Source organism: Thermaurantimonas aggregans, from assembly GCF_003851885.1.
Classification (GTDB): Bacteria; Bacteroidota; Bacteroidia; order Flavobacteriales; family Schleiferiaceae; genus Thermaurantimonas; species Thermaurantimonas aggregans.
The window spans coordinates 1-43,805 of sequence record NZ_BHZE01000023.1 but is presented as its reverse complement, the minus strand read 5'-3'; the positions used below and the strand labels follow the sequence as shown (position 1 = coordinate 43,805).

Genomic DNA, 43,805 nt, shown 5'->3' with positions numbered 1-43,805 from the left:
TCAAAAATCAATTTTTTGAAATATCACTACCAAAAACCTGCTTTAAGTCTAATTCATTTTTTGTAACATTAAATACCATTTAAAAACTGATAAAAAAAAGCTGCCCTCTTTTAGGACAGCTTCTTTTGAAATCGATATACTTTGAAATTCTACGCCTTATCAGCTTCATTAGTTTCCGTTGACTCGGCAATGTTTTCAGCTTGTGATTGAGTGGTGGCCGATTCGGTTTGTGTTGCTGCTTCAGTAACAGATTGAGCTGATTTTGATTTGCCACCTCTGCGACTTCTGCGGGTCTTCTTAGCAGATTTATCGTTGGTGTAAAGGGTGTTGTAATCTACCAGCTCGATCAAAGCCATTTCAGCATTGTCGCCGAGTCGATTTCCTAATTTGATGATTCGGGTATAGCCTCCCGGTCTATCAGCCACTTTTACAGATATTTCCCTGAAAAGTTCTGTAACGGCATATTTATTTTTCAGATAAGAGAATGCTATACGGCGGTTGTGCGTATTGTCTTCCTTTGAGCGAGTGATCAAAGGTTCAACGAATTTTCTCAATTCACGCGCCTTGGCCAGTGTTGTGGTAATTCTTTTGTGCAGCAAGAGGGAGCTCGCCATATTGGAGAGCATATTTTTGCGGTGACCGGCTTTTCTGCCAAGGTGGTTTACTTTGCGTCCGTGTCTCATTTTTTATTCCTTGTCTAATTTGTATTTTGATAAGTCCATTCCGAAGTAGAGGCCTTTTGACTCGATGAGTTCCTCCAACTCGGTGAGCGACTTCTTTCCAAAATTTCTGAATTTCATCAAATCTTGTTTGGTGTACGACACCAGATCTCCGAGGGTTTCGACTTCCGCAGCCTTCAAGCAGTTAAGCGCTCTCACTGAAAGATCGAGATCTGTGAGTTTTGTTTTTAGCAAGTTGCGCATGCGGATGATCTCCTCGTCGAATGTGTCAGGCTCTTCTACCTTAACTGGCTCTACATTTACCAGCTTGTCAGAGAAGAGCATGAAGTGCTCGATCAAGATTTTTGCTGCCTCGGTGAGGGCATCTTGAGGGGTGATGCTACCATCTGTTACGATCTCGATGATGAGCTTTTCGTAGTCAGTTTTCTGCTCTACACGATAGTTCTCAATGCTGTATTTGACATTTTTAATCGGCGTGTAAATGGTATCGAGAAAGATGGTACCCAGTGGAGCAGTACTTTTTTTGTTTTCTTCAGCTGGCACATACCCTCTACCCTTGTCGATGGTAAACTCGATGTTGAGTGTAACGGAGGGGTCGAGATTGCAAATTACAAGCTCCGGATTCAGCACTTTGAAAGCAGAGATGAACTTTCCCAAATCACCAGCAGTGATGCGGTTCATTCCGCTAAAAGAGGCTTTAACAAGCTCATTTTCCTGAGAAGGAATTTGATTTTTCAGGCGAACTTGTTTGAAGTTTAAAACCATTTCCGTTACATCTTCTACTACGCCTTTTATAGTAGAAAACTCATGCTCTACACCATCGATTCGTATGGAAGAAATGGCATATCCGTCGAGTGAAGACAGCAGAACCCTGCGAAGGGCATTGCCCACTGTCAGACCATAGCCGGGTTCTAAAGGTCTAAATTCAAACTGACCTTCAAAGTCGTTGCTATGAATTAAAATAACTTTATCAGGCTTTTGAAAATTTAAAATAGCCATAGAATCAGGTGTTTGAATTAATTATTTAGAGTACAACTCGACGATAAGCTGTTCCTTGATGTTTTCTGGGATTTGCTCGCGCTGTGGAGCGTTTAGCACTCGGCCTGAGGCAGTAGCGCTGTTCCATTCGAGCCAATCCATCTTTGTGCCTTTCGTAAGATTAATTGCTTCGAGAGACCTTGATTTCTCTCTTACAGACACCACATCTCCAGGCTTTAAGTGATATGACGGAATGTTGATTACTTCACCATTTACCTCAATATGGCGATGGCTAACCAACTGACGAGCAGCTCTGCGAGTGGGAGCAATGCCGAGGCGATACACTACGTTGTCGAGCCTCATTTCGCAGAGCTGAAGCAAAATTTCCCCAGTAATACCTTTTGCTCTGTTAGCCTTTTCAAAGAGATTTCTGAATTGCTTTTCGAGAATTCCGTAGGTGTACTTCGCCTTTTGCTTCTCAGCAAGCTGTATGGCGTATTCTGATTTTTTACCTCTCTTACGGGTAAAACCATGCATGCCCGGAGGATAGTTTTTGCGCTCCAGGGCTTTATCTGGGCCGAAGATTGGCTCTCCAAATCTTCTGGCTATTTTTGATAACGGACCTCTGTATCGTGCCATTTGGATGATTAAAATTGTTATTATACTCTTCTTTTCTTAGGCGGACGGCAGCCGTTGTGAGGAATTGGTGTTACGTCCACTATTTCAGTTACTTCTATACCAGTATTGTGGATGGTTCGGATGGCTGATTCTCTACCAGCTCCTGGACCTTTTACATATACTTTCACTTTTTTCAATCCGGCTTCAAGAGCATTCTTAGCGGCATCTTCAGCGGCCATCTGTGCAGCGTAAGGGGTATTTTTCTTTGAACCTCTGAAGCCCATTTTACCAGCTGACGACCAGCTGATTACCTGACCGTTTAAATTTGTGAGAGATATAATGATGTTGTTAAAGGTAGCATTGATGTGCGCCTCACCGGCGGCCTCTACTTTTACAATGCGCTTTTTTACTGTTTTGGTATTTTTAGCCATAGGTATTCAATGATTATTTGGTGGCTTTCTTCTTATTAGCTACAGTCTTTCTCTTACCCTTGCGTGTGCGGGCGTTGGTCTTTGTTCTTTGTCCGCGAACTGGAAGACCATTGCGGTGTCTGATACCTCTGTAGCAACCGATATCCATCAGACGTTTGATGTTGAGCTGAATTTCAGACCTCAGCTCACCTTCAACCTTAAAGTTTTCAGAGATCACTTTGCGGATAGCCTGGATTTGCTCATCGGTCCAGTTCTGTACTTTGGTATCGTAATCAACGCCAGCCATATCGAGTATAGTACGAGCACGGCTTCTGCCGATACCGAAGATATAGGTCAGGCCTATTTCTCCTCTTTTGTTCTTTGGTAAATCAATACCTGCAATTCTGGCCATAGTTCAAAGTTTTACCCTTGTCTTTGTTTGTATTTTGGATTCTTTTTGTTAATGACATACAGTCTGCCCTTTCTGCGCACGATTTTGCATTCAGGACTTCTTTTTTTGAGAGATGCTCTTACTTTCATGATGGATTAATATCTATAAATGATTCTTGCTTTGGTTAAATCGTAGGGTGAAATTTCCATTTTCACTTTGTCACCTGGCAAAAGGCGGATGTAGTTCATTCGCATTTTACCAGAAATATGTGCGGTTACCACGTGGCCATTTTCGAGTTCCACTCTGAAGATGGCGTTTGAAAGTGCTTCGATAATGGTTCCGTCTTGTTCGATTAGAGCCTGCTTTGCCATTTAGTAGATTTTATTGTTCAACCGAAATGGATGATCTACCTCTAATCCTACCACTCTGGATCAAGCCATCGTAATGTCTTGCCAGTAAATAGCTTTCAATTTGCTGTAAAGTGTCTATTACTACACCCACCATAATTAAAAGCGAGGTGCCACCGTAGAAGTAGGCAAACTGCGTAGTAACCCCAGCTTGCATTGCAAAGGCTGGAAGTATAGCAATGATTGCCAAAAAGATAGCCCCGGGCAGTGTAATTCGAGACAAAATGAGGTCGATGTATTCAGCGGTTGGCTTACCAGGTTTAATACCCGGAATAAATCCCCCGTTGCGTTTCAGATCATCAGCCATTTGATTGGTATTGATCTGAATAGCAGTATAGAAGTAAGTGAAAAGGATGATTAAAACAGCAAACAGGAAATTGTACCAAAAGCCACTGATATTGCCAAATAGAGAAACTATCCACCCGAGATTGTCGGTAGCGCCGGCATAGGTAAGAATTGTAATTGGTATGAACATGATTGCTTGGGCAAAAATGATCGGCATCACCCCTGCAGCATTTACCTTGAGTGGAATATAGCTGCGCGAAAGCTGTGTATCGGCCATACGTCCACCTGCCACGCGTTTAGCGTATTGAACTGGTATCTTTCGGGTAGCCGAAATGAGCGCCACTGAAAAAAGAATCACAACAAATAGAGCGGCTACTTCAATCAAGAATAAGGGAAGACCACCTGTTTGATTCTCAATTTTTGTAATGAGCTCTTGCAGAAAAGCTTGAGGCAATGTAGCAATGATACCAATCATAATGAGCAGCGATATACCATTACCGATTCCTTTATCGGTAATTCGCTCGCCCAGCCACATAGCGAAAATAGTTCCGGTAACTAAAACTAAAATACCAAGAAACCAGAATGTTGAAGGACTGATTGTTATCTGAACCTGCTGAGCAATCAAGTTAGCAAGATAGCCGGGTGCCTGGGCAAGAGTAATGAAGATGGTAAGAATACGAGTGTAGTTGTTTTTCTTTCTCCTACCGCTCTCGCCTTCCTTGTCGAGCTTTTGAATGCTTGGTACCGCGATGCCCAACAATTGTATAACTATACTAGCAGAGATGTATGGCATAATGCCAAGAGCCATTACACTTGCATTGGCAAAAGCTCCTCCTGTGAAAGCGTTGAGAATACCGAGTAAATTATTGTCATCAGTCTGCTGCTGAAGTGCTGAGAGGCTATCGGGGTCTATACCTGGCAGCACCACGTTAGAACCCAGTCTGTACACGAAGAGAAGACCTAAGGTCAGTAGGATCTTTGACCTTAGCTCTTCGATATTCCAGATATTTTTCAGTACTTCAATAAATTTTTTCATTGAATACGGTTTAAATGGTCACTACAGTGCCTCCGGCATTCTGAATAGCCTCTATTGCAGAATTAGAGAATTTGTGAGCTATTACCTCTACTTTAGCTTTGATCTCACCTCTGCCGAGTATTTTGATCAAATCGTTTTTGCTGGCATAGCCATTTTTGACCAAATCTTCCGGAGCGATTCGGTCAGTTACTTTATTGTTGTCGATCAAAGTTTGAAGCACATCGAGGTTGATAGCACGGTATTCAACTCTGTTGATATTTTTGAAACCGTACTTTGGAATTCTTCTCTGCAAGGGCATCTGACCACCTTCAAAACCTCTTTTTATTCTGAAGCCAGAGTGCTGCTTATCACCCTTATGACCGCGAGTAGAAGTGCCTCCGTGTCCTGAACCTTCACCGCGACCAATGCGCTTTTGGCGATGTGTCGATCCTTCAACAGGCCTTAAATTCTCAAGTTTCATTCTTTAAATTTTTTCTACTTTAACAAGGTGTTTTACACGTTCAATGATTCCAGCAATTTGTGGGGTAAGGTCAAATTCGTTGCTGGAGTTAATTTTATTCAGACCCAAGGCTTTCATATTGAGTTTTTGATTTTTTGAAGCCTTGATGGTACTTCTCACTTTGGTTACTCTAACCCTTTCCACGGTGATAGAAATTATTTGTTAAACAACTGATCGAGGGTAATTCCGCGATCTTTAGCTACTTGATATGCATCGCGCATAGAGGTCAATGCTCTGAAAGTGGCTTTTACCACATTGTGTGGGTTTGAGCTACCCTTTGATTTTGCCAGTACGTCGTGAATACCAAACGATTCGAGCACGGCGCGCATAGCACCACCCGCTATCACACCAGTACCATGGCTGGCAGGGCGCAAGAAAACTCTTGAACCTCCATACTTAGCCTCTTGCTCGTGTGGCACAGTATGATTTACAATGGGTATTTTGACGAGGTTCTTTTTAGCATCTTCAACGCCTTTTGCTATAGCTTCAGATACGTCGTTGCTCTTACCTAAGCCATAGCCGGCTATACCATTTTCATTGCCCACCACTACTATGGCTGAGAAGCGGAAGTGACGACCTCCTTTGGTTACCTTAGTAACGCGGTTTACAGCTACAAGGCGATCAACTAATTCAAGACCGCTGGGCTTAACTCTTTGTATATAATTTTTTTGTTTCATCGTTTAAAATTTTAGACCACCTTCACGTGCACCTTCTGCCAAAGCTTTCACTCTTCCGTGGTAGAGGTTTCCACCGCGATCAAAAGCACAAACTTCGATACCTTTTTCAAGCGCCTTAATAGCCAGTGCTTTACCCACTTCACGAGCTGCTTCTACTTTCGTCATTCCTGCAATTTTCTCTCTTATATCTTTTTGCATGGTAGAAGCAGCTACAAGTGTAGTGCCTGTTTCGTCGTTAATGAGCTGTGCATATATTTCGTTGTTGCTTCTAAATACAGACAGGCGCAGACGCTCAGCTGTACCAGAAACAACCTTGCGTATTCTCTTGCGAATTCTCGCTTTGCGTTCAATTTTACTAAGAGCCATGGCTTATTTTTTACCTTTACTTGCAGTTTTACCAGCTTTTCTTCTCACGATTTCGCCTACAAAGCGAATTCCTTTACCCTTGTATGGTTCTGGGCGACGGAAGGACCGAATTTTCGCGCACACCATTCCAAGCAGTTGCTTGTCATGTGATTGCAACTTAATGATAGGGTTTTTACCCTTTTCGTTAATTGTTTCTACTTTAATTTCTTTGGGTAGCTCGATTACAATGTTATGCGAGTATCCAAGAGAGAGGTCCAGTAGTTGACCAGTAGCATTTGCCCTGTAACCAACCCCTACAAGCTCAAGTTGCTTTTCAAAGCCTTGAGTAACGCCTGTTACCATATTGGCTATCAGAGCTCTGTAGAGTCCATGTAGAGCTCTTACAGTTTTTTCATCAGAAGAGCGAGTTAGAGTGATGGTATTACCCTCTTTTTTAATCTCGATTACGGGGTTGTATTTAGTTGTAAGAGTTCCCAATTTACCTTTTACGGTTACCTCGTCCTGACCGATGGTCACTTCGGTACCGGCTGGTATGGTGATGGGAAGTTTACCTATTCTTGACATGACTTAAAAGCGATTAATAAACATAACAAATTACCTCTCCGCCAGTATTTTCTTTTCTGGCTTGCTTGTCGGTCATTACACCCTTGTTGGTAGATATAATGGCGATACCCAACGAGTTGAGCACACGCGGAAGTTCATGTACACCTTTGTAAATGCGAAGACCTGGAGTACTTACTCGCTTAATGCTTCTGATAGCAGGAATGCGATTTACAGGGTCGTACTTGAGAGCTATTTTTAAAATCTCTGGACCCTTTTCGGGCTTTATGGTTTTGTAGCTGTGAATAAAGCCATTTTCTTTTAAGATCCTGGCTATCTCGAGCTTCATCTTTGAAGATGGTGCTTCTACCACCTTGTGTCCTGCTGTCACAGCATTGCGTATTCTGGTAAGAAAATCAGCAATCGGATCGCTGTACATACTTTAATTTTTTATATTAAACAAATTACCAACTTGCCTTTTTTACACCCGGGATCAGACCGTTGTTAGCCATTTCGCGGAACAATACACGCGAAATTCCGAACTGGCGCATGTAACCTCTCGGTCTGCCAGTAAGTTTACAGCGATTGCGCAGTCTTACCGGAGATGAATTTTTTGGGAGCTTCTGAAGTGCTTCATAATCTCCAGCCTTCTTCAGAGCTTCTCTCTTAGCTGCGTATTTGGCTACAAGTTTTTCGCGCTTTCTTTCGCGCGCTTTCATTGACTCTTTTGCCATCTAATTACTTTTTAAAGGGTAATCCAAATAAGGTTAAAAGGGACTTAGCTTCTTTATCGGTTTTGGCAGTTGTCACAATAGTGATATCCATACCCCAGATCTGATTTACTTTGTCGATATCGATTTCAGGGAAGATGATTTGTTCGGTGATGCCCATGTTGTAGTTGCCTCTTCCGTCGAAACCTGTTGCTTTTACACCGTTAAAATCACGAATACGGGGCAGAGCTGCAACCATCAATCTTTCCAAAAATTCGTACATTCTGTCACCTCGCAGGGTTACTTTCACCCCTACAGGCATTCCTTTACGGAGTTTAAAGTTAGAGATGTCTTTCTTTGAGCGTGTAGGAACAGCCTTTTGACCAGCTATTCTGGTGAGCTCATCAACAGCGTATTCGATCAATTTTTTATCTGCTGTCGCTTTACCAAGACCCTGGCTAATCACTATTTTTTCAATACGGGGCACCTGCATAATGCTTTTATAAGAGTACTCTTGCATGAGAGCAGGTACCACCTTTTCTTTATAATGTTTTTTCAGATTAGGAACATATTTAGCTTCCATGATCAAATGATTTCATTGGATTTTTTGGATACACGAATGGGCTTGCCATTCTCATCTCTTTTTCTTGCAATTCGGGTCGGCTGTCCGGTCTTCGGATCGATGAGCATTAGGTTAGAAATGTGAATGGGGGCTTCCATTTCCACAATTTTGCCCTGCGGATTTTGAGCTGAGGGCTTTATGTGGCGTTTCACCATGTTTACGCCTTTTACCACAGCGCGGTATTTATCGCGAATGACTCGGATTACCTCGCCTTCAGCACCTTTGTCATCTCCGGCGATCACTCGAACTTTATCGCCCTTTTTAATGTGAATCTTTACCATTTTTCCAATATTTTAGAGCACCTCAGGTGCTAATGAAATAATCTTCATGTATTGTTTATCGCGAAGCTCACGTGCTACAGGTCCGAATACGCGTGTTCCTCTCATTTCACCTGCGGCATTGAGCAATACACAAGCATTGTCGTCAAAGCGGATGTATGATCCGTCTGGTCTTCTCACCTCTTTTTTAGTGCGCACTACTACTGCGGTGGCTACTTGACCTTTCTTTACGTTTCCAGAGGGCGATGCATCTTTTACAGTTACTACAATTTTATCGCCTACAGATGCGTAGCGACGACCGGTACCGCCTATTACTCGGATAACCAGAACTTCTTTGGCTCCGGTATTATCAGCTACGGTGAGTCTTGATTCCTGTTGTACCATCTTACTTAGCTCTTTCGATTATTTCAACTAATCTCCATCTCTTAGTTTTGCTCAGCGGACGAGTTTCCATTATGCGAACGATATCGCCTACTTTGCATTCGTTCTTCTCATCATGAGCATGAAATTTTTTGGTAGTTTTCATGAACTTACCATATTTCGGGTGCTTCACCTTACGCTCTACAGATACAGCAATTGTCTTATCCATAGCTGTAGAGGTTACAACACCTACGCGCTCTTTTCTAAAATTTCTTTTGGTAGCTACTGCTTCCATTGGGTGAATTATTAGGCTACTTGATTATTTCTTTTTGTCAATTCAGTGAGCATTCTCGCAATGCTTCTTCTTTTGTTGCGTATCTCCATCGGATTTTCTAGTGGAGTGATAGCATGAGTGGCTTTGAGTTTTTCAAGGGCTTTTTTCATTTCGAAAATTTGCTCCTTGAGTTCCTCAGTGGTCATTTGTGATACAACAGATTGTTTCATACGATCTTACAATTGTTGAAGTTGTAAATCTCTGCGCACTACAAAAGAGGTCTTAACCGGCAGCTTTTGAGCTGCTAAACGAAGAGCTTCTTTAGCAACTTCGTAAGGAACGCCATCGATTTCAAACATGATTCGGCCTGGCTTAACTACAGCAGCCCAGTATTCCACATTACCTTTACCTTTACCCATACGAACTTCAAGGGGCTTTTTGGTAATGGGTTTGTCGGGAAATATGCGAATCCAGAGCTGACCTTCTCTCTTCATGTAACGAGTGGCAGCGATACGGGCAGCCTCTATCTGTCGAGCAGTAATCCATGAAGCTTCCAGTGATTTGATGCCGTAGCTTCCAAAGGCGATTGTGGCACCTCTTTGTGAGGCACCTTTCATTCTGCCCTTAAACTGCTTTCTATATTTAGTCTTTTTAGGTTGTAACATCGCACAATATTTTAAACTTTCGACTTTCTCTTACCTTTAGCTGGCTTGGATGGCAGGGCAGGCTTGTCGTTTCCTTTTGTTTTCTTAGAAGTAACACCTAAGAAATTAGACAAGTCTCTTTTGCCATATACCTCACCCTTCATGATCCACACTTTAATGCCAATAAGGCCATAGGTGGTAAGAGCTTCACCAAGGGCATAATCAATGTCAGCTCTAAAGGTGTGAAGGGGAATACGACCATCTTTATAAATCTCGCTTCGGGCCATCTCAGCGCCATTCAGTCTGCCGCTGATCTGCACCTTTATGCCTTCGGCACCCATACGTATGGTAGAGGCGATTGCCATCTTTACAGCTCTCTTATAGCTAACTCTACCTTCAATCTGGCGTGCAATGCTGTCGGCTACAAGTTTAGCATCGAGCTCAGGTCTTTTAATTTCGAAAATGTTGATTTGAACCTCCTTATCAGTAAGCTTTTTGAGCTCTTCGCGCAGTTTTTCTACTTCCTGACCGCTTTTGCCGATGATTACGCCAGGTTTAGCGGTAGTGATGGTTACAGTGATGAGCTTTAAAGTGCGCTCAATAACTATTCTAGAGATGTTTGCTCTGCTGAGGCGTGCGTATAGATACTTGCGTATTTGATAATCTTCAGCAATTTTATCTCCATAGTTACGGCCGCCATACCAGGCTGATTCCCAGCCTCTGATGTAACCTAATCTATTACCTATTGGATTTGTTTTCTGACCCATTTGTTATGCGTTTGAAGGGGTTGAGAGGGTTCCTAATTCGATGAAAACATGGTTTGAGCGCTTTCTGATGCGGTGTGCACGACCCTGAGGAGCCGGCTGAATACGCTTTAGAGTTGGACCACAGCCAACCATTATTTTGCTTACATACAATCCGGCCTCATCTACGTTGGCACCCTCGTTCTTTTGCTGCCATGAATTGATAGCGTTTAAAAGGGCTTTTTCTAGATCACGAGCAGCATGTTTGCCGGTATTTCTGAGGATAAAAAGTGCTTTTTCAACTCTCTGTCCGCGAATGATGTCGGCCACAAGGCGCATCTTACGGGGTGAGGTCGGACAGTTTCTCAGAGTAGCAGTAGCCTTCGGGGCTTTTGCCTGCTTTCTTGCCTCAGCACTTTGTCTTTTTCTTACTCCCATGATGTAATATCTTATTTCTTACCTTTATCTTTTCTATTTCCGGCATGGCCTCTGAAAGTTCTCGTCGGAGCAAACTCGCCTAATTTGTGGCCTACCATATTGTCGGTAATATACACTGGTATGAAAGCTTTACCATTGTGAACAGCTATGGTCTGACCGATAAAATCAGGTGAAATCATAGAGGCTCTTGACCAGGTTTTGATTACAGTCTTCTTGCCGGAAGCTATGTTCTCCTGAATCCGCTTTTCGAGCTTGTAGTGGATATAAGGTCCTTTTTTAAGTGAACGAGCCATTTAGCTTATTTTTTACGACGTTCTATGATCAGTGAATTGGAGTACTTCTTTCTGTTTCTGGTCTTGTATCCTTTGGCAGGAATACCTTTCCTTGATCTTGGATGACCACCAGAAGCGCGACCTTCACCACCACCCATGGGGTGATCTACCGGGTTCATGGCTACACCACGTGTGCGAGGTCTACGACCGAGCCAGCGACTTCTCCCAGCCTTACCACTAACTACCAGTGAGTGATCACTGTTTGAAACAGATCCGATCATAGCCTTGCAAGTCACGAGGATCTGACGGGTTTCACCGCTTGGCAATTTTACAACTGCGTATTTGCCATCGCGAGCCAGGAGTTGAGCGAAAGAGCCGGCTGATCGAACAATCTTTGCACCCTGTCCGGGCTTTAGTTCTATACAGCTGATGATTGTACCGAGGGGTATATCAGAAAGATAGAGCGCATTGCCTAAATCAGGCGTAGCACTCTTGCCGCTCATTACAGTCATACCTACTGTAAGACCATTAGGGGCTATGATGTACCGCTTTTCGCCATCCACATAATGTAAGAGCGCAATAAAAGCACTTCGGTTTGGATCGTACTCGATTGTTGCAACTTTTGCAGGAATGCCCTCCTTATCTCTTTTAAAATCGATGACGCGGTACATTCTCTTATGACCACCGCCGTGATAGCGCATGGTCATCTTGCCAGTATTATTGCGACCGCCGGTTTTCTTTTTTGGAACGAGCAGCGATTTCTCGGGAGTTGATGTTGTGATTGCATCAAATCCATTGATTACTCTAAACCGCGTACCCGGAGTGACCGGCTTTAATTTTCTAAGACCCATCGTTAAATGTTTTCGTATATGTTAATTACTTCACCACTTCTTACCTTGACATAGGCCTTCTTGAATTTTGGCTTTCTACCCTGTATCATTCCAGCTTTCGTGTATTTAACCACCCTTTTTGCCGGCATGATAGCAGTATTTACGCTTTCCACATTAACTCCATAAGCCTCTTCAATAGCCTTTTTTATCTGAATTTTATTGGCGTCTGTCTGCACACGAAAACAATACACACCTTTCTTCTCAGAGAGGCGATTTGCCTTTTCGGTGATAATTGGTTTTATTAAGATGCTCATGACTTACTTGGTTAATGTGTCCTGAATTTTTCCCAAAGCACTCTCAGATATGAGGAGATTTTGAGCATTCATAATCTGATAAGTGTTTAATTCAGAGGCAATTACAACTTTTGATTGCTCTAAATTTCGGGACGACAAATATACGTTGTTATCTTTATCCCCGATGATCACAAGTGATTTTTTATCAGCCAATTGCAAGTTTTTTAAAATATTAAGAAAATCTTTTGTTTTTGGCTTTTCGAGGGTAAAATCCTCAACCACTGTGATCGCGTTTTCGGCAGCTTTCGCTGAAAGAGCAGAGCGACGAGCCAGACGAATGGTTTTTATGTTGAGACGAACTACATAGTCGTGGGGTCTTGGACCAAACACGGTACCACCCCCTCTGTGGATGGGGCTTTTCAAAGATCCGTGGCGAGCACCTCCAGTTCCCTTTTGACGGTGGTGCTTTTTGGTGGTGCGAGCTACCTCGGCACGTTCTTTAGTCTTATGAGTACCTTGCCGCTGATGAGCCAGATATCTTTTGATATCGAGATATACTGATTGTGTATGAGGCTGAATTCCAAAGACGCGCTCATCAAGAGTTACCTTGCGGCCTGTATCTTTTCCCTCTATGGTATATACTGATAGTTCCATTACTTCTCAATAATTAAAAATGAGTTTTTATGACCTGGTACAGCGCCTTTTACAAGCAGTAGATTTTTTTCTACATCTACTTTTACTACTTTCAGGTTCTTTACTGTAACGCGCTTGCCTCCTGTTCTTCCGGCCATGCGCAAACCTTTCACCACGTGACCCGGATAAGAACCAGGACCAATTGAACCTGGGTGACGTGCTCTGTTGTGCTGACCGTGAGTGCTCTCTCCTACCCCACCAAATCCGTGGCGCTTGACTACGCCCTGAAAACCTTTACCTTTTGAAATACCGGCCACATCTACTATGTCTCCCTCTTTGAAGATTTCGACATTTACGATCTGGCCAAGTTCATAGGTAGTACCATTTACATCGAATTCAGCCAATTTTTGTTTTGGGGTAGTTTTGGCTTTTTCAAAGTGTCCGAGGAGAGGTTGAGGGGTATTTTTTGGCTTTCTTTCGCCGAAGGCGAGCTGAACAGCCTCATATCCATCAACGTCCTTTGTTTTTACTTGTGTTACCACACAAGGACCAGCTTCTATCACAGTGCAAGGAATCATTTTTCCGTCGGCACTGAAAATGCTAGTCATTCCTATTTTACGTCCTATTAAACCGGGCATGATGTATTGAGGTATTTACACTTTAATTTCTACTTCTACTCCACTTGGAAGCTCGAGCTTCATAAGGGCATCAATGGTTTTGGCAGATGAGCTGTAGATGTCGAGCAGTCTTTTGAAAGAACTAAGCTCAAATTGCTCTCTACTCTTTTTATTTACGTGTGGTGAGCGGAGTACTGTGTAGATGCGCTTATCGGTAGGTAACGGAATGGGCCCGTTAACCACAGCGCCAGTACTCTTCACGGTTTTTACGATCTTCTCGGCTGATTTATCTACGAGGTTGTGATCGTAACTTTTGAGTTTAATTCGAATTCTTTGGCTCATGTGTGAGGTTTAATTAACTGTCTGTCCTTTTACTTTAGCAATTACTTCGTCGGCTATGTTCTTGGGTGTTTCAGCATAGTGGCTGAATTCCATTGATGAAGTTGCACGCCCTGAAGAAAGGGTTCTCAAAGTGGTAACATAACCGAACATTTCAGAGAGGGGTACCAAAGCTTTGATCACCTTAGAACCTGCTCTGTCGTCCATAGAAACTACCTGACCTCTACGGCGGTTAAGGTCGCCCACGATGTCTCCCATGTTTTCTTCGGGTGTTACCACTTCAAGCTTCATGATGGGCTCGAGAATCACTGGATTTGCCTTTTTGGCGGCTTCTTTGAAGCCAAGTTTGGCTGCAAGCTCGAAGGAGAGCGAGTCAGAGTCCACTGCGTGGTAAGAACCATCGATCAGGGTAACTTTCATTCCTTCTACTTCGTATCCAGCTAAAGGACCATTTTTCATAGCCTCTTTAAAGCCTTTTTCTACGGAAGGAATGTATTCTTTAGGTACGTTACCACCTTTAACTTCATTGATGAATTCGAGGCCTGATTTACCTTCTTCAGCTGGTTCGAGGCGGAAGATGATATCAGCATACTTACCGCGACCACCGGTTTGCTTCTTGTAGAGCTCGCGATGTTCAACTGCGGTTGTAAGGGCTTCTTTGTACTCTACCTGAGGCTGACCTACGTTTACTTCAACTTTAAACTCGCGCTTCAGGCGGTCGACAATAATCTCGAGGTGAAGCTCACCCATACCACTAATGATGGTCTGCCCGGTGGCTTCATCAGTTTTCACTTGGAAAGTAGGATCTTCTTCAGCAAGTTTCGAAAGTGCCATACCGAGCTTATCGATATCAGCCTTTGTCTTGGGTTCAACGGCGATACCAATCACTGGCTCGGGGAATACCATACTTTCGAGCACTATTGGATGTTTCTCGTCGCAGAGAGTATCACCTGTCTTAATGTCCTTGAATCCAACTCCTGCACCGATATCACCGGCTTCGATGAAGTCGATTGGATTCTGTTTATTGGCATGCATCTGGTACACGCGGGAAATTCTCTCCTTATTACCGGTACGAGAATTTAATACATATGAGCCTGAATCCAGCTTACCCGAATACACTCTGAAGAAGGCCAGACGACCTACATATGGGTCAGTAGCAATCTTGAAAGCCAAGGCACAGAATGGCTCGGTTGGTAATGGTTTGCGCTTAATTTCTTGTCCGGTGTTGGGATCGGTACCTGTGATTGCTTCTTTGTCGAGTGGTGAAGGAAGGTAGAGACATACTGCATCTAGCAGAAACTGCACGCCCTTGTTTTTGAAGGCACTACCGCAGAGCATCGGCACGATGCGCATTTCGATAGTAGCTTTACGAAGTGCAGCATTAATCTCGTCTTCAGTGATGGAATCAGGGTCTTCAAAGAATTTCTCCATGATTCTATCGTCCACCTCAGCTACTGCTTCGATGAGCTCGTTTCTATATTTTTCAACCTCATCCTTCATGTCATCGGGGATGGGGATAACATCGAAGGTGGCACCTTGTGTTTCATCGTGCCATACAATGGCGCGCATTTTTACAAGGTCAACAATGCCCTTGAATGTTTCTTCTGCTCCGATGGGCAGTACGATGGGCACAGCCTTAGATTTAAGCATCTCACGTACCTGACGGCACACAGCGAGAAAGTCTGCACCCTGGCGGTCCATTTTATTTACAAAGCCCATGCGAGGCACTTTGTAGTTATCGGCAAGGCGCCAGTTGGTTTCAGACTGTGGCTCTACACCATCAACAGCTGAAAATAAGAATACCAGACCGTCGAGAACGCGAAGCGAACGGTTTACCTCCACAGTAAAGTCAACGTGGCCTGGAGTATCTATGATATTGAAGTGATATTCTTTAGACTCGGGTATGTTGCGGCCTTGCTCAGTTGGGAAGTTCCAACGGCAGGTAGTAGCAGCTGAAGTAATGGTAATACCTCTTTCTTGCTCTTGCTCCATCCAGTCCATGGTAGCAGCTCCATCGTGTACTTCACCTATCTTGTGGGTCTTACCGGTGTAGTACAGAATACGCTCTGTAGTAGTGGTCTTTCCAGCATCGATGTGAGCTGCGATACCAATATTTCTAGTATAATTAAGATCTCTAGCCATATTTTAAACTTTGAAGTGAGCAAATGCCTTGTTAGCTTCAGCCATTTTATGTGTGTCAATTCTTTTCTTTACAGCAGCTCCTTCTTCTTTAGCTGCAGCGAGGATCTCATTGGCCAGGCGGAGAGACATGGTTTTTTCATTTCTCTTTCTGCTGAATTGAATGAGCCACTTGATAGCCAATGAAACTTTTCTGTCGGGACGGATTGGCACCGGAATCTGAAAGTTAGCACCACCTACCCGACGGCTTCTTACCTCTACGTGAGGCATTACGTTTGTAAGAGCTTGCTTCCAAACTTCAAGTCCATTAGGCTTTTCAGACTTGCGCTCCACTATTTGTATAGCTTCATAAAAAATCTTAAAGGCCTTTTCCTTTTTGCCTTCGTACATTAGGTTATTCACAAACCTTGTAACGAGCTGATCGCCATACACGGGGTCTGGCAATAAAATTCTTTTTTTAGCTCTACCTTTTCTCATTTGTATTCAGCTATGAATTACTTTTTACCTTTACCTTTAGCTGCTGGGGCTGCTGCAGCTGCACCCTTTTTCGGACGCTTGGCGCCATACTTACTTCTTCTCTGACGACGACCTTCTACACCGGCTGTATCAAGTGCTCCGCGCACAATGTGATATCTTACACCGGGCAAGTCCTTCACACGGCCGCCTCTTACAAGTACGATAGAGTGCTCCTGCAAGTTGTGGCCCTCGCCTGGTATATAGGCGTTTACTTCATTGCCATTGGTTAGCCTTACACGGGCCACCTTACGCATGGCTGAGTTCGGTTTCTTCGGGGTAGTGGTATACACACGTGTACATACCCCTCTTCTTTGAGGGCAAGCCGTAAGTGCTATTGACTTGCTCTTCTTTTTAATCTTGGTTCTTCCTTTTCTAACCAGTTGTTGAATGGTTGGCATATGATTGCAAAAAATAAATTTCTTGTTTTACAATAAAATATACCCCCGTTAATTGGGGCTGCAAATGTACATATTTTTTTTTCCTGACAAATAAGTAATTATGCTTTTTTTTCCCGGCGGTTTTTCACCGATTGATTTAAGCCTTATTTAGGTACTTCGCGGGTTTTACTTGAGTAAAAAATGTTTTTGAGCAAGAATTTTTAAGCGTCCTTTAACTTTTAAAGGCCGTTAAAAAAGTTCATGATTTCCTTCTGAATCGAAGGATTCACAGCTACAGCCATAGCAACAGAGATCAATAGACCTAATAAAGCAAAAAGTGCATCGCGCCACACGAGCTTAAATACTATCGGCAGTTTTTTCTGCTTGATCGTTGTGTAAAGGGGTGATAAATTCATTGAAATCTCCCGACCGGCCAACAATCCAAGAAAGACCCATGTAGTACTCATGGGGATATTGCTCAAGTTCTGGAAAAACAAAAGGATCATCGCGTAAATAAAATCAATGATCGTAGCTCCGCGAACGTCTTTTACGGCTGATTTCTCGTTAATAATATTCTGTATTTTCCCTCCTCTGAAATAAAGCAGTAAGCCGATGCCGAAGAATACATAGCTTACAAATGCTAAAAATTCGTATATAGAAAGACTGCGAGGCAAAAACACAGCAATGTTAGCTGCATCTTGCATCAGCCATACTGACCAAAGCACGCCAGAGGTAAACCACTGTAAAGCTGTCCAAATGGGGTGTGCTTTTCCTTTGTTTAGGTTGTTTATCCCTTTGGCAAAAACAAACCAAACGCTTAAAGATACCACAAAAGCAATCACATACCCGAAAAGGCTTTTTTGCAAGACGCTCATAATGCCTGAACTCGTAGCCGAAAATGTACTGAGCAGCAAAAAAGTAGTTGATACAGGCATCCTCAATCGTGTGAGAATGAGTAGGACAAGCGGGGCGGCTAATTGTAAAAAGGTAAAAGATTCCGGGACCTTTTCAAATCCTTTGGATTGCAATCGTTGAAAAGATACATCGCCATCATAGATTATCCACCCTGTAGTCATCGTAACCAAAAAAATACCGCCTATAAAAAGCCAAAGTACCCACCACTTTTTATCAGCATTCGACGACAAAAAGGTTCCTATGGTCTGAATGGAATCATTGGCTATAGCACTGTAGCCCGCAAACGCAAAACCCAGCCACATAGCCACCTTTGGGTAAGGATAAAAAATGCCGGCTATGATAAAAAAAATGATGATCGATTGTAAAAATTGGCGTTCCTTCCAAAGAAAGAGACGTAAAACTCTATATCTGCGACCTATTAATACCGAACTGAAATCTAAACTCAATAAGTCGAAGGCAAGGGATTGATTTTTTGAAGATGTATTTTTTTTGGATTTGGAAGATTTGCCGGAAGGCATAAAATACAATTTAGATCGGGCTGCGAAGATATTTTCTACACGATTTCGCGAATGTTAAGTTTTTATACCAAGTGCCAGTTGGGCTCCAGTGCTAAAAAAAATACTCCTATAAACACTATGATTCGAAAAATCTGGTGCCAAAGTGCGATGTACATGTTGATGTTTTCCTTTAAACTGAGAATAAACATACCAAATATCACACCTGCTACAGCTAAAGTGTAATAAATCAACACGTTCAATCGACCAAAAACATGAACAGAAAAAAGGAGAAAAAAAACTACATCGGCCAATAAAATCCACCGCAAAAAAATCTGCGCGTTCAGTTTTCCGACTAAAACTGGTAAAGTGTGATAGCCGGCTATCAGGTCTCCGCGATGTGACTCAAGGTCTTTGATCAGTTCACGAGTGTAAAGCAGCATCCAGATAAGCAAAGTGTAGAACAATACATTCCAATTGTGCAACTTATAATATATAAAAACCGAGAAAAATGGATAGATCGCCAGGGAACTTGCCAAGAGATTTCCGGCCAACGGTTTTTTTTTGACTTTATGTGAATAAAACCAAAGCAAAACGATAAAAACGACATAATAAAAAAAGGCCCGTAACGAAACAAGTAGTGATAATACAAGGGCTAAAAAATTGATCAGAATATACAGCCTTACGATTAAATCGTTGTTTACATAGGCCTCAAGCAGCGTGCGATGCGGCCTATTAATCAGATCCTTTTCGCGGTCATAAAAATTATTAATCAAATACCCACCAGCAACCGCTAACATACCACACAGTATAATGATGTGCATCACCCAATCGGTCAATACCTTGTTCCAATCTTTGGGATCGTTTAATACAAAGAAGACTGCCAGATATTGCGATAGGGCGAGCACTAAAATGTTTTGCCAGCGCACATGACTTAAGAGAGCAAGTATTTTGAGCGTTATAGTAGGTGAAGATGAACCTGTGGTATGTGAGGTGTTTTCTTCCATCACAGGCGGAAGATAATTTGCGGATTGTAAGGAGATAGTGTTTTGTATGCCTTTTCGTAATCTGGTGCAAACCCCAATACAAAACCTCCACCACCACTGCCGCAGAGCTTTAAATAATACTCATTGGTAGCCAATCCTTTTTCCCAAAGCTCTACGAGGTTTTCAGGAATCATGGGAGTAAAATGGGTCAGTACCCAGCTTGACAGTTTTTTGAGGTTTTTGAAAAAAACTTTGATTTCTCCTTTTAAAAAGGCATCGATGCAGGCATCATTGTACTTAATAAATTGATTTTTTAGCAAACGGCGAAACCCTTCGTTTTTCATCTTTTCCATAAAGATAGAAACCATCGATTGGGTTTTGCCGGGTACTCCGCTGTTTATTAAAAAAATGGCAGCACTACTGTTACCCGATTCAGGTAATTGGATGGGATTCAGGTTATTGCTTGAGCTAAGCAGTACAGGTATTTTCAAATAACAAATCAAGGGGTCCATACCGCTGCTTTTGCCGTGGAAGTAACTTTCCATAATGGCAAGCTGCTTTTTGAGCAACGGCAGATTTTCTTGACTCAGGGTAGTATCAGGATCTATTTTATTGATGGCATAGGTATCGTATACAGCAGCAACCAATGCCCCCGAACTACCTACCCCAAAGCCTTGCGGAATAGAAGAATTAAAATAAAGACCTTCTATTATATGTCTATTGAGACGCTCAAAATCAAATTTTGTAAAAAATTCGTCGTTGATTTCGAGCGTCTGCAAGTATTTAGCATATTCAGCCAAATGCCTGTTTGACTCTATTTGCTCAGGAGTTTCGGCTCCTTTGGTTATAAATCCGAAACTGCCGTAAAACGAGCTGAAAGGTATAGAAAGTGCATTTGAATTACTAATTATACCGTATTCGCCAAAGAGGAGAATTTTCGCGTAGTAAAGTGGAGAGTTGCTCATTTTACTCTAATCAGCCTTAAAAGGTCCTCGACCAATTAAATCTTTGATAATGGTATTTTGTTCGCAAAGGTACTGTACTTCAGGCAATAATTTTTGTTCTACTGCCTCAAGGGCATCAGCTGTAAAGATGAGATGAAGATTTGCCCCGGCATCGAGTGTAAATCCAATAGGTAAATTCGTAGTTTGCCTAAACTGCCAAATTTTTTGAATGGCTTCCAACGTCTTTGGTTTCATAAGAATAAACGGTGGAGTGGAGGTCATCATCATTGCGTGAAGGGTAAGTGCTTCTGACTCCATCAGTTCAATAAATCTTCTCCAGTCACCGGTTTTTAATATTGCTTTGAGCTTGACTGTGTTTTCCTTGCCTTGTTTAAATCGGTGACTGGCGTATGGATGATTTTTCATGAGTGAATGACCAACAGTGCTCGATACCGACTTTTCGCCGGAGTCGAGAATTAAAATGTAGTCGTAAATAGTTTTGAAGTTAGGATGAACCTCTTGTACTGGGGTTGCAAAAAAATCCGATCCTTCTCCGTCTGAAGAATGCCCCCACTGTACAAAACCGCCGTACACGCTGCGACATGCACTCCCAGAGCCTAAGCGAGCTGATTCTGAAGCCTTATGCCAGCGAAAAGGTTGCCCTACAAAATACGTGGCATGAAGATCCTCAATACAACAAGCCAATGCCGCCATACCGCTGGCTGAAGAAGCAATACCCGAACTGTGTGGAAAGGTATTTTTAGTTTCTATTTTTAATAGTTTGCCCTTTAACCAAGGATATTCATTGAGTATTGCTTGCAAAAATTTAAGAATTTTCGGCTGAAATTCGGGTTTTGAAATACCGTCGTAAAACACCTCAAGAGTAGGATCATCATTTTGAGTTGTTTTACTTTCAATCACAGTAAGTTTCGTGTCAGTGTGAGAATGGGTTAGCGTAAAGCTCAGCGAGGGATTTGCCGGGATCTGATGGTCAAACTTTCCCCAATATTTAACGATGGCTATATTGCTTGGCGCAATCCAACGCGTGGTGTACATATTTGTTTCCGATATTTAATAAGTCAAAAAAACTTTAGAGAATCGTTGGTTGAAAGGGTGGTGTTGGCAGCAGACTGCGGTAGGTCTCTCGGGTCAGTATCTACAGTAATGATCTGAAGCAACTGACCAGTGTAGCTGATTCTGACCGCGCTCAACTTCATGCCGAGATAGGCACCTGTATCGATATGCCAGGCATTCTCTCGAGGTACGTAGGTAGGTTTACCGAGTGGCTGAACGACATGGCCAGCTATCTGCAGCTTTTGCATCAGTTTCAATGGCTCTCGATTGATGAGCACATTGTGGTCGGAGTAAGGATTGAACGGATCAATTGACGTTCGCGATACGCCGGCGTGGGTGATGAGTACATTTTTGTTTTCCCATTTAATGGGCAAACTCTTGATCCAATTCTTTACTTTATTGAGCTCCAATTTCGGATGAGCCTTAACCTGATTAAATGTTTCTCGATTGATCACATTAAATGAACCAGAACGTAGCGAATCGAGAAACATGTGCTCGTGATTTCCCCGAAGAAAGTACACTAAATAGGGGTACTTATTCATTAGTTTCAGGGCAAATCGAATAACCTTGGCCGAATGAGGACCTTTGTTGATGAAATCTCCTAATTGAATTAAAAACTCGTTTTCGGGATTCCAGTGTGCTTTCACCAGATTTTTAAAGGTGTAATGACACCCATGAACATCGCCGACAACGAGTAGATTCATCGCAATATTTGACCTGTTTAACAGGCTTTAAGTTTATTAAGTAATCATCAGTGGCATAATGAGCATGAGAACTTCCTCGCCCTCATTGAGTCCATCCTCTGGAAACACCAGGCTTGGCTTAGAAGGTATTGACATTTCCATCCTCACAAACTCTGATTCGAGGTTAGACAGAATTTCAATTAAATTTTTGGAATTAAAGCCTATGCTCATATCAGCTCCGGTATAGTCACAGGGCAGGTTTTCTTCAGCGCGGTTAGAGAGCTCAATGTCTTCGGCCAACACTGAAAGCATGCTGCCGTTGATGGTAAGTTTTACGAGGTTTGAGGTCTTACTCGCAATTATCGAAATGCGCTTAAGGGCAGAGAGCAGAGAATTGCGAGCGATGCGAAGTTGATTGGGGTTGTCTTTGGGTATTACGTTTTCGTACATGGGGTAGCGCGCATCCACCAGCTTAGTGATGAATACCTGATCGTCGGTAATAAATTTCACATTGGTATTGTTAGAGCTGATGAGCACGCTTTCAGCATCGGGCAAGAGATTTTTAACGATTGAAAGCGCCTTTTTGGGAACGATAAATTCAGAAGTTTGATCGCTGGTAATATCGGTGCGCTTGTATTTCGACAGCTTGTGCCCATCAGTAGCCACAAAGGTGCATCCTTCGCTGGTCAGTTGGAAAAATACCCCGGTCAAAGCCAGGCGGATCTCATCATTACCAGTTGCGAAAAGGGTCTTAGAGATAGCAGTCGATAAAACCTCCGTTGGAATTCGCACTTCGGCGAGGGCTTCGATCTCGCGCATGCGCGGATACTCATCTGTATCGATCACTGCGAGATTGGCTTTACCAGTTTCGTAGATTATCTCGAGTACTTTGAGATCAGGATTCAGGGTAAAAGTAACTGGCTGATCAGGTAAGCTTTTGATAAGGTCGAGCAGCGTGCGACCCAGCACACATACTGAACCTTCAGATTCTGACTCTACATCGAGGGTAGAAATCATCATCGACTCTGAGTCGGTGGCAGTTACCTTTAATTTTCCGTCGGCCAGTTCGAGCAAGAAATATTGCGTGTACTGAATCGATTGGCTAGTAGAAAGTAAGCTTGCTGAACTTTGTAAGAATTTGAGTAATTTATTGCTGCTGACTATAAATTTCATTCGATCGATTATTTAAGGCCACAAAAGTATGCTGTTTTTGCAAAAAGGAATTTTCTGAATGAGGAATTATTCGGCAGCCAAGGTATCACCTTCTATCATTCCATCTCTCAGACGCACAATTCTGCGGGCGCGTCTAGCTATGTCTTCTTCGTGTGTGACGAGTATTATGGTATTTCCCTGTCGATTGATCTCGTCGAATAATTCCATGATGTCGTAGGAGGTTTTTGAATCGAGGTTGCCCGTGGGCTCATCGGCTAGAATGATAGACGGGTTGTTGACCAATGCTCTTGCAATAGCCACGCGCTGGCGCTGCCCACCGGAGAGTTGATTGGGCTTGTGGTCGAGACGATCGCCGAGGCCCACGCGCACGAGCACTTCGCGTGCTCTCTCTAAGCGCTCTGATTTCTTGATGCCAGCGTAAATAAGTGGCTGACTCACGTTTTCGAGGGCCGATGTGCGAGGTAGTAGATTAAAGGTCTGAAAGACAAAACCGATCTCCTTGTTTCGGATGCGTGCCAGCTCATCATCATTCATTTTACTTACGTCTTTGCCATTCAAAATATAGGTGCCGGAAGTGGGTGTATCGAGGCATCCGATTATGTTCATAAGTGTCGATTTTCCGCTTCCGGAGGGGCCCATAAGAGCTGTGTACTCATTGCACGTAACGGTGAGGTCAATACCACGTAGAGCCTGCACGATGGTTCCACCCATCTTAAATTCCCTCTTGATCTGCTGAAGCTGTATAACTGCTTCTCTCATCTATGTTCTTTGCTTTCGAAAGTTTTTTAATCCTTAAAGCCCAAGCTTTGAGCGGATATCGCGGGGCAAGGCGTCTTTGTGAAGGAGTAAGGCAATCGTTTTAAATCGCACATATGCCTCTGAGGCCATGATGTAGCCACTGCGGTGTGTATTGGGTATTTCTCCCCAGCTGTTTTTGGTAATGTAATAAATGGTGCCGTTTTGATCTTTTGCCATACCGGTAATATGCATGCCGTGGTCGTCAGTGGTTTCGAAATTGTCGAATGCGCGCTGGCGCTCCTCTTGGGTTACGATTTTTTCCTTCTTTGGTCCGTCAAACATGGTTTTGCGCTCTTCGTCAGTCATTTCTTCGTAGGGCTTTTCAGGAACGATGGCTATTCCATTTTTTATGGAAAATCCCTTTTCACTCACATCGGTAGCCCATGCCACGGTGAAACCGTTGTCGATGGCGTGACGCAGCGTGCGCATCATATCGTCGAGCGGCAGATTGTACGATTCACCCCATGCCCAATTGTCAGGCACCTCTACAAACATTGGTTTGAAAAATGGCGCATGGGTAAAAGAAGTGATTTGGATATAATCGTCTGGATTGATTTTTAAGTAATCTGACAAAAAACTCTTGGGAGTGTATCGACGCCCTTCCCACATAAATTCGGAAGGATATTTACCTAAATAGGCTGAAATAATGCTTTCATAAGCAGAGAGCCAGGCTGTCGATAATCTGCCATTGGGATTTTTTACAATCGCATCGAGAAAAGATTTCAAAGCCAGCTCGAGCTCAGAATGCTTGTTTTTTGATTCTCCGTATTCTAAGCCTTGAAAAATGGCAGCGGGTACTGCTCCGTATTTTTTTATCACATACAACACATCAGGGAGCTGCCCTCCTTGAGCGAAGTTGAGGTGACCTTGCATGCGCACGTATTTGATGCCCTTGTCGAGATACACCTGGCGAACGGTGAACATTTCAGATAGGTCCACCATAGGTCTTTTAAGGCGCTTGAGCTCACTTTCGATAAAAGAGGTGGCCGAATAGCTCCAGCACGTACCCGATGAAGCCTGGTCTTTAACCGGCAGGGCATCGTGATTTTTTAGGATGGTAAACTCAAACTTATGTTCAGCTCCCGACTGCCCGTGCCCTTTAATGTGATTGATTAAATCGTCTTGAGCATTGAGCTGTAAACTCGAATAGACAAATGCAAGGGATAGATATAAAACCTTATTCATCAGTAGGCCGTTATGTTTCGTGCAATTTTAGTCCAACTTCGACTATTTTTGGTTTTTAGATGTAGGGTTTATGACGAAAAAATTAATTGCCGGGATTTTTGCAGTTTTTGTTTCCTTTTCAACAAGTGCACAGCAGTGGTACGAAATGGTGCTTAACGGCGAGCGCGACTTTCGAAAGATCAGAAAAAGTGCAGAAGAATACTTCCAACGAATCGACAAAACGCAACGAGGTGTAGGCTACAACTGGTACAAGCGTTGGGAATATCACGCCCTTCAAGCCCTGGGCGAAGACAGTCTTTTGCCGGTAGTAGATCTTGCAAGCATATGGAATGAATACAAGAGAAATCAGACTCACCACAAAAAAACCAACAATTCTAACTGGACGCCACTCGGTCCTGTAGCATGGACGGTGATGAACAACGGATATAGTCCAGGTCTGGGGCGCATTAACTATATATATATAGATACAGCTCGAAACAACACTATGTACATCTGTACACCATCGGGTGGACTGTGGCGAAGTTATGATGGGGGTTCTACCTACACCGTGCTCACTGATACACTCGCCTCCATCGGTTGTGGCATGTTCGTGATAAACCCTCTGGACTCCAATGTGTTGTATTTGACTACAGGCGATAATTTCGGAGCTGATACCTATTCAATAGGCATTTTAAAATCTACAGACAACGGCCAAAGCTGGCAGCCCACTGGGCTCACCTTCACCCAGGCTCAAATGGTCCGCATCTTTAGACTTATCATGCATCCACAAGACACCGCTACTCTGTTGGCCAGCACTTCTCAAGGACTATATCGAACCACCAATGGCGGACAAACCTGGACGCTGATAAACGGTATTCAAGCCAGAAGTCTGGTATACAATCCACAGAACCCAAATACTGTATTTGCCGCATTTAGGCATGTGATTCGAAGCCACGACTTCGGTCTCACCTGGACGACAATAACCGACACCATCCCCCCTCAGTCAGCCATCTCGCGGATAGAAGTGGCCATCAGCCCATCTGATACAAGCATTGTATATCTACTGATGGGCAATACAGACAATGGTTTTCTCAACGTCAGTCGCTCAACCGACGGTGGTCAGACTTTTCAGGTACGTGCCACCAGTCCAAATATTTTACACAGCTCTGAACAAGGTACCGGTACCGGTGGCCAGGCATGGTATGATCTGGCAATAGCTGTAGACCCTGATAACGCCGATATCGTCTACACAGGTGGTATAAATATCTGGAAATCTACCAATGGAGGAGCATCCTTTTCTATTAATTCCCATTGGGTTTACACCAATCAGAACGTTCCATATGTGCATGCTGACATTCATTTTTTGGGTTTCTACAATGGAGCTCTCTACGCTGGATGCGACGGTGGTATATTTCGTACAACCAATGGAGGTCAATCTTGGACTGACCTGTCTTTCGGATTAAACATTACCCAGGTGTATCGGTTGGGCACATCGCATACCCATCCGCAAATAGTACACTTTGGCTCACAAGACAATGGCAGCATGCGACGCTTTCCTAACGGCTCTTGGCGACAAGCCTTTGGAGCCGACGGCATGGAAGCCGTAATCGATTATACCACACCTAACATTGCTGTAATCAGCTATCAAAACGGCGGGTTGCTGCTCACCATCGACGGCGGAAACTCGTTTACGCCCTTTATGAACGGCATCACACAACCCTCTGGCTGGATAACCCCTTTTGTCATTCATCCAACCGACCCCCAGCGATGGCTGGTTGGCCGACGCTCTGTGTGGGAAACTTACGACCGCGGCATGAGTTGGGATACCATTTCGCCTTCAAACAACGTCAATATCGGAGCCCTTGCCTGGTCGAAGTCTAACCCACTTGTCATATATTTTTCTCGAGGAAATAACCTTTGGAAAACCACCAATGGCGGAGGTAACTGGACGCTTGTGAGCCAATCTCTGCCCTTCCAGAGTATCTCATCCATAGCCATACACCCAACTAATCCGGATCATGTAGTCGTTACCTACAGCTCGTTTACGGCCAATTCCAAAGTATTTCGCTCCCTCGACGGAGGAGATACCTGGACCAACATTTCCCAAAACCTGCCCAATCTGCAGGCATGGACTGTGATCTTTCAGGAACACAATCCACTGAATGCCATGTATCTAGGTATGGGCATAGGGGTATATTATCGCGACAGTACCATGAATCAATGGGAACCTTATTTCGAAGGACTGCCCAACGTGCCTGTGCGCGAACTGGAAATCAACTATAACAATGGAAAACTCTATGCTGCTACTTACGGTCGTGGGGTCTGGATGAGCGACCTCAAATGGTTTAACTTTTCTGTGGACGATCAGTCGCTTGCTTCTTTTATCGACGTATATCCAAACCCTTTTGACGAAATTTTTCTCATACGCACCAATAGCCCAGGTACTTTGGAGCTCTTCGATGTAGCAGGCCGAAAGGTGTACGAAAGTAAACTCGAAGAGGCGTTGACCACACACCGCCCGGGCCGGCTAACTTCCGGTGTGTATGTATTGAAATTTACGGATAGATCTGGCCTTACTGAATTAAAAAAAGTGGTAGCCAGATAGTTCTATGAGATTTTTTCGTTAGTTGATACTTGTTGGTGAAGAATGATACCTGCCTATAATTTACGCCAATTGAGGAAAAAACGTTGTGAAAAAGTTTAGATCAAAAAGTCAGAAAATCTGCCTTAAAATCAACTTCGGCCATAAAGACATTATGAGAAAAAACCAGATCACAAAAGCGAAGTGATGCTTTCTGTTTTATAAGTAACTTGTTTTTGAAATTATTTTAAACAATGAGTAAAAACCTCTAAAACATTAATCGGCCAAACCTTTTCTCACTCGTTTAGCACAACATCCCTGACAGAATAAATACCTTTGTCAGCCTTTAATAAGTAGCTGTAATTAATGATTTTTGAACAGGAAATTAAGCGTCGGCGCACGTTTGGAATCATCTCACATCCTGATGCTGGTAAAACGACTCTTACAGAAAAACTCTTACTTTTCGGCGGGGCCATCCAGGAGGCTGGGGCGGTAAAGAGCAACAAAATCAAAAAAGCCGCAACCAGCGACTTTATGGAAATCGAACGTCAACGCGGAATCTCGGTGGCTACCTCTGTACTTGCCTTTGAATACAAAGGCTATAAAATTAACATTCTGGACACCCCGGGTCACCAAGACTTTGCCGAAGACACCTATCGCACCCTTACGGCCGTAGACAGTGTAATTGTGGTAATCGACGTGGCTAAAGGGGTGGAAACACAGACCGAAAAGCTCGTGCAGGTATGCCGCATGCGCGATATACCGATCATTGTGTTTATCAATAAGCTCGACCGCGAAGGCAAAGACGCTTTCGACCTGCTCGACGAAATCGAGCAGAAACTCGGTCTGCGCCTGTGCCCCCTTTCATGGCCCATCGGCATGGGGCAAGACTTCGAAGGGGTTTACAATCTTTGGGAACAAAAACTCAAATTTTATCTCGGAAACAACAAACAACGCGTAAGCGAAAGCGTAGAAATTACAGATATCTTCAGCGACGATCTCACCGACTTTATTACCGAGCGACAGGCAGAAAAACTACGCGAAGAGGTAGAAATCGTGCGCGAGGTATATCCGGCTTTCGATCGCAAAGCCTATCTGAAGGGTCAGCTCTCACCCGTGTTTTTTGGCTCTGCCCTCAACAACTTTGGAGTGGCCGAACTGCTCGACTGCTTTGTAGAAATCGCTCCCTGGCCACAGCCCAAAAAGGCCGACGAACGCCTTGTAGACCCATTCGAACCTAAGTTTACCGGCTTTGTCTTTAAAATCCACGCCAACATCGACCCCAATCATCGCAGCCGAATTGCCTTCGTAAAGGTTGTATCAGGAAAATTTGAGCGCAATAAAAATTACCTGCATGTCAGATTGGGCAAAACCATGAAGTTCAGCAGCCCCAACATGTTTCTGGCTGCAAAAAAAGAAGTGGTGGACGAGGCTTATCCAGGCGACATCGTTGGTCTACCTGACAGTGGCAATTTCCGAATCGGGGATTCGCTCTCTGAAGGCGAAGTCATTCACTTCCGCGACATTCCGAGTTTTTCGCCTGAACACTTCCGATTCATCAACAACGCAGACCCGTTAAAAGCCAAACAATTGGCCAAAGGCATCGACCAGCTCATGGACGAAGGTGTAGCCCAGCTCTTTACCCTTGAACAAAACGGGCGCAAGGTAATAGGCACTGTGGGAGCGCTTCAATACGATGTGATCCAGTACCGCCTTGAGCACGAGTATGGAGCGCGTTGTACTTACGAACCCTTCCCGGCCTGGAAGGCCTGCTGGATACAAACCGACAACGAAAGCCAACTTGCCGAGCTACGCAGAACCAAACAACGCAACATGGCACGCGACAAGCATGACAGGCTTGTCTTCTTGGCTGACTCCGAATTTAACCTCCAAATGACCCGCGAAAAATTTCCCGATATTCAATTTACTTTTAAGTCAAACGACTGATGGAAAAAAAGAAAACCCTGGTGCTTGGCGCCAGCGAAAATCCTGACCGTTATTCAAATATGGCGCTATACCGACTCAAAGCTGCAGGCCACCCTGTAGTGGCAGTTGGCAACCGCCCCGGAGAAGCATATGGTATTCCCATCCACAAAGGTCCGATCGAAGAAACGGGCATTCACACCATTACCATCTACCTGTCACCAGAGAATCAAAAACCCTACTACGACTACATCTTGTCATTAAAACCTAAAAGAATCATTTTTAATCCGGGTACGTACAATCAAGAGTTGATCAGACTTGCAGAAAGTCAAGGCATTCAATGCGAAGTAGCCTGTAATCTGGTATTACTGAGCACAGGGCAATATTAAAATTCGTTTTCAACTGTCTTTAATTCAAATAATTTAATTCACATCGATTTCATTTCAATAGGTTTGTACCTAAAAATCCCTTTTATGCATACGATAAGGCGCTTATTCGTTTTATTAATTGTCTTCTTACACAACATACTTCCCGGCCAAATTCTTACCATTCAATCAGATAGCCTATGGTTCCCTCCTACAGAATATGGTGATACGCTCACGGGATCGATTACGATTGTCAATCAGTCGACGACCGCTATCCAGTTAAAATCTGTTGAGATCGGCAAGGCGTACAACGATCTCGCCTTTACGCTTTCAAATATACCAACCTCCATTCCTCCAGGTACATCTCAACTGATCGTGCGCTTTCATCCACTTAACGACATCTACTATCGCGTACCGCTAATTTTGCGCACCGAATCTGCCGGTGGCGACTACACTGTGCTACTAACTGGACAAGGCAAATTTTTTTCTTCTATAGGCCAATTCACTGAAAATAAGACAGGACTTGCGCTGAAACAAGCACTAGCCTCTTACCAGAGCAATCACACTAACCTTGGGTACAACGGTGCTCGCGACTTAATGTACAGTAAGCTGGACAACATCAATGGCTGGGTCACCTGTTTGTATACCGGGCGCATGGCACAGTTCAATACACGTGCAGGTGCCACAGCAAACAACTTCAATGCTGAGCATGTGTTCCCGCAAAGCTTTTTCAATCAAAACGAACCCATGAGAAGCGATCTAAATCACCTCTACAGCACCGACGAAACTGCAAACAACATTCGATCAAATTACCCTTATGGCATCATCACCGGCAATCCCAGCTGGCAAAATAATGGATCTAAATTACAAAACGGTGTTTTCGAACCACGCGACTCAGCAAAAGGTCGTGTTGCGCGGGCATTGCTTTACTTTGTAGTGCGTTACCAGGATTATTCAAACTTTGTAGCTCCTCAGGAAAATCTACTTCGCAACTGGCACTTTCAGCATCTGCCCGATGCGATGGATCGCCGGCGCGACAGCATCATAGCAGTGCATCAGGGCAAACACAATGTTTTTATCAAATACCCTTTCATTTTGCATCGAATCAATTCGCTCACCGGCCAGGCCGATTTTCCTAATACAAAAAACTTCCGCTGGTCTTCAGACACACTTTTTACCAAGACTTCTTTTACAAGTACATACTTCAGTTTGTGGAATCAAGGATATTACCCTCTAAGCATCGACTCTATTAAAATTTCAGCTCCAGGCAGCCAGTTTACCATTTCGCAGCTCACTGTACCAGCGTTTTCAGCAGCTCGATGTACACTTGCCCTACCTGCAAACTTGCCAACAGGAGTATACTCAGCCACCGCCTACTCCGGAACCATACAGAAGAGCTTGTATTTTTATCACACTTTTCAGCTCAGTTTAGAAGAATTTCCAGAACAAGTTGAAATCCATTTATATCCTAATCCGGCAGATGAACATTTATATATCGAGACATCTATCGATGTAAAGAGCCTTCAAATACTCACCCCTTTTGGTCAGAAAGTGTTTGAGGGAGATTTTCAGCCGTACTTATCCATCAAAAATCTACCAGCAGGAAACTACATTTTGCTGATCAAAGACTTTTTTGGCAACCAATTTGCAAAGAAATTTGTAGTGACGCATTCATAAATCTCGTACAGGTTTTCCATTGAAATGAAGTTTTTCTGGCTGTTAATCATTAGTTTGCTAAATTTTTATGTCTCAGGTCAAATCTTAATTGTCGAATTTGAGATCCAAAGCGCCAAAGACAATGGCAAGGTTTACCTGCGCTTAAAAAACGAACAGAATTCTACCGTCAAAGAATCAATAATTCCTGTAGAAAACAAAAAAGCAACCATACGCTACACCGACCTGACACCAGGTAACTATTCCGTTGAAGCCTTTCACGATCAAAACAACAACGGCAAGCTCGACACCAATCCCTTCGGCATACCCCGCGAACCATACGGATTTTCAAACAATGTACGTGGAAGCTTCGGTCCTCCCGATTTTGAGTTAACCTTGTTCCAGGTTTCGGGAATGACGACAACCAAAATTCGGATATTACTCAGGTAGCTCCAGCTCGAAATACTTACCGGGAAACAATTTGGCTCGAAGTCGCTTTAGAGGTTTTTTAAGTCCGGTAAATATCAATACTTTACGAATTGAAATAAACGAGAAATGCCAAACAATTCGCCACCAAAAGTGCTTGAAATAGGGCGAAAAAAGCTTGTAAAGTTGAATGTGCTGTTTTAGTAGAGCTTTGTTAAACAGAGATTTACCATTTATATTGCCAATCCACCAATAAGCACACAACCTTCTGGCTTTTATAAAATCATCTTTTGCTTCTGGAAATTTCTCGAGTATAAAATCTTGAATTCGAATGATTTCAAAAAAAGCATAGGTTTTGTTTCGCGCAGAAAGTCGCTGAGTGTTGGCGTGATACCGAAAATAGTTAAGCGGTTGAGCTGTATAGCAAAATTTGGTAGAAACAGAAAGCAATTTCACATAAAAAAACCAATCACCATTTAACTTAAATTCTTGATCAACAGGTATGACTTTTTGCAAATCTTTGCGACGAAAGAGAACGGCTGAAGCATTGGGTATAGTGTTGTGAAAAAGCATGTATCGTCTGCATTCTTCGCGGGCATCGGCGCAGAAATCATTCTCCCATCGGTCAGATTTAAAAACAAACTTGTAGTGTTCGTTAAAACTGTGAAGCTGATTTCCTTCTTTGTCAATCAAAATACTTTGGCAAAAAGCTAGACATGCATCTTTTTCATTTTCAAGAACATTGACTAAAACTTCTAAGAGGTTAGGCTCGCAAGCGTCATCGCTTTCTGCTATCCACACATACTCACCACGCGCTAATGATATGCCTTTGTTCCATTGAGCAAAGGGTGATCCTGAATTTTTATCATTGATTATCAAATTTGTATGCGAATTTCTGACTGACCAATTTTTGAGTATCTCTGCACTATCGTCGGTTGAACAGTCGTCTAAAAGTATTATTTCGACATTTTTATATGTTTGATTTTCAATAGTTTTTAATCTTTCAATTAAATAGGGAGCATGATTGTAATTTGGAACAATTACACTGACTAATGGAGCATGAAATGCCATTTACACAAAGTTTTGGATAATTAACCCAAAAGCCGAAAGAGCGATCAGAATCAGACTCCATTTTCTAAAGCTTTCAAATTGAGCTTCCTTTAAGTAACGCAAACCACCTAAAACAGAAATCACCGCGCCTAAGCCAGATGAGAGTGCCAGAGCATTGTAAAGAGGAGAATAGCTCCCACCATATACCAGTGCAAGATAGACGGGAAGGCGTACCATATCTGTAAACAGCGACGATACGATTGTGGTAGCACTTAGTTGTACAAAGTTCAATCCACGAGGTTTGTAGATGACTTTTTTGAAGGATTCAAACACACCCGAAGCTCCACTAGCTAAACCGCAGAAAATACCAGAAAGTATATCGGGCAGTTGAAAAGGAAGTTTAAAACCTCTATTTCCTAACCATTCGAAAAGGACAGAGAATAAAATCACACCGACAATGAAGAGCAAAAAAGGGGATAAGGAAATGTGGCTGTTGATCACAACTGGGCTGTAACCCTGCAGATCAGTTAAAAAATTGGCGCTCAACCACGCTCCTACCATCGAAAACAAGCCAAACTGGATAACGCCTCGAACATTTGCCCGATAACGCATTACGGAAAACTTGATCAAAAAATCGACAAAGTGAACACAAGCTATTGTGAAAACAGCCAACCCCAGGGGCAAAAACCACGGCAACAATGCCAATAATATAAGTGATAAGGGCAAACCAGATCGATACACAGAGGCACCAGCAGCAAAAGTGCCAACCCCTGCAAGAAGAATGATCAGTATATTGATTAAATTCATGTCAGTTCGCCTTTACAATAGTAGTGCTGCCACTTACAATTTCAAAGTCTTTTGAAAAAGAAAAGAAAATGTCGCGAGCCGACTTAGGGCGAAATACAAGGGTATACCTACCAGGTTGCATAGGAATGGTGTGACGGGTAGAATTTTCATCGAGGTCTATTACGCGATGACCATCGGCATCGATCACAGTGCCATAGCCCACTGTGGCTGCTTGAAAAGAGAGTACTCCGGCTACCGGCACCTCAACGGAGGTAAGTTCAGCTGGATTAATACCAATTTGAGTGCGATACGGCGGGTTTGTGAGAACCTCAATGTGATAGCGACCTGCGAGTACCCTGGCATCAGTATTAATGTCCAGAATATTCAGGATTTCTCCCTTTTCGTTGCGCAACAGGATCTTAAGTTCCTTATATCCAATTAGTTTTTGGGTCTTAACTGAAAGCCGTCCACGTGGTAGAGGTATTGCAACAACGTTGTGCTTACCTGTAGCTAATGTTACATCGCGAATTTCAACTTCAGGTATGCTGTGTACTACAATTCTGTAGGTGAGCAGCGGATCTCCGGGTAAAGTATCAGGTACCCCCCGGCTGTTGAGAGTATGCATCATTCGGAGAGCTACCTTATTAGATTTTTGATCGAAAACTGTAAAAGCCACATCGGTTTCTGATGGAAGATTCCCTGCATCGAGTAAATTGATTTGATAGGTAGTTTGCTCTAACGCTTGCGAAATGACAAGTCCAAGAACAGTGCGAAAATCTTCTTCTCGAGCTGCATCGTAATAGCGCCCCACACACTGCATAGCCTTGCGCTGATGTTCGTCGAGTCCTATGCCAATTACAAAGGGGCGAATGACTATACCAGCGGTTTGCAGTCGTTCAGAAACAGCACATGGATCTCCACCACACTCTTCTATACCATCTGTTATGAGGATGATTAAATTTCGGCAACTCTTACAAGTCGGGAAGTCATCAGCTGCTTTTTCAAGCGATTGGGCAATAGGAGTAGTGCCCATAGGACGTAGGTTTTGAATAATGCGTTTGATTTTTTGGTGATTGTTGGGCTCGAAGGGCACTACAAGGCGGGTATCGTTGCAGTCTTGCGGAGGAAATCCTTTGCTATGCCCGTAGAGTCGAAGGGCAAGTTCTACATCTGAATTTTTCAGTTGGGCAATGCTGTCAATTAATTCGGCTAAAAAACGTTTAGCTACATCCATTCGCGTAGCCGATTCCCAACGGGCCTGCATGGAATTACTGCTGTCGAAGATGAAGAGAATTCGATTCGTAGTTTTTTGGGCATTGAGATTAAAGAGAAAAACCAGAAAAATTGTAAGAGGATGTGCTATTTTTTTCATTTTTTGATTGAAGCAGTTGTCAAAAGTATGTAGCAAATGGCTTGATTCATCGAAATGCTGTGAGAGCAATAAAAATGATTTTTTTGTGCTCTTTTTTTAACCTATCAAAGGATTTCTACTCACCCCTCTGGCACCTACCAGCGAAAGCTCTTTCGAACTTTCTTGGCACTTTCAGGTATTTCTTGCCTTCGTCAACAAAGAAGGGATTATTACCCGCAGAACTCGCAAATGGGATGAGAAAGGGTTAAAAGTTTAATTCTTAGCGCTTGGCCATGCTGCGCATCGTGTGAGGCATGCGGAGGACGCGCGAAAGCTCACAGCGCAGGCAGCACTTAGTCTGGGCAGTCCTATTGGTGAAAGCGCCAGTCGACTCCATGGCTTGGGGCAGGGTCAAATAATTACAGAAGGAAAATTTTTTTTCGGATAATGATTAGCGAATAAGGTAGATGTAGCCGCTGGTGTGGGGCTTGTCGTCGGGGGAGTCGGTTTCGAGATTGGAGCCTGGCCAGCGGGTGCCGTCGATAAAGAGGGCGCGAATTTTCCAGACATAGGTGCCGGAAGGTAGTTCGGCGCCTGTGTTGAAGTGGCGGCCATTCCAGCCGATGGCGGGCTGACGGTCAGGGGTGAGGGAGTCGGTACGGAAAACGAGATTGCCCCACTGATCGAAGATAAGCAGCTCATATTCGCGCAGGGAATGCCCCTTGGGCAGGAAGAGGCCTGCCTGGCCGGCGTCGGGAGCATCGGGTGCCAGGGCATTTGGGACGGTGAGATTGAGGCGGGGCAGAAATACGGTGAGACAGGTGTCGTGGGAGCAACCATTGGTGTGGGCTGCAGTGAGGCAGACGGTAAAGGTGTAGTCGCTCAGGAGGCGATTGACGCGGTAGCGGTAACGCACGCTGTCAGCTACGATGGTGGTGCCGTCGCCCATTTGCCATGTGAAGGTGGTCTGGCCCGGAAGGTGGATGGATTGATTGGTGAAGACGACAAGGCCGCGCTCGTCGATGTCCCAGCTAAAGATGGCGGTGGGAGTGGGCAGTACTTCGATGGGTATAGGGAACTGGAAGGTGTCGAGACAGCCGAGATTGGTCTCGACGATGAGTCGGACAATGTAGGTGCCGGCCTGCTGATAGAGGTGGGTGGCATTGGGCGATGGGCCGTCTTGCACGGTGCCGTCGCCAAACTCGTAACGCCAGCGCACGATCTGGCCTAATGTAGAATCAGGGAAAGTACTCAGATTGGTGAAAATAACCTCAAGAGGCTGGCAGCCGCTGGTATCGGAGATTGAAAATCCGGCAACGGGTAAGGGTGATACAATGATGTCTTGCTCTGAGGTGTCGGAGCAGCCAAGGGCATTGGTGGTGATAAGGCGAACGCGATAGAGTCCGGTGGAGGTGTAGGTGAAGGTGGGATTAGACAGGGTGGAGGTAAAGAATCCCGGATTGCCAAGTGCGTCGAAGTCCCAGAGGTATCCCTGGGCGCCTGTGGATAGATTGGTAAAGATAAAAGTTTGAGGGGCTCCACATACGGTCTGCGAGACGGAGGCAGCCGTAAAAGCTGCAGTGGGCACAGGGTGAATGGTGATTTGTTGCGTAGCCGTGTCGTAACAGCCTGCCTGGGTGCCGTGAATGAGGGTTACCGTATAAGTGCCGGGCGTTGCATAGATGTGCTGGGGATTGAGCTGGGTGGAAGTGTTGCCATCGCCAAAATCCCAGAGGGTGTAGGTAAGGGTGCCGGAAGCGAGAATCGTTTGATTTGTGAAGGTGATGGGCTGCTGATTGAGACACGTATTCTGAGCAGTAAATTGTACGACAGGCATAGGCTGTATGGTAACAGACTTGCAAACGGTGTGTGTGCAACCGTTGAAGCTTGTGACGGTGAGGCATACCGTGTAGGTGCCGGCAGTATCAAAGCGGACAGCCGGATTTTGTAGGATCGAGGTTTGGCCGTTGCCGAAGTTCCATTGATAGCCCGTGATGGTACCACCTGTAATAGTAGCGGATGATGTGAAATAGGTAGTATCGCCGAGACAGACGTTGTTGTTGAACGTGAAGTCGGCTACTGGTGAGGGATTGACCTGAATGAGCTGATAAACCGTATCAACTGAACAACCATCGGTTACGGTCATCGAAACGTTGTAAGTGCCTGCTGCCGGGAAGGTAAACTGTACACTTTTGCCCGTAGCGACTCCACCGATGCATTGGTTGGTAGTGGTATTAAAGTTGAAGCACCAGGCAGTAGTGGTGCTATTGGGAGTCTGATCCTGAAACTGAACAGTAAGTGGGGAACACCCGGAGCCAGGAGATGCGGTAAAAAAGCCGTTGAGCGTTTGGCGGATGATGCGTACCGTGCGGGTGAAGGTGGACGAACCACAGCCATTTACGGCTGTCATGCTTACAGTGTAAAGGGTATCGTTATTAGGGCCGTTGTAGGTAAACAAGTGGGTTTTAATGCCAAATTGCGTGATAGGACCTTGTGGTGTGATGATGGTAGTTGGATAAGCTGTATCGATCGGACTACCGTCGCCCCAGTTGATAAGGATGTAGTCAGGTTGGCCCAGAGTCTGACCATCTATCAGAAAATTAATGAGTTTTGGGCTGCACCCCACTGTATCAGAGGCCAAAAATGCGGCTGTGGGCTGTGGCCTTACGGTGATGGTGCGAACGAGGCTGTCGGCCGCACAACAGCTGCTAACCACCAGCTTTAGGTAGTAAGTAGTGTCATTGACCAAAGAACCGGTAAGAACAGGTAATGTCGGTGGAAAAAATTGATTTCCTGAAGTGATTACGACGGGCTGATTAGAGGCATTGAGGGCGTAAAGTGTCCATTGATAAGCTTGTATAAAACCGGAGGAAAGTTGGGTGACAAACGGAGAGGGTTGGCCGGCACAGATGATGGAGGTATTAAGGGTAAAAGAGGCGACAGGAGCCGGCAAGACATAGAAATCTTTCACGCGTTCGGAGTCGCAGCCAAACTGCGATACTACGCGCAAGCGCACAGACACCAAGCCGGTATCGGGAAAGGTGTGGGTGATGGTGGGTGTGGTGTAATTGATGATGCCGTTGTTGCCAATGTCCCATTGTCGAGTCGAGATGCTGCCGCCTAAAGGCGGAAGGGATGATTGGTCGGTCATTTGGGTAGGAATACCCTGGCAGATGCTGTCAGAAAAGCAACCGCCGGTGACGGCAAAATTCACTGAAGGCTTAGGACGGATGATAACGGTGTCAATCTTCGAATGCGTACATCCGGCCGAATCGGTAATGGTATAGGAAACCAAGTACGTGCCGGCAGTGTGATACGCATAGGAGGCATTTGCAGTGGTAGCGGTATCGCCATTGCCAAAATTCCACAAGAAGTTGGTGAGTGGACGAAGGCTGGTATTTTGGCCAATAAACTGCAAGGTATCGCCCACACATCCGGTCGGTGGGAGGAAGTTAGCCTGTGGCCGACCGAGGATGGTAATGGTATTTTCCAGAGAATCTGCACAGCCCGATAGGGTGCTAATGCGCAGTTTAATGATTAAGGTGCTGTCAGTAAGTTGATTGTTTTGGAACGTAAAGGAAGGATTCGGAAGAGTAGAAACCGGTAGGTTGTTTACAAACCATTGGTACTGAATGCCTCCGGAGCTGGAATCGTACGCCTGTACGGATAGCGGACTACAGCCGACCTGAGTTGATAAGCTAAAGTTGGCTACCGGGTTTGACAACGTGTAAGCCAAAGTTTGTACGGAGTCTTGTCCACAGCCAAAAGGACTCACCGCAATCAGCCGGATGATGACAGTGTCATTTGGGGCAGTAAGGTTGTATTGAAGTGCATTGAGGCCTGTGAAAGTAGCCAGCAGCGTGTTGGCTGAAGAAAGAACTTTCCAGATGTATTGACCATTGGCCCCGGGGTAATCGACTGCTTTAATTTGAGAAGTATCCACTGCAAAAGGTGCACAATCAGCATTGGAAATAACTTGTAGCTGAGCCTTTGGCAGGGGATGTATTGTAACTTGGCCTACCACTGTGTCGGAGCAGCCAAAAGCATTTGTGGCAATTAATGTAACTGGATAGGTAGTGTCAGAAGTGCCCGAATTGGTGAAGGTAAAGGAAGGATTGGCCGCTGAAGAAGTGCCCAATCCACCAAAGTTCCATTGAAAAGACAAGGCGCTTTGAGGACTTCCAGTAAGGTTGGTGGACGAAAGATTGGTAAAAGAAAAAGTCGCTGGCGTACATGTATCAGGCGGCAAAGACACAAAAGAAGCCGTGGGCGTGGGATAGACGGTAAATGCAGCAGAGGTAGAATCGATACAACCTTCAGGCGTGGTGAGGGTCATTCGAATGGTGTAGGTTACGGAGTCGTTGCTAGATGGGGGAGGAGTGAAGGTGGCTGTATTACCAGAAAGGGAAAAATTCAGGGTAGGTGTTGAGGTAAATTGATACGTATTGGTCGGTGAGTGATTAGCAATGGTCGCTATAATCGAAGCACCCCCACAGCCGGATGAATTGGAAAGAGCAAATGCTGCCACTGGTTGGGCTTTCACACGAATTGTAATGGAAGTATCGTCCACACAGCCATCAGGCGATGTAACTGTGAGGGTGATGATATAAAGACTGTCTTGATTGCCTTGAAAGTTTGGAAAATAAAAGGTTGGCTGAGCTGAGGTGGTATTACTGATAGCAGCGCTGCCGGTAACCGTCCATTGGTACTGCAAGGGATTTTTCCCCAAAGACTGATTGATTACGGTAATACTGTCGCCTGCACAAATCACGGTGTCGGAGGGAAGAAAAGAAGCCAGCGGATTTGGAAAGACGTTGATCCAACGAGTAACACTGTCGCGACAGCCCTGTGCATTGATGAGCACAAGGGAGATAGGAATGATGTTGTCGTTAGTATTTGAAAGATTGGTAGCTGTGTAGGTCAAGGCAGCAGAAGTACCAATGAGGGTGTTGCCGGCGTACCAACGGCGAGTGGGGGCAGCTGTGCCAGTGTCGGTTAGCAGGACAGGGAGCGGTGAACATCCGCTATCGGTAGAAATGGTAAAGCCAGCAATAGGCGGCAGTGAGATGTTGACTGTAGCCGTATCGTAATTCACACAGCCCGTAAGGGTATCAATTACCTGAAGAATATAGGTGTAATTGGCTGTGTCTATAGCCTGAATCTGTGGCGTTGCGGCTAATACTGCTGGCGGAATTGACGTCCACACATACTGGAAGGCCGGATTGCCGGGTTGCCCCAATGTGTAGCTATCGCCTTTGCAAATGGTAGTGTCAGGTCCGGCATTGGCCGCAGGAAGAGGTGCGACCAAAACAAATACGCTATCCACCGACTGACAGCCTACCGAATCGGTAGCATACAGGTAAAACCATTGGTTTTGTTGAGGATTAACAAAGGTGGGAGTAAGTGTGGTAGCGTTTTGGAGGAATGCGGCCGGTTGCCATTGGTACGCGAGCGGTCCGGTGCCACCTGATACCGTGCCCGAGAGTTGAATGTTTTCGCCAAAACACGTTTCTACATTTTGACCAGCATCGACTGTGATAGGTGGAAAGAGCGAAATAACAACCGTATCACGGGCAATACAGCCGAGGGAGTCAGTTACAGTGAGGATGTATTGCTGAGGGGCATTTAGACCTGAAACGTTGGGATTGGGAATGTTTGGATTGCTCAGACCTGTGGCCGGTGACCAATTGTACTGATAGCTGCCGGCACCGCCTGTAGCGATGGCTTGCAGTTGGAATGGACTGCCGCTGCACACTACGGTGTCGTTGCCAGCAAAAGCTGTGAGCAGCGGATTTACGGCAATCAGCACAGAATCAAACGCCGTACAACCAACGGAATCGGATACGGTGAGGGTGAACCACGTACTGGAAGTCAAACCACTGACTGTGGGATTTAGAATGTTTGGATTGCTCAGGCCTGTAGCTGGTGTCCATTGGATTTGAAGTTGCCCGCTACCGCCTGAGGCTGAGCCATTGAGCTGAATATTGTTTGTATCGCAGATGATGCCCCCGGATCCGGCGTTGGCAATGATTTGCGGATTTACGGTGACAAGGGACGTAAGCGTATCGCGGCAGCCGTTTGCATCTAGCAGGAAAGCGAAGAATTGGGTGGATTGGGTAAGGTTTGAAAAAGTAGCTGAAGGGCCAGCAGCTGTGAAGCCTGGTGGGTTGGATGCCCATGAAACTTGCACGGGAGCCTGGCCGGTGAGGTTTTGAAGTGAAAACGACACACTGCTGCCATAGCACACCAGTGTATCGTTGAGCGGATTGGCCGATGGCAGGTCATAGATGGTGACAAACATGGTATCAGCGGAAGTGCCGCAGCCATTCTGAAGTTGAAGTACAAGCTGATAGGTACCTGCCTGGTTGAATTGTAGAGTAGGTTGTGCTGAAGTGGCTGAGCCTGAAATGAAAGACCAACCCGTGGCAGGGGTGATCGTCCAAAGCCGGGAAGTAATGGGCGAGAGGCTGTCGAATTCCTGAGGTTGCAGTCCTGCAGCCGAAAAATTGAGCATCAGCGATCCGCAGTGCACGGTATCCTGTGGCAGAAGCAGCCCTGGCCGACCGCTAATAATGATGGCAGTATCTACCGATGCGGTATCGCAATAATTATAAACGAATTGGCGGATCTGGTACTGGCCAGCTGTGTTGAATCGAACTTGCGGATTGGGATGGCGAAGGCTGTCGATGGCCGACCAGCCGGTGGCAGGAGTTATCTGGTAATAGACTTCATTGTTTCTACAGGTGTTGACAAGGTTGGCGAGATTGGTCAGCTGGAGGGTGTCGCCAGAGCAAGCTGGAAGTGGGGAAATCGAGAAGCCGGAATCAGGCAATTGATTGACACAGATGGTCTTTATGAGTGTGTCATAGTCGCAGTTTATGCTGTTTGCTACAACCTGGCGTACCTGGTAAAGACCGGGTTGATTGAAGGTAACATTAAGGGTAGAAGAACCTGTAATCCAGCTTTGTGGATTGATGGAGTTGTTGCTGTTGCCAAGCGAACCGGCATTTATGGTAAAGGTACCAGGTGTGATATTCCATAGGATGCGGCCAGTACTATCGCAACTCGTGTTGGTGGGAATACTCCCCTTTTGGCTTTGGTCAGAAATGATTACCTGACGACTCACGCAGACGCTGTCGGGATTGTTAAAGCCGGCAGTAATGGGAGATGCAATGCGAATTGGGCTGATTTGTGCGACGCTCACATCGCAGGGATTAGTGGCAGTAATGCGAACATAGAATGCATTATTACCGCCCCCACCTGGTACAGTATAACCACATGAACCGATGGTAAACGTGTGTAAATATTGTGCCGGGGGCGGATGATTGAACATAATCGGCGGACTGCCATCACTTACTTCAATCGTGTAGGTCGTACCCGGTGGATTGTTTGCTGTGTTGAGTATATCGAAAGCCAATGTAACTCCCTGACTGCCTACACATCCGGTATTGTTGCCCTGAGTGCCAAGTCCTACAGCCGGATTTGAGCCATAAAAAATCCGAAACTTCAGCGTGTCCCAGCAGCCATTGGAGGATTGGAGTGCCAAAGCACAGTTGTAATAGCCCGAATTTGCGTAAACCTTGTTGTATGTGCTGAAGGTGGTACCCGAGTCGGTAGTACCATCGCCAAAGTCAAAATAAAACTTTGTATAGGGCTGCGAAGTGGTGTTTACGATGACAAACGTATCGATAGAAAGCCCTGCACAGCGGGAAAAAGTGGTGATGCCCTGAAAGCTGCCGGACGTAGTATTAAGTATTTGAATAGAAGGCGTTACTGAGGGTAATACCTGCACATATAGCGAATCTTCAGTACCCGAAGCACCTTGATAAAGAATAAGCCGAGTCAAATAGATACCAGAGGCACTATATTTTACATTTTGAACATTGAAAGTAGTAGCAGTAGCGGGTGTAGCACCGGGCAAAAGCCAGCGCACCGAATCGATCGGTGCTCCGAAACTACTGGTGTCTGCCTGAAAGAAAATAGGGTAGTTGCGGCATATAACTAACGTATCGCTTGCTGAAGGTGGAGTAGTCACAATGCCCCATTGCGCATTAGTCCTTATGCCGAGCAGCAATAAGAACACGATTACCATTAGTTGGGCAGAGCGAATTTTCACAAGTGTTGAATTATGAGCAAAAATTGGCTGAAAGAAGAGGTCGAATGGATTAATTTTCCTATTATGTTTCAAATTTTTTGTAAAAGAATGAACGATCGAATTTCAAAAGTAAATATTTCGTCTTTTACTCAGCCTCTTTTCCTCTCTCTAAATCTGATGGATTTAAAAATGGAGGATTTTTTCCTGCAGAACTCGCAGAGGGTCGTAAAAGTGTTTAATGATTTTTGAAGGTGTCCAAAAAGTAAAGGACGCCTTCTTTTTTATTTTGATAAAACCCTTAATTGAAGTAAATTAGAGCCATCATAGACATTTTAAGTGAGGCGAGTAGTCTTTAAACAGCAACCCGGCAAA

Annotated in this window: 49 protein-coding genes; 5 read left to right on the top strand and 44 right to left on the bottom strand. The window is 44.6% G+C overall.

Features of this window, described 5'->3' with window-relative positions:
• Positions 1 to 149: 149 nt before the first annotated feature.
• From rplQ to EIP89_RS09655, 40 genes are all read right to left on the bottom strand, one after another.
• Positions 150 to 683 carry a 50S ribosomal protein L17 gene (gene rplQ, locus EIP89_RS09850; RefSeq protein ID WP_124398513.1) on the bottom strand — a complete coding sequence of 178 codons (534 nt, stop codon included), beginning with the start codon at positions 681 to 683 and terminating at the stop codon, positions 150 to 152.
• A 3-nt stretch (positions 684 to 686) separates the two neighbouring features.
• Positions 687 to 1,679, bottom strand: a complete 993-nt coding sequence (locus EIP89_RS09845) for a DNA-directed RNA polymerase subunit alpha (RefSeq protein WP_124398512.1) — start codon at positions 1,677 to 1,679, stop codon at positions 687 to 689.
• 21 nt (positions 1,680 to 1,700) lie between these two features.
• The gene (gene rpsD / locus EIP89_RS09840; protein WP_124398511.1) at positions 1,701 to 2,297 is read right to left on the bottom strand and encodes a 30S ribosomal protein S4; all 597 of its coding nucleotides are present in this window, start codon (positions 2,295 to 2,297) and stop codon (positions 1,701 to 1,703) included.
• 20 nt (positions 2,298 to 2,317) lie between these two features.
• Entirely contained in the window at positions 2,318 to 2,707 is a 390-nt protein-coding gene (gene rpsK / locus EIP89_RS09835) for a 30S ribosomal protein S11 (RefSeq protein ID WP_124398510.1), read from the bottom strand.
• A gap of 13 nt (positions 2,708 to 2,720) precedes the next feature.
• The gene (gene rpsM, locus EIP89_RS09830; protein ID WP_124398509.1) at positions 2,721 to 3,098 is read right to left on the bottom strand and encodes a 30S ribosomal protein S13; all 378 of its coding nucleotides are present in this window, start codon (positions 3,096 to 3,098) and stop codon (positions 2,721 to 2,723) included.
• 11 nt (positions 3,099 to 3,109) lie between these two features.
• Positions 3,110 to 3,226 carry a type B 50S ribosomal protein L36 gene (ykgO, locus tag EIP89_RS09825; RefSeq protein WP_037360644.1) on the bottom strand — a complete coding sequence of 39 codons (117 nt, stop codon included), beginning with the start codon at positions 3,224 to 3,226 and terminating at the stop codon, positions 3,110 to 3,112.
• Positions 3,227 to 3,232: 6 nt separating this feature from the next.
• Entirely contained in the window at positions 3,233 to 3,448 is a 216-nt protein-coding gene (gene infA, locus EIP89_RS09820) for a translation initiation factor IF-1 (protein WP_124398508.1), read from the bottom strand.
• Positions 3,449 to 3,458: 10 nt separating this feature from the next.
• Positions 3,459 to 4,805 carry a preprotein translocase subunit SecY gene (gene secY / locus EIP89_RS09815; protein WP_124398507.1) on the bottom strand — a complete coding sequence of 449 codons (1,347 nt, stop codon included), beginning with the start codon at positions 4,803 to 4,805 and terminating at the stop codon, positions 3,459 to 3,461.
• Positions 4,806 to 4,815: 10 nt separating this feature from the next.
• A complete protein-coding gene (gene rplO / locus EIP89_RS09810) occupies positions 4,816 to 5,265 on the bottom strand; it encodes a 50S ribosomal protein L15 (protein WP_124398506.1) in 450 nt (149 codons plus the stop codon).
• A gap of 3 nt (positions 5,266 to 5,268) precedes the next feature.
• Positions 5,269 to 5,448, bottom strand: a complete 180-nt coding sequence (gene rpmD, locus EIP89_RS09805; protein WP_124398505.1) for a 50S ribosomal protein L30 — start codon at positions 5,446 to 5,448, stop codon at positions 5,269 to 5,271.
• A gap of 11 nt (positions 5,449 to 5,459) precedes the next feature.
• Positions 5,460 to 5,981, bottom strand: coding sequence for a 30S ribosomal protein S5 (rpsE, locus tag EIP89_RS09800; RefSeq protein WP_124398504.1), 522 nt, complete (start codon positions 5,979 to 5,981; stop codon positions 5,460 to 5,462).
• A gap of 3 nt (positions 5,982 to 5,984) precedes the next feature.
• Positions 5,985 to 6,347, bottom strand: a complete 363-nt coding sequence (gene rplR, locus EIP89_RS09795) for a 50S ribosomal protein L18 (RefSeq protein WP_124398503.1) — start codon at positions 6,345 to 6,347, stop codon at positions 5,985 to 5,987.
• 3 nt (positions 6,348 to 6,350) lie between these two features.
• Entirely contained in the window at positions 6,351 to 6,911 is a 561-nt protein-coding gene (rplF, locus tag EIP89_RS09790; protein WP_124398502.1) for a 50S ribosomal protein L6, read from the bottom strand.
• A gap of 13 nt (positions 6,912 to 6,924) precedes the next feature.
• On the bottom strand, positions 6,925 to 7,326 hold the full coding sequence (rpsH, locus tag EIP89_RS09785) for a 30S ribosomal protein S8 (RefSeq protein ID WP_124398501.1): 402 nt from the start codon (positions 7,324 to 7,326) through the stop codon (positions 6,925 to 6,927).
• Between the two features lie 25 nt (positions 7,327 to 7,351).
• Positions 7,352 to 7,621 carry a 30S ribosomal protein S14 gene (rpsN, locus tag EIP89_RS09780; protein WP_124398500.1) on the bottom strand — a complete coding sequence of 90 codons (270 nt, stop codon included), beginning with the start codon at positions 7,619 to 7,621 and terminating at the stop codon, positions 7,352 to 7,354.
• A gap of 4 nt (positions 7,622 to 7,625) precedes the next feature.
• Positions 7,626 to 8,180 (bottom strand): 50S ribosomal protein L5, encoded by a 555-nt coding sequence (rplE, locus tag EIP89_RS09775; RefSeq protein ID WP_124398499.1) that lies wholly within the window; start codon positions 8,178 to 8,180, stop codon positions 7,626 to 7,628.
• 2 nt (positions 8,181 to 8,182) lie between these two features.
• Complete coding sequence (gene rplX / locus EIP89_RS09770) at positions 8,183 to 8,500, bottom strand: 50S ribosomal protein L24 (RefSeq protein WP_124398498.1); 318 nt, start codon at positions 8,498 to 8,500, stop codon at positions 8,183 to 8,185.
• Between the two features lie 12 nt (positions 8,501 to 8,512).
• Positions 8,513 to 8,881 (bottom strand): 50S ribosomal protein L14, encoded by a 369-nt coding sequence (gene rplN, locus EIP89_RS09765; RefSeq protein WP_124398497.1) that lies wholly within the window; start codon positions 8,879 to 8,881, stop codon positions 8,513 to 8,515.
• A gap of 1 nt (position 8,882) precedes the next feature.
• Positions 8,883 to 9,152: a 30S ribosomal protein S17 gene (rpsQ, locus tag EIP89_RS09760; RefSeq protein WP_124398496.1), complete on the bottom strand. Its 270-nt coding sequence runs from the start codon at positions 9,150 to 9,152 to the stop codon at positions 8,883 to 8,885.
• A gap of 11 nt (positions 9,153 to 9,163) precedes the next feature.
• The gene (gene rpmC, locus EIP89_RS09755; RefSeq protein WP_124398495.1) at positions 9,164 to 9,361 is read right to left on the bottom strand and encodes a 50S ribosomal protein L29; all 198 of its coding nucleotides are present in this window, start codon (positions 9,359 to 9,361) and stop codon (positions 9,164 to 9,166) included.
• A gap of 6 nt (positions 9,362 to 9,367) precedes the next feature.
• Positions 9,368 to 9,796, bottom strand: a complete 429-nt coding sequence (rplP, locus tag EIP89_RS09750; RefSeq protein ID WP_124398494.1) for a 50S ribosomal protein L16 — start codon at positions 9,794 to 9,796, stop codon at positions 9,368 to 9,370.
• Positions 9,797 to 9,807: 11 nt separating this feature from the next.
• Positions 9,808 to 10,542 (bottom strand): 30S ribosomal protein S3, encoded by a 735-nt coding sequence (gene rpsC / locus EIP89_RS09745; protein ID WP_124398493.1) that lies wholly within the window; start codon positions 10,540 to 10,542, stop codon positions 9,808 to 9,810.
• Between the two features lie 3 nt (positions 10,543 to 10,545).
• Positions 10,546 to 10,956, bottom strand: a complete 411-nt coding sequence (gene rplV / locus EIP89_RS09740) for a 50S ribosomal protein L22 (RefSeq protein WP_124398492.1) — start codon at positions 10,954 to 10,956, stop codon at positions 10,546 to 10,548.
• An 11-nt stretch (positions 10,957 to 10,967) separates the two neighbouring features.
• Positions 10,968 to 11,249, bottom strand: coding sequence for a 30S ribosomal protein S19 (rpsS, locus tag EIP89_RS09735; RefSeq protein ID WP_124398491.1), 282 nt, complete (start codon positions 11,247 to 11,249; stop codon positions 10,968 to 10,970).
• Between the two features lie 5 nt (positions 11,250 to 11,254).
• Positions 11,255 to 12,079 carry a 50S ribosomal protein L2 gene (rplB, locus tag EIP89_RS09730; protein WP_124398490.1) on the bottom strand — a complete coding sequence of 275 codons (825 nt, stop codon included), beginning with the start codon at positions 12,077 to 12,079 and terminating at the stop codon, positions 11,255 to 11,257.
• A 2-nt stretch (positions 12,080 to 12,081) separates the two neighbouring features.
• Positions 12,082 to 12,372 (bottom strand): 50S ribosomal protein L23, encoded by a 291-nt coding sequence (gene rplW / locus EIP89_RS09725; RefSeq protein WP_124398489.1) that lies wholly within the window; start codon positions 12,370 to 12,372, stop codon positions 12,082 to 12,084.
• A gap of 3 nt (positions 12,373 to 12,375) precedes the next feature.
• Positions 12,376 to 13,005 carry a 50S ribosomal protein L4 gene (rplD, locus tag EIP89_RS09720; protein ID WP_124398488.1) on the bottom strand — a complete coding sequence of 210 codons (630 nt, stop codon included), beginning with the start codon at positions 13,003 to 13,005 and terminating at the stop codon, positions 12,376 to 12,378.
• The gene (gene rplC / locus EIP89_RS09715; RefSeq protein WP_124398487.1) at positions 13,005 to 13,622 is read right to left on the bottom strand and encodes a 50S ribosomal protein L3; all 618 of its coding nucleotides are present in this window, start codon (positions 13,620 to 13,622) and stop codon (positions 13,005 to 13,007) included. The genes rplD and rplC overlap by 1 nt, the downstream gene beginning before the upstream one ends.
• Before the next feature lie 15 nt (positions 13,623 to 13,637).
• Positions 13,638 to 13,943, bottom strand: coding sequence for a 30S ribosomal protein S10 (rpsJ, locus tag EIP89_RS09710; protein WP_124398486.1), 306 nt, complete (start codon positions 13,941 to 13,943; stop codon positions 13,638 to 13,640).
• A 9-nt stretch (positions 13,944 to 13,952) separates the two neighbouring features.
• Positions 13,953 to 16,082 carry an elongation factor G gene (fusA, locus tag EIP89_RS09705; RefSeq protein ID WP_124398485.1) on the bottom strand — a complete coding sequence of 710 codons (2,130 nt, stop codon included), beginning with the start codon at positions 16,080 to 16,082 and terminating at the stop codon, positions 13,953 to 13,955.
• Positions 16,083 to 16,085: 3 nt separating this feature from the next.
• Positions 16,086 to 16,556, bottom strand: a complete 471-nt coding sequence (gene rpsG / locus EIP89_RS09700) for a 30S ribosomal protein S7 (protein WP_124398484.1) — start codon at positions 16,554 to 16,556, stop codon at positions 16,086 to 16,088.
• A 17-nt stretch (positions 16,557 to 16,573) separates the two neighbouring features.
• A complete protein-coding gene (gene rpsL / locus EIP89_RS09695; RefSeq protein ID WP_124398483.1) occupies positions 16,574 to 16,993 on the bottom strand; it encodes a 30S ribosomal protein S12 in 420 nt (139 codons plus the stop codon).
• Positions 16,994 to 17,211: 218 nt separating this feature from the next.
• Entirely contained in the window at positions 17,212 to 18,405 is a 1,194-nt protein-coding gene (locus EIP89_RS09690) for a hypothetical protein (protein ID WP_245966138.1), read from the bottom strand.
• A 62-nt stretch (positions 18,406 to 18,467) separates the two neighbouring features.
• Positions 18,468 to 19,388 (bottom strand): geranylgeranylglycerol-phosphate geranylgeranyltransferase, encoded by a 921-nt coding sequence (locus EIP89_RS09685; RefSeq protein ID WP_124398482.1) that lies wholly within the window; start codon positions 19,386 to 19,388, stop codon positions 18,468 to 18,470.
• The gene (locus EIP89_RS09680) at positions 19,388 to 20,332 is read right to left on the bottom strand and encodes a mevalonate kinase family protein (protein ID WP_124398481.1); all 945 of its coding nucleotides are present in this window, start codon (positions 20,330 to 20,332) and stop codon (positions 19,388 to 19,390) included. Before EIP89_RS09680 ends, EIP89_RS09685 begins: the two co-directional genes overlap by 1 nt.
• Positions 20,333 to 20,338: 6 nt before the next feature.
• Complete coding sequence (gene mvaD, locus EIP89_RS09675) at positions 20,339 to 21,367, bottom strand: diphosphomevalonate decarboxylase (RefSeq protein WP_124398480.1); 1,029 nt, start codon at positions 21,365 to 21,367, stop codon at positions 20,339 to 20,341.
• 23 nt (positions 21,368 to 21,390) lie between these two features.
• Positions 21,391 to 22,089: a metallophosphoesterase family protein gene (locus EIP89_RS09670; RefSeq protein WP_124398479.1), complete on the bottom strand. Its 699-nt coding sequence runs from the start codon at positions 22,087 to 22,089 to the stop codon at positions 21,391 to 21,393.
• 36 nt (positions 22,090 to 22,125) lie between these two features.
• Positions 22,126 to 23,241, bottom strand: coding sequence for a DNA polymerase III subunit beta (dnaN, locus tag EIP89_RS09665; RefSeq protein ID WP_124398478.1), 1,116 nt, complete (start codon positions 23,239 to 23,241; stop codon positions 22,126 to 22,128).
• 66 nt (positions 23,242 to 23,307) lie between these two features.
• Positions 23,308 to 24,000: an ABC transporter ATP-binding protein gene (locus tag EIP89_RS09660; RefSeq protein ID WP_124398477.1), complete on the bottom strand. Its 693-nt coding sequence runs from the start codon at positions 23,998 to 24,000 to the stop codon at positions 23,308 to 23,310.
• A 33-nt stretch (positions 24,001 to 24,033) separates the two neighbouring features.
• Positions 24,034 to 25,224 carry a C1 family peptidase gene (locus EIP89_RS09655; protein WP_124398476.1) on the bottom strand — a complete coding sequence of 397 codons (1,191 nt, stop codon included), beginning with the start codon at positions 25,222 to 25,224 and terminating at the stop codon, positions 24,034 to 24,036.
• Positions 25,225 to 25,294: 70 nt separating this feature from the next.
• On the opposite strand from EIP89_RS09655, the gene EIP89_RS09650 reads away from it, so the two are divergent.
• The 5 genes from EIP89_RS09650 to EIP89_RS09630 all read left to right on the top strand — a co-directional run bounded on the left by EIP89_RS09650 (position 25,295) and on the right by EIP89_RS09630 (position 32,175).
• A complete protein-coding gene (locus tag EIP89_RS09650; RefSeq protein WP_124398475.1) occupies positions 25,295 to 27,808 on the top strand; it encodes a VPS10 domain-containing protein in 2,514 nt (837 codons plus the stop codon).
• 342 nt (positions 27,809 to 28,150) lie between these two features.
• Positions 28,151 to 29,731 carry a peptide chain release factor 3 gene (locus EIP89_RS09645; protein ID WP_124398474.1) on the top strand — a complete coding sequence of 527 codons (1,581 nt, stop codon included), beginning with the start codon at positions 28,151 to 28,153 and terminating at the stop codon, positions 29,729 to 29,731.
• Entirely contained in the window at positions 29,731 to 30,096 is a 366-nt protein-coding gene (locus tag EIP89_RS09640; protein WP_124398473.1) for a CoA-binding protein, read from the top strand. Before EIP89_RS09645 ends, EIP89_RS09640 begins: the two co-directional genes overlap by 1 nt.
• Positions 30,097 to 30,180: 84 nt before the next feature.
• Positions 30,181 to 31,749, top strand: coding sequence for an endonuclease (locus EIP89_RS09635; RefSeq protein WP_124398472.1), 1,569 nt, complete (start codon positions 30,181 to 30,183; stop codon positions 31,747 to 31,749).
• Between the two features lie 24 nt (positions 31,750 to 31,773).
• The gene (locus EIP89_RS09630) at positions 31,774 to 32,175 is read left to right on the top strand and encodes a DUF2141 domain-containing protein (protein ID WP_124398471.1); all 402 of its coding nucleotides are present in this window, start codon (positions 31,774 to 31,776) and stop codon (positions 32,173 to 32,175) included.
• On the opposite strand, the gene EIP89_RS09625 is transcribed toward EIP89_RS09630, so the two are convergent.
• From EIP89_RS09625 to EIP89_RS09610, 4 genes are all read right to left on the bottom strand, one after another.
• Positions 32,164 to 33,222 carry a glycosyltransferase family 2 protein gene (locus EIP89_RS09625; RefSeq protein WP_124398470.1) on the bottom strand — a complete coding sequence of 353 codons (1,059 nt, stop codon included), beginning with the start codon at positions 33,220 to 33,222 and terminating at the stop codon, positions 32,164 to 32,166. The genes EIP89_RS09630 and EIP89_RS09625 overlap by 12 nt on opposite strands.
• A complete protein-coding gene (locus EIP89_RS09620) occupies positions 33,223 to 34,008 on the bottom strand; it encodes a hypothetical protein (protein ID WP_124398469.1) in 786 nt (261 codons plus the stop codon).
• Position 34,009: 1 nt separating this feature from the next.
• Positions 34,010 to 35,359 carry a vWA domain-containing protein gene (locus tag EIP89_RS09615; protein ID WP_124398468.1) on the bottom strand — a complete coding sequence of 450 codons (1,350 nt, stop codon included), beginning with the start codon at positions 35,357 to 35,359 and terminating at the stop codon, positions 34,010 to 34,012.
• 430 nt (positions 35,360 to 35,789) lie between these two features.
• Positions 35,790 to 43,526, bottom strand: a complete 7,737-nt coding sequence (locus EIP89_RS09610) for a PKD domain-containing protein (protein ID WP_124398467.1) — start codon at positions 43,524 to 43,526, stop codon at positions 35,790 to 35,792.
• Between the last annotated feature and the right edge of the window lie 279 nt (positions 43,527 to 43,805).

Bases quoted from the DNA above. Each gene is read 5' to 3' on its own strand.
- rplQ (WP_124398513.1), bottom strand. From the start codon at position 683: ATGAGACACGGACGCAAAGTAAACCACCTTGGCAGAAAAGCCGGTCAC.
- EIP89_RS09845 (WP_124398512.1), bottom strand. From the start codon at position 1,679: ATGGCTATTTTAAATTTTCAAAAGCCTGATAAAGTTATTTTAATTCAT.
- rpsD (WP_124398511.1), bottom strand. From the start codon at position 2,297: ATGGCACGATACAGAGGTCCGTTATCAAAAATAGCCAGAAGATTTGGA.
- rpsK (WP_124398510.1), bottom strand. From the start codon at position 2,707: ATGGCTAAAAATACCAAAACAGTAAAAAAGCGCATTGTAAAAGTAGAG.
- rpsM (WP_124398509.1), bottom strand. From the start codon at position 3,098: ATGGCCAGAATTGCAGGTATTGATTTACCAAAGAACAAAAGAGGAGAA.
- ykgO (WP_037360644.1), bottom strand. From the start codon at position 3,226: ATGAAAGTAAGAGCATCTCTCAAAAAAAGAAGTCCTGAATGCAAAATC.
- infA (WP_124398508.1), bottom strand. From the start codon at position 3,448: ATGGCAAAGCAGGCTCTAATCGAACAAGACGGAACCATTATCGAAGCA.
- secY (WP_124398507.1), bottom strand. From the start codon at position 4,805: ATGAAAAAATTTATTGAAGTACTGAAAAATATCTGGAATATCGAAGAG.
- rplO (WP_124398506.1), bottom strand. From the start codon at position 5,265: ATGAAACTTGAGAATTTAAGGCCTGTTGAAGGATCGACACATCGCCAA.
- rpsE (WP_124398504.1), bottom strand. From the start codon at position 5,981: ATGAAACAAAAAAATTATATACAAAGAGTTAAGCCCAGCGGTCTTGAA.
- rplR (WP_124398503.1), bottom strand. From the start codon at position 6,347: ATGGCTCTTAGTAAAATTGAACGCAAAGCGAGAATTCGCAAGAGAATA.
- rplF (WP_124398502.1), bottom strand. From the start codon at position 6,911: ATGTCAAGAATAGGTAAACTTCCCATCACCATACCAGCCGGTACCGAA.
- rpsH (WP_124398501.1), bottom strand. From the start codon at position 7,326: ATGTACAGCGATCCGATTGCTGATTTTCTTACCAGAATACGCAATGCT.
- rpsN (WP_124398500.1), bottom strand. From the start codon at position 7,621: ATGGCAAAAGAGTCAATGAAAGCGCGCGAAAGAAAGCGCGAAAAACTT.
- rplE (WP_124398499.1), bottom strand. From the start codon at position 8,180: ATGGAAGCTAAATATGTTCCTAATCTGAAAAAACATTATAAAGAAAAG.
- rplX (WP_124398498.1), bottom strand. From the start codon at position 8,500: ATGGTAAAGATTCACATTAAAAAGGGCGATAAAGTTCGAGTGATCGCC.
- rplN (WP_124398497.1), bottom strand. From the start codon at position 8,881: ATGGTACAACAGGAATCAAGACTCACCGTAGCTGATAATACCGGAGCC.
- rpsQ (WP_124398496.1), bottom strand. From the start codon at position 9,152: ATGGAAGCAGTAGCTACCAAAAGAAATTTTAGAAAAGAGCGCGTAGGT.
- rpmC (WP_124398495.1), bottom strand. From the start codon at position 9,361: ATGAAACAATCTGTTGTATCACAAATGACCACTGAGGAACTCAAGGAG.
- rplP (WP_124398494.1), bottom strand. From the start codon at position 9,796: ATGTTACAACCTAAAAAGACTAAATATAGAAAGCAGTTTAAGGGCAGA.
- rpsC (WP_124398493.1), bottom strand. From the start codon at position 10,542: ATGGGTCAGAAAACAAATCCAATAGGTAATAGATTAGGTTACATCAGA.
- rplV (WP_124398492.1), bottom strand. From the start codon at position 10,956: ATGGGAGTAAGAAAAAGACAAAGTGCTGAGGCAAGAAAGCAGGCAAAA.
- rpsS (WP_124398491.1), bottom strand. From the start codon at position 11,249: ATGGCTCGTTCACTTAAAAAAGGACCTTATATCCACTACAAGCTCGAA.
- rplB (WP_124398490.1), bottom strand. From the start codon at position 12,079: ATGGGTCTTAGAAAATTAAAGCCGGTCACTCCGGGTACGCGGTTTAGA.
- rplW (WP_124398489.1), bottom strand. From the start codon at position 12,372: ATGAGCATCTTAATAAAACCAATTATCACCGAAAAGGCAAATCGCCTC.
- rplD (WP_124398488.1), bottom strand. From the start codon at position 13,005: ATGGAACTATCAGTATATACCATAGAGGGAAAAGATACAGGCCGCAAG.
- rplC (WP_124398487.1), bottom strand. From the start codon at position 13,622: ATGCCCGGTTTAATAGGACGTAAAATAGGAATGACTAGCATTTTCAGT.
- rpsJ (WP_124398486.1), bottom strand. From the start codon at position 13,943: ATGAGCCAAAGAATTCGAATTAAACTCAAAAGTTACGATCACAACCTC.
- fusA (WP_124398485.1), bottom strand. From the start codon at position 16,082: ATGGCTAGAGATCTTAATTATACTAGAAATATTGGTATCGCAGCTCAC.
- rpsG (WP_124398484.1), bottom strand. From the start codon at position 16,556: ATGAGAAAAGGTAGAGCTAAAAAAAGAATTTTATTGCCAGACCCCGTG.
- rpsL (WP_124398483.1), bottom strand. From the start codon at position 16,993: ATGCCAACCATTCAACAACTGGTTAGAAAAGGAAGAACCAAGATTAAA.
- EIP89_RS09690 (WP_245966138.1), bottom strand. From the start codon at position 18,405: ATGCCTTCCGGCAAATCTTCCAAATCCAAAAAAAATACATCTTCAAAA.
- EIP89_RS09685 (WP_124398482.1), bottom strand. From the start codon at position 19,388: ATGGAAGAAAACACCTCACATACCACAGGTTCATCTTCACCTACTATA.
- EIP89_RS09680 (WP_124398481.1), bottom strand. From the start codon at position 20,332: ATGAGCAACTCTCCACTTTACTACGCGAAAATTCTCCTCTTTGGCGAA.
- mvaD (WP_124398480.1), bottom strand. From the start codon at position 21,367: ATGTACACCACGCGTTGGATTGCGCCAAGCAATATAGCCATCGTTAAA.
- EIP89_RS09670 (WP_124398479.1), bottom strand. From the start codon at position 22,089: ATGAATCTACTCGTTGTCGGCGATGTTCATGGGTGTCATTACACCTTT.
- dnaN (WP_124398478.1), bottom strand. From the start codon at position 23,241: ATGAAATTTATAGTCAGCAGCAATAAATTACTCAAATTCTTACAAAGT.
- EIP89_RS09660 (WP_124398477.1), bottom strand. From the start codon at position 24,000: ATGAGAGAAGCAGTTATACAGCTTCAGCAGATCAAGAGGGAATTTAAG.
- EIP89_RS09655 (WP_124398476.1), bottom strand. From the start codon at position 25,224: ATGAATAAGGTTTTATATCTATCCCTTGCATTTGTCTATTCGAGTTTA.
- EIP89_RS09650 (WP_124398475.1), top strand. From the start codon at position 25,295: ATGACGAAAAAATTAATTGCCGGGATTTTTGCAGTTTTTGTTTCCTTT.
- EIP89_RS09645 (WP_124398474.1), top strand. From the start codon at position 28,151: ATGATTTTTGAACAGGAAATTAAGCGTCGGCGCACGTTTGGAATCATC.
- EIP89_RS09640 (WP_124398473.1), top strand. From the start codon at position 29,731: ATGGAAAAAAAGAAAACCCTGGTGCTTGGCGCCAGCGAAAATCCTGAC.
- EIP89_RS09635 (WP_124398472.1), top strand. From the start codon at position 30,181: ATGCATACGATAAGGCGCTTATTCGTTTTATTAATTGTCTTCTTACAC.
- EIP89_RS09630 (WP_124398471.1), top strand. From the start codon at position 31,774: ATGAAGTTTTTCTGGCTGTTAATCATTAGTTTGCTAAATTTTTATGTC.
- EIP89_RS09625 (WP_124398470.1), bottom strand. From the start codon at position 33,222: ATGGCATTTCATGCTCCATTAGTCAGTGTAATTGTTCCAAATTACAAT.
- EIP89_RS09620 (WP_124398469.1), bottom strand. From the start codon at position 34,008: ATGAATTTAATCAATATACTGATCATTCTTCTTGCAGGGGTTGGCACT.
- EIP89_RS09615 (WP_124398468.1), bottom strand. From the start codon at position 35,359: ATGAAAAAAATAGCACATCCTCTTACAATTTTTCTGGTTTTTCTCTTT.